General features: G+C 71.1%; 37 protein-coding genes and 1 pseudogene (1 of these 38 cut by a window edge). 16 read left to right on the top strand and 22 right to left on the bottom strand.

Annotation, left to right across the window (positions count from 1 at the left end):
- Positions 1–96: 96 nt before the first annotated feature.
- Positions 97–861, bottom strand: a pseudogene (locus ACWC5O_RS32385) (class II aldolase/adducin family protein); the annotation flags it as partial.
- A gap of 140 nt (positions 862–1,001) precedes the next feature.
- Between ACWC5O_RS32385 and ACWC5O_RS32380 the strand changes: the two are divergent.
- Complete coding sequence (locus tag ACWC5O_RS32380; protein WP_450590512.1) at positions 1,002–1,463, top strand: pyridoxamine 5'-phosphate oxidase family protein; 462 nt, start codon at positions 1,002–1,004, stop codon at positions 1,461–1,463.
- 15 nt (positions 1,464–1,478) lie between these two features.
- Here ACWC5O_RS32380 and guaA read toward each other — a convergent pair whose 3' ends face one another.
- A complete protein-coding gene (gene guaA, locus ACWC5O_RS32375) occupies positions 1,479–3,059 on the bottom strand; it encodes a glutamine-hydrolyzing GMP synthase (RefSeq protein WP_450590513.1) in 1,581 nt (526 codons plus the stop codon).
- Positions 3,060–3,348: 289 nt separating this feature from the next.
- Between guaA and ACWC5O_RS32370 the strand changes: the two genes are divergently transcribed.
- Entirely contained in the window at positions 3,349–3,615 is a 267-nt protein-coding gene (locus ACWC5O_RS32370) for a chorismate mutase (RefSeq protein WP_450590514.1), read from the top strand.
- 688 nt (positions 3,616–4,303) lie between these two features.
- Here the strand turns inward: ACWC5O_RS32370 and ACWC5O_RS32365 are convergent.
- From ACWC5O_RS32365 to ACWC5O_RS32350, 4 genes are all read right to left on the bottom strand, one after another.
- Positions 4,304–6,109: a GMC family oxidoreductase N-terminal domain-containing protein gene (locus ACWC5O_RS32365; protein ID WP_450590515.1), complete on the bottom strand. Its 1,806-nt coding sequence runs from the start codon at positions 6,107–6,109 to the stop codon at positions 4,304–4,306.
- A gap of 34 nt (positions 6,110–6,143) precedes the next feature.
- A complete protein-coding gene (locus ACWC5O_RS32360) occupies positions 6,144–7,757 on the bottom strand; it encodes a succinic semialdehyde dehydrogenase (protein WP_450590516.1) in 1,614 nt (537 codons plus the stop codon).
- Positions 7,758–7,884: 127 nt separating this feature from the next.
- The gene (locus ACWC5O_RS32355) at positions 7,885–8,796 is read right to left on the bottom strand and encodes a serine/threonine-protein kinase (RefSeq protein ID WP_450590517.1); all 912 of its coding nucleotides are present in this window, start codon (positions 8,794–8,796) and stop codon (positions 7,885–7,887) included.
- A gap of 45 nt (positions 8,797–8,841) precedes the next feature.
- Positions 8,842–9,744 carry an MBL fold metallo-hydrolase gene (locus ACWC5O_RS32350; protein WP_450590518.1) on the bottom strand — a complete coding sequence of 301 codons (903 nt, stop codon included), beginning with the start codon at positions 9,742–9,744 and terminating at the stop codon, positions 8,842–8,844.
- Between the two features lie 71 nt (positions 9,745–9,815).
- Between ACWC5O_RS32350 and ACWC5O_RS32345 the strand changes: the two genes are divergently transcribed.
- The gene (locus tag ACWC5O_RS32345) at positions 9,816–10,751 is read left to right on the top strand and encodes an AraC family transcriptional regulator (protein WP_450590519.1); all 936 of its coding nucleotides are present in this window, start codon (positions 9,816–9,818) and stop codon (positions 10,749–10,751) included.
- Here the strand turns inward: ACWC5O_RS32345 and ACWC5O_RS32340 are convergent.
- The 5 genes from ACWC5O_RS32340 to ACWC5O_RS32320 form a co-directional block, all read right to left on the bottom strand.
- Positions 10,738–12,357 (bottom strand): serine/threonine-protein kinase, encoded by a 1,620-nt coding sequence (locus ACWC5O_RS32340; RefSeq protein WP_450590520.1) that lies wholly within the window; start codon positions 12,355–12,357, stop codon positions 10,738–10,740. The two genes, ACWC5O_RS32345 and ACWC5O_RS32340, sit on opposite strands and share 14 nt — an antisense overlap.
- A 52-nt stretch (positions 12,358–12,409) precedes the next feature.
- Positions 12,410–14,125 (bottom strand): protein kinase domain-containing protein, encoded by a 1,716-nt coding sequence (locus ACWC5O_RS32335; RefSeq protein WP_450590521.1) that lies wholly within the window; start codon positions 14,123–14,125, stop codon positions 12,410–12,412.
- A gap of 64 nt (positions 14,126–14,189) precedes the next feature.
- Positions 14,190–15,890, bottom strand: coding sequence for a serine/threonine-protein kinase (locus ACWC5O_RS32330; RefSeq protein ID WP_450590589.1), 1,701 nt, complete (start codon positions 15,888–15,890; stop codon positions 14,190–14,192).
- 162 nt (positions 15,891–16,052) lie between these two features.
- The gene (locus ACWC5O_RS32325) at positions 16,053–18,833 is read right to left on the bottom strand and encodes a protein kinase (RefSeq protein ID WP_450590522.1); all 2,781 of its coding nucleotides are present in this window, start codon (positions 18,831–18,833) and stop codon (positions 16,053–16,055) included.
- A gap of 165 nt (positions 18,834–18,998) precedes the next feature.
- Positions 18,999–20,993, bottom strand: coding sequence for a serine/threonine-protein kinase (locus ACWC5O_RS32320; RefSeq protein WP_450590590.1), 1,995 nt, complete (start codon positions 20,991–20,993; stop codon positions 18,999–19,001).
- Positions 20,994–21,162: 169 nt separating this feature from the next.
- Here ACWC5O_RS32320 and ACWC5O_RS32315 point away from each other — a divergent pair, with 169 nt between their 5' ends.
- Together ACWC5O_RS32315 and ACWC5O_RS32310 are read left to right on the top strand one after the other, a co-directional pair.
- Positions 21,163–22,206 carry a serine hydrolase domain-containing protein gene (locus tag ACWC5O_RS32315; protein ID WP_450590523.1) on the top strand — a complete coding sequence of 348 codons (1,044 nt, stop codon included), beginning with the start codon at positions 21,163–21,165 and terminating at the stop codon, positions 22,204–22,206.
- 60 nt (positions 22,207–22,266) lie between these two features.
- Positions 22,267–22,872, top strand: coding sequence for a GNAT family N-acetyltransferase (locus tag ACWC5O_RS32310; protein WP_450590524.1), 606 nt, complete (start codon positions 22,267–22,269; stop codon positions 22,870–22,872).
- Here ACWC5O_RS32310 and ACWC5O_RS32305 read toward each other — a convergent pair.
- Complete coding sequence (locus ACWC5O_RS32305; protein WP_450590525.1) at positions 22,767–24,476, bottom strand: glycerol-3-phosphate dehydrogenase/oxidase; 1,710 nt, start codon at positions 24,474–24,476, stop codon at positions 22,767–22,769. The two genes, ACWC5O_RS32310 and ACWC5O_RS32305, sit on opposite strands and share 106 nt — an antisense overlap.
- 285 nt (positions 24,477–24,761) lie before the next feature.
- On the opposite strand from ACWC5O_RS32305, the gene ACWC5O_RS32300 reads away from it, so the two are divergent.
- Entirely contained in the window at positions 24,762–25,970 is a 1,209-nt protein-coding gene (locus tag ACWC5O_RS32300; protein WP_450590526.1) for a nucleotide sugar dehydrogenase, read from the top strand.
- Positions 25,971–26,327: 357 nt separating this feature from the next.
- On the opposite strand, the gene ACWC5O_RS32295 is transcribed toward ACWC5O_RS32300, so the two are convergent.
- From ACWC5O_RS32295 to ACWC5O_RS32280, 4 genes are all read right to left on the bottom strand, one after another.
- Positions 26,328–27,452, bottom strand: coding sequence for a GuaB3 family IMP dehydrogenase-related protein (locus tag ACWC5O_RS32295; protein WP_450590527.1), 1,125 nt, complete (start codon positions 27,450–27,452; stop codon positions 26,328–26,330).
- A gap of 125 nt (positions 27,453–27,577) precedes the next feature.
- Positions 27,578–29,083 carry an IMP dehydrogenase gene (gene guaB / locus ACWC5O_RS32290; RefSeq protein WP_450590528.1) on the bottom strand — a complete coding sequence of 502 codons (1,506 nt, stop codon included), beginning with the start codon at positions 29,081–29,083 and terminating at the stop codon, positions 27,578–27,580.
- A gap of 164 nt (positions 29,084–29,247) precedes the next feature.
- Positions 29,248–29,835, bottom strand: coding sequence for a sigma-70 family RNA polymerase sigma factor (locus tag ACWC5O_RS32285; RefSeq protein ID WP_145879555.1), 588 nt, complete (start codon positions 29,833–29,835; stop codon positions 29,248–29,250).
- A gap of 371 nt (positions 29,836–30,206) precedes the next feature.
- Positions 30,207–30,818 carry a response regulator transcription factor gene (locus tag ACWC5O_RS32280; protein ID WP_003948568.1) on the bottom strand — a complete coding sequence of 204 codons (612 nt, stop codon included), beginning with the start codon at positions 30,816–30,818 and terminating at the stop codon, positions 30,207–30,209.
- A 381-nt stretch (positions 30,819–31,199) separates the two neighbouring features.
- On the opposite strand from ACWC5O_RS32280, the gene ACWC5O_RS32275 reads away from it, so the two are divergent.
- Positions 31,200–31,529 (top strand): WhiB family transcriptional regulator, encoded by a 330-nt coding sequence (locus ACWC5O_RS32275; RefSeq protein WP_450590529.1) that lies wholly within the window; start codon positions 31,200–31,202, stop codon positions 31,527–31,529.
- Positions 31,530–31,608: 79 nt separating this feature from the next.
- Here the strand turns inward: ACWC5O_RS32275 and ACWC5O_RS32270 are convergent, their stop codons facing one another.
- The gene (locus ACWC5O_RS32270) at positions 31,609–32,508 is read right to left on the bottom strand and encodes a LysR family transcriptional regulator (protein ID WP_450590530.1); all 900 of its coding nucleotides are present in this window, start codon (positions 32,506–32,508) and stop codon (positions 31,609–31,611) included.
- Between the two features lie 80 nt (positions 32,509–32,588).
- Here ACWC5O_RS32270 and ACWC5O_RS32265 point away from each other — a divergent pair, with 80 nt between their 5' ends.
- The 7 genes from ACWC5O_RS32265 to ACWC5O_RS32235 all read left to right on the top strand — a co-directional run bounded on the left by ACWC5O_RS32265 (position 32,589) and on the right by ACWC5O_RS32235 (position 42,367).
- A complete protein-coding gene (locus ACWC5O_RS32265; protein WP_450590531.1) occupies positions 32,589–33,257 on the top strand; it encodes an MOSC domain-containing protein in 669 nt (222 codons plus the stop codon).
- A gap of 51 nt (positions 33,258–33,308) precedes the next feature.
- Complete coding sequence (locus ACWC5O_RS32260; protein ID WP_450590532.1) at positions 33,309–34,082, top strand: SDR family NAD(P)-dependent oxidoreductase; 774 nt, start codon at positions 33,309–33,311, stop codon at positions 34,080–34,082.
- A gap of 75 nt (positions 34,083–34,157) precedes the next feature.
- The gene (locus ACWC5O_RS32255) at positions 34,158–34,865 is read left to right on the top strand and encodes an ester cyclase (protein WP_450590533.1); all 708 of its coding nucleotides are present in this window, start codon (positions 34,158–34,160) and stop codon (positions 34,863–34,865) included.
- A 198-nt stretch (positions 34,866–35,063) separates the two neighbouring features.
- Complete coding sequence (pglW, locus tag ACWC5O_RS32250) at positions 35,064–39,488, top strand: BREX system serine/threonine kinase PglW (RefSeq protein WP_450590534.1); 4,425 nt, start codon at positions 35,064–35,066, stop codon at positions 39,486–39,488.
- A 184-nt stretch (positions 39,489–39,672) separates the two neighbouring features.
- Positions 39,673–40,137: a hypothetical protein gene (locus ACWC5O_RS32245; protein ID WP_450590535.1), complete on the top strand. Its 465-nt coding sequence runs from the start codon at positions 39,673–39,675 to the stop codon at positions 40,135–40,137.
- An 8-nt stretch (positions 40,138–40,145) separates the two neighbouring features.
- Positions 40,146–41,660 (top strand): hypothetical protein, encoded by a 1,515-nt coding sequence (locus ACWC5O_RS32240; RefSeq protein ID WP_450590536.1) that lies wholly within the window; start codon positions 40,146–40,148, stop codon positions 41,658–41,660.
- Positions 41,657–42,367: a hypothetical protein gene (locus ACWC5O_RS32235; RefSeq protein ID WP_450781127.1), complete on the top strand. Its 711-nt coding sequence runs from the start codon at positions 41,657–41,659 to the stop codon at positions 42,365–42,367. Before ACWC5O_RS32240 ends, ACWC5O_RS32235 begins: the two co-directional genes overlap by 4 nt.
- Positions 42,368–42,403: 36 nt before the next feature.
- On the opposite strand, the gene ACWC5O_RS32230 is transcribed toward ACWC5O_RS32235, so the two are convergent.
- Positions 42,404–44,617 (bottom strand): hypothetical protein, encoded by a 2,214-nt coding sequence (locus ACWC5O_RS32230; protein WP_450590538.1) that lies wholly within the window; start codon positions 44,615–44,617, stop codon positions 42,404–42,406.
- A 742-nt stretch (positions 44,618–45,359) separates the two neighbouring features.
- On the opposite strand from ACWC5O_RS32230, the gene pglX reads away from it, so the two are divergent.
- Complete coding sequence (gene pglX, locus ACWC5O_RS32225; RefSeq protein ID WP_450590539.1) at positions 45,360–49,136, top strand: BREX-2 system adenine-specific DNA-methyltransferase PglX; 3,777 nt, start codon at positions 45,360–45,362, stop codon at positions 49,134–49,136.
- Between the two features lie 44 nt (positions 49,137–49,180).
- Here pglX and ACWC5O_RS32220 read toward each other — a convergent pair whose 3' ends face one another.
- Both ACWC5O_RS32220 and ACWC5O_RS32215 read right to left on the bottom strand, forming a co-directional pair.
- Positions 49,181–49,381: a DUF397 domain-containing protein gene (locus ACWC5O_RS32220; protein WP_450590540.1), complete on the bottom strand. Its 201-nt coding sequence runs from the start codon at positions 49,379–49,381 to the stop codon at positions 49,181–49,183.
- The gene (locus ACWC5O_RS32215) at positions 49,378–50,217 is read right to left on the bottom strand and encodes a helix-turn-helix domain-containing protein (protein ID WP_450590541.1); all 840 of its coding nucleotides are present in this window, start codon (positions 50,215–50,217) and stop codon (positions 49,378–49,380) included. The genes ACWC5O_RS32220 and ACWC5O_RS32215 overlap by 4 nt, the downstream gene beginning before the upstream one ends.
- A 255-nt stretch (positions 50,218–50,472) precedes the next feature.
- Here ACWC5O_RS32215 and ACWC5O_RS32210 point away from each other — a divergent pair, with 255 nt between their 5' ends.
- Positions 50,473–51,510 (top strand): hypothetical protein, encoded by a 1,038-nt coding sequence (locus tag ACWC5O_RS32210; protein ID WP_450590542.1) that lies wholly within the window; start codon positions 50,473–50,475, stop codon positions 51,508–51,510.
- Positions 51,511–51,616: 106 nt separating this feature from the next.
- Here ACWC5O_RS32210 and ACWC5O_RS32205 read toward each other — a convergent pair whose 3' ends face one another.
- Together ACWC5O_RS32205 and ACWC5O_RS32200 are read right to left on the bottom strand one after the other, a co-directional pair.
- Positions 51,617–52,123 carry a hypothetical protein gene (locus tag ACWC5O_RS32205; protein ID WP_450590543.1) on the bottom strand — a complete coding sequence of 169 codons (507 nt, stop codon included), beginning with the start codon at positions 52,121–52,123 and terminating at the stop codon, positions 51,617–51,619.
- Between the two features lie 100 nt (positions 52,124–52,223).
- Positions 52,224–54,820 carry the 3' portion of a tetratricopeptide repeat protein gene (locus ACWC5O_RS32200; RefSeq protein ID WP_450590544.1) on the bottom strand. 886 nt of this gene lie beyond the right edge of the window, so the window shows 2,597 of its 3,483 coding nt (coding positions 887–3,483); its start codon lies off the right edge, out of view; its stop codon occupies positions 52,224–52,226.

Genomic DNA, 54,820 nt, shown 5'->3' with positions numbered 1-54,820 from the left:
GAGTATGCCGGGCTCGCGCAGCGCCACGACCGCGAGGATCACGGGCAGCAGCCACCAGCGCCGGTCGGTGTCGATCGCGCGGGCACGGAACTGCCTGATGTCCTGCCACAGCGGCTGGTAGTTGATCCAGGCCACCAGGTCGCCGCCGAGCTGTTCGCGGGTGGCCACGGCCTGCTTGTGGTCGATGAGGACGGGCCGGCCGGCCGCCTTCGCCATCAGCTGGACCTGGCAGGACCGCTCCAGCGACATGAACCACCAGGCCGCGGCGTCCACCGAGTCCCCGACGGTGAGCAGCCCGTGGTTGCGCAGCACGAGCGCCTTGCGGGAGCCGAGGGCCATGGCGATACGGCGGCCTTCGTCGGCGTCGACGGTGACGCCGGTGTAGGCGTCGTAGAGCGCCACGTCCTCGTAGAAGGCGCAGCTCTCCTGGGTGATCGGGTCGACGAGGTCGCCGAGCGCGGCGACGGCCCGGCCGTGCACGGAGTGGCAGTGGGCGACGGCGACGACGTCGGGACGGGCGGCGTGGACCTGGGCGTGCACGGTGAACGCGGCCTGGTTGACGTGGTAGCGGCCCTCGACGACCTGTCCGTCCTGGTTGGCGAGGACGAGGTCGCTGACGGTGACGTGCTTGAACGGCATCCCGAACGGGTTGACCCAGAAGCAGTCGCTGAACTCGGGGTCGCGCGCGGTGATGTGTCCCGACACCCCGTCCTCGAATCCGGCGCGCCCGAAGATCCGCAGGGCGCCCGCGAGCCGCTCCTTGCGGTGCCGGCGCTCGTCCTCGACCGAGTCGTGCATCGGTGGCATGGCGAACTGCAGCTGGCCGGTGGGCAGCGGCAGGGGCGGGGTGGGCCCGTGCATAGGTCCTCCAGCGTGGGGAGTGCTGTACGGGGCGGAAGTTACCGCCGGTCAGCGCAAAAGGGCAGAGCTGTTTTGTAAAGATGACGTACACGGCGAATACACGACAGAGGATGTCCGGTTTACCGGTGAGGCTGGCTCGTATGAACTGGGCAGCCTTCACCACCGCAGCACCCGGACTGGCAGCGCTCGCCGAGGAGCGCTTCGGCACCTACCGGCACCACGTCCTCGCGTCCCTGCGCAGGGACGGGTCCCCCCGCACGTCCGGCCTGGAGGTCCGCTTCCTGGGCGGAGAGCTGTGGCTCGGCATGATGCCGCGCTCCCTGAAGGCCCTCGACCTGCTGCGCGACCCGCGCTTCGCACTCCAGGCGAACCCGGGCGCCGACGTGGGCAGCGGGGACGTACGGATCAGCGGCCGGGCGTTCGAGGTCGAGGACGGCGCGGCCAGGGCGGCATACGTCGAAGAGGTGGAACCGCCGCAGCCGTTCCACCTCTTCCGCACCGAGCTGACGGAGGTCGTACGGACCTACGTCGAGGACGAGAAGTACCTGGTCGCCCAGGTCTGGAAGCCCGGAGAGCCGGTGCGCACTCTCAAGCGGACGTGATCTTCAGCAGCGGGACTACTCCCACTCGATGGTGCCCGGCGGCTTCGACGTCACGTCGAGGACGACCCGGTTGACGTCCCGGACCTCGTTGGTGATCCGGGTCGAGATGCGGGCGAGGACGTCGTACGGCAGCCGCGACCAGTCGGCGGTCATGGCGTCCTCGGAGGAGACCGGGCGCAGGACGATCGGGTGGCCGTAGGTGCGGCCGTCGCCCTGGACGCCGACCGAGCGGACGTCCGCGAGCAGGACCACCGGGCACTGCCAGATGTCCCGGTCCAGGCCGGCGGCGGTCAGCTCCTCGCGGGCGATGGCGTCGGCGTCCCGGAGCAGGTCCAGGCGTTCCTTGGTGACCTCGCCGACGATGCGGATGCCGAGGCCGGGGCCCGGGAAGGGCTGGCGCTGGACGATCTCCTCCGGCAGGCCCAGCTCCTGGCCGACCATCCGGACCTCGTCCTTGAAGAGCTTGCGGAGCGGCTCGACGAGCTTGAACTCCAGGTCCTCGGGGAGGCCGCCCACGTTGTGGTGGGACTTGATGTTGGCGGTGCCGGTGCCGCCGCCGGACTCGACCACGTCCGGGTACAGGGTGCCCTGGACCAGGAACTCCACGGCCGGGCCCTCGTCGGCGATGATCTCGGCCTGCGCCTGCTCGAAGACGCGGATGAACTCGCGGCCGATGATCTTCCGCTTCTCCTCGGGCTCGCTGACACCCTTGAGCGCGGTCAGGAAGCGCTCCTCGGCGTCCACGACGACCAGCTTGACGCCGGTCGCGGCCACGAAGTCCTTCTCGACCTGCTCGGTCTCGCCCTTGCGCATCAGGCCGTGGTCGACGTACACGCAGGTCAGCTGGTCGCCGATGGCGCGGGCGACGAGGGCGGCGGCGACGGCGGAGTCCACGCCGCCGGACAGACCGCAGATCGCGCGCTTGTCGCCGACCTGCTCACGGATCGCGGCGACCTGCTCCTCGATCACGTTGCCCGTGGTCCAGGACGGGGTCAGGCCCGCGCCGCGGTACAGGAAGTGCTCCAGCACCTGCTGGCCGTGCGTGGAGTGCATGACCTCGGGGTGGTACTGGACGCCGTAGAGCTTCTTCTCGTCGTTCTCGAAGGCGGCGACCGGGACCACGTCCGTGGACGCGGTGACGGTGAAGCCCTCGGGGGCGGCGGAGCAGGCGTCGCCGTGCGACATCCACACGTGCTGCTCGGCCGGGGTGCCCTCGAAGAGGGTGGAGGACGTCCGGGAGACGTGCAGGTCGGTACGGCCGTACTCACGGGCGCCGGTGTTGTCGACGGTGCCGCCGAGGACCTCTGCCATGAGCTGGAAGCCGTAGCACATGCCGAAGACGGGGACGCCGGCCTCGAAGAGCTCGCGGCCGAGGCGGGGGGCGCCCTCCTCGTACACGGACGAGGGGCCGCCGGAGAGGATGATCGCCGCGGGGTTCTTGGCGAGCATCTCCTGGACCGGCATGGTGCTCGGCACGATCTCGCTGTAGACCCGCGCCTCGCGGACACGGCGGGCGATGAGCTGGGCGTACTGCGCGCCGAAGTCGACGACCAGGACGGTGTCGGGGGTGGCGGCAGCGGGAGTCGCTGATGACACGGGGTGCCTTCCGGCGGTTTGGGCGGGGGTCTGTGTCTCCGATTCTAACGGGGTGGGCGTGGGGGGCGTCCCGTACCCGGCGCCGTGGCATACTGACCGCCATGCGCAAGCACTCGACCTTCGTCTTTACCTATGGCACCCGGCCCGCCGGCTGCCATGGTCGTGCTGCTTGAGCGAACGCCAAGCGACTTCCCAGGCGCCCCGGGCCGACAAGGCCCGGGGCGCCTGTCGTTTTCCGGGTTCTGTCGTTCCGGGGCATCCGTCAGCCACCTCACGAGGAGCCCCCAGCATGAGCACAGCGACCACGACAAGTCCGGAACAGACCATCGCCGACGCCCGCGAACGCATCGACGCGCTCGACGACCGGATCATCGGGCTCATCCAGGAGCGGATGGCCGTGTCCACCGTCGTCCAGCAGACCCGGATCGCCTCCGGCGGCCGGCGGGTGAACCTCTCCCGCGAGATGGAGATCCTCGGCCGCTACCGCGAGGCCCTCGGCAAGCCGGGCACGGCCCTCGCGATGACCCTGCTGGAGCTGTGCCGGGGTCGCATCTGAGTTCGGTCCCGCTCTCACCCGTACGGCGCGTGACCGGCCCGCGGACCGCTTCGTTGATCCCGGTGTCCGTGCCAGCCAGGGGCGGGCCCGACAGAACCACGCGTGGCTCGCTGGAGCGATGAGGTGTACGGGTCGTGCCGTGCGCCGTGGGACCTCGCTCCAGGAAGTGACCGGACGGCAGGGGACAGCAGCCCGGTCACCCAAGAGAACGGTCGGCTCCGGGGACGCCCGGGGCCGACCGGCGGAAAACCGCAAAAATGCACCAGTGCCGGGTCAAACGGTTGCGGATGCCTCGCTCATCCAGCACGATGCGTAGAAAGCCCCAAGTCCCCTCGCAGACAACGGCATTGCCCTATCCCCGCCTGTCCGCCCGGGGCCGAGACCACAGTAGAAGCGGCGCACCCCCCGGCGCCGCTCCCAGGCACCGGCGCCGCCCTGACGTCGGTGCTGACGAAAGAAGGGCCCCGCGGCTCAACTCCCGCGGGGCCCTTCGTCATGCCCACCACTCACCACCACGCGTGACTCACGTCACATAAAAATCACGTGAGTCGACGCAACCCTTCAGGTCTCTCGCTGATCAAACCTGCTACCGGATCAAGAAGACGGTAAGAGCGAGGGACCTGCATTCGGAGGGGGATGCAGGTCCCTCGGCACTTCTCCGGCCCGATCACGTACTTCTCCGGTCCGGCTACTTCTTCGGCGGCACCGCCGGGATCCCCAGGAACGGCAGCTTCAGCGCGCCGAACGCGTCCGCCGGGACGGCAGGGGTGCGCGGCTCCACCGGCTTCAGGCGTTCGTACGCCGCTCCCTGCGCCGGACGCGGATCCTCCTCGCCCTTGTTCGGCCAGTACGACATGGCGCGCTCGGCCTGCGCGGTGATCGTCAGCGACGGGTTCACGCCCAGGTTCGCCGAGACCGCGGCGCCGTCCACGACCGAGATGCCGGGGTGGCCGTACAGCCGGTGGTACGGGTCGATCACGCCCGTCTCCGGGGAGGCGCCGATGGGGCAGCCGCCCAGGAAGTGCGCGGTCAGCGGGGTGCCCATCAGCTCGCCGACGTTGCTGCCCGCGAAGCCGTTGATCTCGGTGGCGAGGGCCGAGGCGGCCTCCGAGGCGGCCCTGATCTGCTTGGGGTTCGGCGCACCGTGGCCCTGCCGGGCGGTGAGCAGGCCCTTGCCGACGCCCTCGGGCTTCAGGTACGTCGTCAGCGAGTTGTCCAGCGACTGCATCACCAGGCCGATGATGGTCCGCTCCGACCAGCGCCGGTTGGACAGGGAGCGGGCGACCAGCACGGGGTGGCGGGCCGCGTTCGCCAGCCAGGCCAGGACGCGCGAGGAGCCCTCGGCGTAGGGGACCTGAAGGATGGACAGGCCGCCCATCGAGTTGGAGCCCTTGCCGTAGCGGACGGGCTCGATGTGCGTGTTCTCGTCGGGGTGGATGGAGGACGTGATGGCGACCCCGCGGGTGAAGTCGGCCCTCGTCTCTCCGGTCGCCCTGCGGTAGCGCCGGTTGTCGGTCTGCGCACCGACCAGCGCCTCGGAGTTGGTGCGGGTCAGGTCGCCGAGGCGGGCGGAGAGGTAGGGCAGCTGGCCGCCGGACTTCATGCGGTGCAGCAGGGTCTGGGTGCCGTACGTCCCGGCCGCGATCACGACCCGCCGCGCGGTGAAGAGCCGCCCCTCGCCCTTCTTCTTCTGGTCCGTCGGCAGCGTCGCCACCGCGTAACCGCCCCGCGAGTCGTCGGTGACGGACACGACCGTCGTCATCGGGTGGACCACCGCGCCCGCCTTCTCGGCGAGGTACAGGTAGTTCTCGTTCAGGGTGTTCTTCGCGCCGTGCCGGCAGCCGGTCATGCACTCGCCGCACTCGGTGCAGGCCTTGCGGGACGGGCCGGCTCCGCCGAAGTACGGGTCGTCGACCTGACCGCCCGGCCGCGCCTTCGCCGTCCCGTCGGCGTCCTTGCCGTCGCCGAAGAACACGCCGACCGGCGCCATGTGGAAGGTGTCGCCGACGCCCATCCGCTGTGCCGCCGCCTTCAGGTGCACGTCGGAGGGGGTCATGGTGGGGTTGAGCCGGACGCCGAGCATGCGCTGCGCCTGGTCGTAGTACGGCTTCAGCTCCTCCTGCCAGTCGGTGATGTCCTTCCACTGCGGGTCGTCGAAGAAGGCCTTCGGTGGTACGTAGAGGGTGTTGGCGTAGTTGAGCGAGCCGCCGCCCACCCCGGCGCCCGCCAGCACCATCACGTTGCCCAGCAGGTGGATGCGCTGGATGCCGTACATGCCGAACTTGGGGGCCCAGAGGTAGTTCTTCAGGTCCCACGAGTTCTTCGGGAGGGTGTCGCGGGCGAAGCGGCGGCCGGCCTCCAGGACGCCCACCTTGTAACCCTTCTCGGTCAGGCGCAGGGCGGTCACCGAGCCGCCGAACCCCGAACCCACGACGATGACGTCGTAGTCGTACCCGTCCTCGTCCCGGGTCTGGACAGACTTCTCCTGCGACACGTGCTCTCCTCGTCGAGAACGGGGTTGTCTTGCTCTAGCGGAAGCGGAACGCCTTCATGAGGCGGAGGCTGCGGCTCATGAACGCCGCGTACTTCTCGTCGTCCATGCCGAGTGACGGCGCCATCGGCAGCAGCCGCTGCTCGGCCACCGTCTGGGCCTCGGTGTACTTGAGGATGCCCTCGGAGCCGTGGCGGCGGCCGAGGCCGGAGTCCTTCATGCCGCCCATCGGGGACTGGACGCTGCCGTAGGCCGGCGCGTACCCGTCGTTGACGTTGACGGTGCCGGTGCGCAGCCGGGAGGCGATGTCCTGGCCGCGGCGGGCGCTCCTGGTCCACACGGACGCGTTCAGGCCGTACGGGGTGGAGTTGGCGCGCTCGACCGCCTCGTCGTCGGTCTTGAAGCGGTAGACCGACACGACCGGCCCGAAGGTCTCCTCCTCGCACACGGACATGGAGTCCTCGACGCCGTCGAGGATGGTCGGCTCGAAGAAGTACGGGCCGATGTCCGGGCGGGCCACACCACCCGCGACCAGCTTCGCGCCCTTGGCGACGGCCTCCTCCACGTGCCCTTCGACGGTCTTCAGCTGCCGTTCCCCGACCAGCGAGCCCATGTCGGCGCCGTAGGCGAGGGAGTTGCCGAGCCGCATGCCCCTGGTGCGGGCGGCGAAGCGCTCCAGGAAGGCGTCGGCGATCGACTCGTGGACGTACAACCGCTCGATGGAGATGCAGAGTTGACCGGCGGAGGAGAAGCAGGCGCGTACGGCACCGGCGGCCGCCTTCTCTATGTCGGCGTCGTCGAGCACCAGCATGGCGTTCTTGCCGCCGAGTTCCAGCGAGACGCCGACCAGGCGGGCGGCGGCGCCCTGGGCGACCTCGCGGCCGGTGCGGGTGGAGCCGGTGAAGGAGACGTAGTCGGCGTGACGGACGACCTCCGGGCCGACGACCGGGCCCTCGCCGAGCACGACCTGGAAGACGTCGGCCGGCAGTCCGGCCTCGATGAGCAGGTCACGCGCCCAGAGCGCGGTGAGGCAGGTCTCGGTGTCCGGCTTCATCACGACCGCGTTGCCGGCGACGAAGGCGGGCAGCGCGTCGCCGACCGACAGCTCCAGGGGGTAGTTCCAGGGGGCGATCTGGCCGACGACCCCGCGCGGGTGGCGGAGTTCGGTGACCTTCGTCAGGGTCGGCATGGCGCCGGCGTGCCGCTTGGGCCGCAGGTAGGCGGGGGCCTTGCGGCCGTAGTGGCGGGCGGCCACCGCGACGGCCTGGACCTCCTCGTGCGCGTGCAGCCGGGCCTTGCCGGTCTCCAGCTGGATCAGGTCGAGGACCTCTGCCTGCCGCTCGAGCACCAGGTCGTGGAAGCGGAGCAGCACGGCGGCCCGCTGCCGCACCGGCGTCTTCTCCCACACCGCCTGTGCGGCGCGGGCGGCCTGGAAGGCCTCAAGCACGTCCTCGGGGGTGGACTCGGGCAGGTCGGCCAGCTTCTCACCGGTGAACGGGGTGTGGTTGGCGGTACGGCCCGAGCCGACGACACCCTTGGTCAGCTGGGCCACCAGTTCGGGGGTGACCACGTCGGCGGCGGTGCGGGCGCCTTCGGGGGCGGGCGCGAGCGGGTTGGTACCGGTGATGTCCGGGGCCTGCGAGTCCGTCATGACGCGCAGGGTATGCCGCGACGGAGCCTTTGGGTACCCGTCGGTAACGGGGATTCACGGAGTACACACACAACGCCAGTGATCACTGGCAGCAAATGCGCTGATCAGGGCGTTGTCGGGGCGATGATCACTCGGCTCCGGGTTTTTTCGCGAGGAGGAGACCGAGGGCTGCGAGGGGGGTGCGACGGCGGGGGTCGGGGGTGGCGGGGTCGGGGGCGGCGGCGGGAGGTACGGGAACCTGAACAGGAGACACGGGCCGGGGTTCCGGCACGGGCTCGGGCGTCGTCTCCGCCACGGGCAGCACACCCCCGCACGCCTCCAGCGCCACCGCGACCTCCTCGGCGCCCGGCCGCGCCTCCGGCTCCGGCGCGTGCAGCCGGGTCAGCAGCGGGCCGAGCGGGCCGGCGGGCCCGCCCTCGACGGCGGCGGCGAGCAGCGCCCCGAGGGACCACAGGTCGGAGGCCGGACCGGCGCCGCGTCCCGACGCCCGCTCCGGCGCGACGAACTCGGCGGGCCCTTCTCCGGCGTGCCCGTCCCCGATCCCGAAGTCGGTGACGACGACCCGTCCGGTGCCGGACTCGATCAGCACGTTGGCGGGCTTGATGTCCCGGTGCACGATCCCGACGGCATGCGCGGCCCGGAGCGCCCCCAGGACGGCGAGCCCGACCCGGGCGGCCTCGGCGGGCGCCAGGGGCCCGCGCCCGACGGCCTCCCGCAGCGACTCCCCCTGGACCAACTCCATGACGATCCAGGGGAGTCCGTCCTCGGTGACGACGTCGTACAGGGTGACGGCCGAGGGATGCCGTACCCGGGCGGCAGCCCGTGCCTCCGTGCAGAGGCGGTGTGCGATCCGTCGGCTCTCCTCGTCGTCGGCCGGATTCCCGGGCAGGACGGGCTCCTTGACGGCGACGTCCCGCCGACCCTGTTCGTCCCGCGCCCGCCAGACGGTCCCGGACGGACCGGAGCCGAGCCGCTCCAGGAGCCGGTAGCGCCCACCGATCAACTGTTCGTCGGGCGAGAGTTCGCCGTCTCCAGTCATGTCACATGAGTACCGTGCGCACCACGCCCTTGTCGAAGCGGGCGGTCAGGCAGCCCATCGGTGCAGGGCGAACTCCCCTTTCTCCTTGCGCACTTCGACCGCGCCACCGCCACCGAAGTGCGCGGGGACGACCAACGCGCGCTCTTCGGCGGCGCGTTCGAGCACCCGGAGCCGGGTCGCGGCCGCCTGCCGTGGGTCGAGGCAGAAGCAGCTGCTGCACTCGGGGTGCGGGATCTGCAGCGGGCTGTGCAGGAGGTCCCCGACGAACACGGCCCGCTCGCCGCGCGATTCGACGTGCAGGATCGACGATCCAGGGGTGTGACCGGGGGCGGCCTCCAGGACCAGATGCTCGTCGATGCGGTACACGCCTTCCCACACCTCGGCCTGCCCGGCCCGGTGCACCGGCGCGACGCTGTCCTCGTAGATGAGCCGGTCGTCGACGCGGACGCCGCCCCCGTAGCCGCCCTCGGGCCCGAAGTGGTGGTCGTCGGCGGCCGGCAGGAGGTACCGGGCGCCCGGGAAGGTGGGCACCCACTCGCCGTCGGCGTCGTAGGTGTTCCAGCCGACGTGATCGGCATGGATGTGGGTGTTCACCACGACGTCCACCTCACCCGGATCCACGCCGGCCCGCAGGAGGCGCCCCGGAAGGTCGCCCTGCCGCCGGTGGAACAGCGGGTTCCCGGGCCGTTCCCGCTCCCTGCCCACGCCGGTGTCCACCAGGACGGTCCGCCCGGCACTGCGCACCACCCAGGTCTGCAGTGCCATCACGGCCATGTCGGCACCGGGCTCCCAGTGGCCGGGCGCGAGCTGCTCCTCGTACTCCTTCCACACCTCGGGCCCGCAGCCCGGGACGAGCTGCCGGGCCGGTACGAACGGCCCCTGCCATTCCACGACACGAAGGACCTCGACGTCCCCGATCACGAAGCTCTGCACGTTGTCTTCAGCCATGGACACGACCCTAGGAATCCGGGGTGAGCATCCCAATGCTCGTTCGGCTCGAATGGATACGCTGACGTCTCATGGACGTGCTGAGCGATGCGATCTCCGCGGTCCGGGTGGGCCGGCCCTCGTCGAACCGGCTCCGGGTGAGCGGCCGCTGGTGCGTGCGGCTGGCGCCGTACGAGGGCGCCGGGTTCCATGTCGTCCTCGGCGGGGCCTGCCGGCTGCTGCCGGAAGGGGGCGGTGATCCGGTGGACCTGGGCACCGGCGACGTGGTCCTGCTGCCGCACGGCGCGGGGCATGTGCTGGCGCACCGGGCGGCGGGACCGGCCGAGGCGCGGCGGGCGGTGCCCTTCGAGGAGGTGCGGGACACCGACGTACGGCTCCCGGGCGACGGAGCCGAGGTGGAGCTGCTGTGCGGCAAGTACCGCCTGGACCGCAGCCGGGCGCATCCATTGATGGCGGAGCTGCCGCAGGTCGTGCACCTGCGGAACCGGACGGGCCCGCACGCCGAACTGCGCTCCGCGGTCGATCTGCTGGCCCAGGAACTGACCGGCACCCGCCCGGGCGCGGCCCTCGCCCTCCCCGGTCTGCTGGACCTCCTGCTGATCTACATGATCCGGGCGTGGATGACGCAGGCACCGGCCGGGGTGTGGCCGGCCGCCCTGTCGGACCCGGCGACGGCGGCAGCGCTGCGCGCCCTGCACACCGATCCGGCGGCCCCCTGGACGAACGACCTGCTGGCCACCAGGGCGGGCGTCTCCCGGGCCACCCTGTCCCGCCGCTTCACCTCCCTGGTCGGCCGCCCGCCGATGGCGTACCTCACCTGGTGGCGCCTGACCCTGGCGGCGACCCGCCTGCGCGACTCGGACGTGCCCCTGGCGACGGTGGCCCGGGAGACCGGCTACGCCAGCCCGTACGCCCTCTCGCACGCGTTCAGCCGGGAGTTCGGGACCACACCGGGGCGGTACCGCGAGCGGGCCCGGGCCGACGAGCCCTTCCTCACGGCCTCGTGATGTCCAGGTTCGCGATCGCCGCCTTCGCCACCTCCCGGCCCCGGGCGGTGAAGTCGCCCTTGCCCGGGTAGCCGATGGTGAGCCGGTACAGGTCGCCGGACCTGGTGCGGTAGTAGAAGATCTGGATCTCCCGCGGGCGCGGGTTCTCGCTGTCGTCGGTGGTGAAGGCGACGGTGTTCGTGGCGGCCTGCCTGCCGCGGTACCCGGCGTTGTCGTCCGGGTGCGTCCTCGCGCCCTTGGCCATGTCGAGGTCGTAGGCGCCCTCGTTCTTGAACTTCTCGTCGTCGGCGCGCATCTGGGCCACGGCGTTGCTCTTGATCACGTTCAGGGAGTCCTCCGACTTCCTGGTCAGGTCCAGGACGATCGAGATGCCGCCGCTCCAGTCCGTGTACGACACCCAGCTCTTGTCGGTGGCGTTCTTGTCCGGGTGGCCCGCCTGGTAGGTCGTGGGGACGGCGAGGGTGACCCCCAGCTCGGGGTCCGCCCGCTTCGTCCAGCCGTCGGGGAGCGGGCCGGCGAAGGGGTCGGCGAGGACGAGGTATCCGGCCGCCGCGGCCGCGACCACGGCGGCGCCCACGCCCAGCCAGACCTTCCGGCCCGGCCGCCGGGAGCGGGCGGCGGGCGCGGTGACCCGCACCTGCTGGGTGGGTTCCGGCGCCGGCGGGTCGGCGGCCGCCTCCAGCAGGGCGCGGACCTGCGCAGCCGTCGGACGGCGGGCCGGGTCCTTCTGGAGCAGGCCGTTGACGGCCTCGGCCAGCGGGCCCCGCGCGGCGGCGGGCGCGGCCGGGGCGGCGTTGAGGACGGACTGGAGGGTGGCCGGGGTGTTGCTGCGGCGGAACGGGGAGACGCCCTCGGTGGCCGTGTAGAGGACCACGCCCAGGGACCACAGGTCGCTCGCCGGGCCGGGACGCTGCCCCAGCACGCGTTCCGGCGCGATGTACTCGGGCGAGCCGACGAAGCCGCCGGTGTCGGTCAGGTTCGTCTCGCCCTCGATCTGCGCGATGCCGAAGTCCGTGAGGACGACCCGGTCGTACCGGCCCAGCAGCACGTTGTCCGGTTTCACGTCCCGGTGCAGGACGCCCGCCGCGTGCGCCGCCTCCAGCGCGCCGAGCACCTGCAGACCGATCCGGGCCGCCTCGCGCGCGTCCAGCGTGCCCTCCTGGAGCGCGTCGCCCAGCGAGCGGCCGCGCACCAGCTCCATCACGATCCACGGGCGGTCGTCGACGACCGCGACGTCGTACACGTCGACCACGGCGGGGTGGTCGAGCCGGGCCGCCGCGCGTGCCTCGCGGCGCATCCGCTCGAAGGCGTTGGCGCGTTCCCGCTCGGGAAGGTGGTCCGGTACCCGGGGCTCCTTGACGGCGACCTCACGGTCCACCGTCTCGTCCTTGGCCCGCCACACGGTGCCCATCCCGCCGTGGCCGAGCTTGGCGAGCAGCCGGTACCGCCCGGCGATCAGCCGCCCGGCACCCTGGGCGGGCACCCCGGAAGAAAGCCGCGGGCCCGGGTTCGGGCCCGGGTTCGGGCTCGGGCTCGGGCTCGGCGGTTGCAGAACAAAACTCGTCGTGTCGTCGGCCGTGCGGCCGACTCCCCCGTCACTGCTCATGGTTCATCCATATCGCGCCATGAGCGCCCCAGCCACAGGGAACGCCAACCGGTCACGAAGCCGTGACCGAGAAGGTGTCCACGGCCACGTCGAAGTACTCCCGGGCCTCCTTGACCTTGCCGACCGGCGCCGACACCCACACGTCGTACATCCGGCCGCCCTCCTCCCAGCACACGTCGTAGGTGTGGCGCGCACCCTCCGCGGCGCTGAAGCCGTTCCAGGTGAACTCCCAGAGCGCGGCGGGATGTCCGGCGTGCGTGGTCTCGGTGACCCGGCCGTCGTGGTAACCGGGGTTGGTGCTGGGCCCGTCGGCCGCCGACCGGTTCATCACCGCGACCGGGCCGCCGGGTTCGGGCGCGGAGACCTTGATGCCGAGGCGGAAGGTCTGCCCCGGGGAGAGGTAGAAGACCCGCTCGCCCTGGCGTTCGCGGGTGAAGTCCTCCGGCACGGCGAGGGAGAAGCCGGCCGGGTCCCGGGCGGTGCGGTAGCCGGAGGGTGCGGTGTGCTTGGTGGAGGCCGCCGGTGCGCTGCTCGTGGTGGGCGTCGGGGACTTCGGGGCGCCGGTGGACGGGGAGTTGCCGGTCGGCGTCGCCGGGCTGGTCGCCGAACCGCTCGGAGTGCCGCCGCCTGCGTCGCCGCCCTGGTTCAGCAGCAGCGCAGCCGCCGACACGCCCGCGCCGGCCACCGCGGCCACGAGCAGCGCGGCGACCAGCACTCCGCGCGCGGACTGGCGTGCGGCCGGGGGCTGTTCGGCGGTGGGCGCGGGCGGGTCGAGCGGCCCGCGCGGCACGTCGTGCTCGGTAGGCGTGTAGGGGGTCACGGGCGTACGGCCTCTGGAGTCACCGAGCCGGGGCGTCCTGGGTGTACGGCCTCTCGTGTCACCGGTCCGGGTCGCGCGGACCGAGCCCGGTGTGCCGCCCGGCGCGGCCGGGGTGCGCCCCGTCTCCAGGTACGTCCGCAGCATCCGCTCGGCCTCCGCCGCGCCCAGCCGCCGGTCGGGGTCGCGCTCCAGCAGGCCGAGTACGACGGGCAGCAGCGGCTCGGCCTGTGCGGGTGGCCGGATGTCGGCGGCGACGACGGCGTGCAGGATGCCGCCGAGCGAGTCGCGCCGGAACGGCGACTCGCCGCTGAGCGTCGTGCACAGCAGCGCGCCCACCGACCACAGGTCGGACTCCGGCCCGGTGCGGACGCCGGACATCCGTTCGGGGGCGGTGTACTCGGGCGAGCCGACGAAGGAGCCGGTCTCGGTGAGCGTGGTGGCGCCCGCGACCTGTGCGATGCCGAAGTCGGTGAGCACGACCCGGCGGGTGCCGGACTCGATCAGCACGTTCGCCGGCTTGATGTCCCGGTGCAGCACCCCGGCCGCGTGCGCGGTGCGCAGCGCGCTCAGCAGGTCGATGCCGATCCGGGCGACCTCCGCGGCGTCGACCGGCCCGCTGGTGGCGATGCGGTCGGCGAGCGAGCCGCCGTCGATCAGCTCCATGACGATGTACGGCCGTTCGTCCTGCTCGACCACGTCGTGCACGACGATGATGTGCGGGTGCCGCAGCTGCGCCACCGCCCGTGCCTCGCGGAAGGTGCGCTCCCGGCGGTGACGGGCGTCGTCGTCCGTGAGGGAGTCGTCCGGCGCCAGCTCCTTGACCGCCACGTGGCGGCCCAGCACCTCGTCGCTCGCCCGCCACACGACGCCCATTCCGCCGCGCCCGATCCGCGCCAGTAGGCGGTAACGGCCCGCGATCACACGGAAGTCGTCCCCCTCGGATCCCATGAGCCCCATCATGCCGCACCGGCCGCACGCCTTCCGGGGCGGTCATCGGCCAAGCCTCGGGGACTCAGCCGGAGTTCGGCTGCCAGCGCTGCAGGACCCACTTGAACTGCTTGCTCGTCGTCGCCCAGTCGGCGGCGGGCGACGACATGTAGATGGCGTACTCGACTCCCTGGCGCGAGTAGTACGTCTCCTCGATGGCATGTCGCGGGCCGGGCACGTAGGGCGGGACCGTCTTCTGGGCGGTCCAGGTGTACTCCCACAGCGAGCCCTTGCAGTCGCGGAAGACGTTCTCGTGCATGACCACTTGCTTGTAGTCGATCAGCCGCTGGAGCTGCTGTTCCAGGTCCTGCTGGTGCTGGAAGGCGTCGGCGAAGTCCGGGTTGGTGTCGATGGCGATGCGGACGAAGTGCTTGCCGTCGTCGGGCGAGTAGTCGATCTGCTTGAGGTCGCTCTCGTTCTGGTACACCTTGCGCTTCCAGCCCTTGGGCAGCATGAGGCTGAAGCCCAACGGGTCGTTCTGGCGCACCCAGCAGTCGGGGGCCACGCCCTCCGGACCCGGGCTGCACGAGGCCGAGGCCGAGGTCGCGGGCGCCGGGGTCGCCCCGCCCTTCTCGGCGTCCGCCTGCATGGCGCCCCATTGCTGGAAGGCCACCGCGGCACCGCCGCCGAGCACGGCCGCGACGGCGACGACCAGCGCGAGCGTGCGCAGGCGGCGCCGCGGGCGGGGGCGAGCCGGTGCGGTGGGGCCCACCGTGGTCGGGCCCGTCCCCTGCGGGCCCACCGCCGTCGGACCGGTGACGGAACGCCCCGCGGCCCCCGGCCCGGAGCCGTGGCCCGAGGTGCCGGCCCCGGAGGTGTACGACTCACTGCCGTACGACCCGCTGGGGAAGGACCCGCCGGCGTCCACGCCCCGGCCCTGGGTCGGTACGAACGCCTGTGCGGCGTTCGGGCGGCGGCCCTCCACCGCCTCGGCGAGCATCTGCTCCGTCTCCTCCGCGCTCGGCCGCTGGGCCGGCTCCTTGCGCAGCAGCGCGGTGATGACGGGGCCGAGCGCACCCGCGTGGCGGAGCTCCTCCGCCTCCTCCTCGACGACCGCCTGCATGGTGCTCAGCGGCGAGGTGCGGCGGAACGGCGAGCGGCCCTCGACCGCCGTGTACAGCGTGGCGCCGAGCGCCCACAGGTCCGAGGACGGGCCGGGGTCGTGGCCGCGCACCCGCTCGGGAGCGAGGTAGTCGACCGAGCCGACGACCTCGCCGGTGCGGGTGATGGTGGTGTCGCCCTCGATCTGGGCGATGCCGAAGTCGGTGAGCAGCACCCGGCCGTCCCGGCCGAGCAGCACGTTGCCGGGCTTGACGTCGCGGTGCAGCACGCCGGCGGAGTGCGCGGCGCGCAGCGCCCGCAGCACCCACAGGCCGATCCGGGCGGCCTCGCGCGCGTCGAGGCGGCCGCGGTCCTTGACCGCGTCGGCCAGCGAGCGGCCCTCGACCAGCTCCATCACGATCCACGGGCGGCCGTCGTGTTCGAGCACGTCATGGACGGTGACGACGGCGGAGTGGTTGATGCGCGCGGCGGCCCGCGCCTCGGCCCGGGTGCGGGCGAGCAGTACGGCCTGGTCGCTCTCGGACACATAGAGCGCGGCGGTCAACTCCTTGACGGCCACCGTCCGGTGCAGCACCTCGTCGTGGGCGCGCCACACCCGGCCCATGCCGCCGCTGCCGATGGAATCGGCAAGCCGGTAGCGGCCCGCTACCAGCAGGCCCTGCATCTGATTCACGTTGCCCCGCAATGCTCTTGACAGGGTCAGACTAAGGACCGGCCTGCCCGCTGGGAACAAGCGGGGGGCCAAGGAAACCCCACTGTGACGGTTGTCGCTTCTCCCCGCGAACGGGAACCGAACCCTCGCTCGCTCAACCGGTATACAGGGCGCTCAACCCGTGTAGCGGTACGTCGCCGTAGCCTGCTCGTAGAGCCGCGTCACCTCGTCCCGCTCGGCCTCCGGTCCCCTGACCTGGACGATGTGGTAGCGGCCGTTCAGCAGGATCGCCATGTTGCGCACGTACAGGTCGCGCCCCTGCCCGTCGGTCCAGGTGAACTGGCCCTCGGCCATGGTCCGTCCGCCCACCTCGATGGTTCTCAGGCCGGTGGCCGTGGCCCAGCTGGAGTCCCGGTACGGCTGCAGTTCGCGCTCCTTGTCCCGCTGGTAGACCATCGGGTCGCTGCCGTTGGCCGAGGCGCTGTCCCGCCCCGGTACGACGAGCAGCTCGAAGTTCCCGTGCGAGTAGACCACCTGGCCGCTGCCGTTCTTGGGCGTGCGGTCCCAGCCCTTGGCGACGGCGACCTTGAAACCGTCCGGGTCGGTTCGCAGGGTGAACCCGTCGGCGACGGAGGGGTCGCCGCCGGTCTGCGTCTCGGTAGCCGGCTCGGACGCCGAGGAACTGGCGCCCGCGGAGGGCCCGGACGACGGCTGCTGGGTGCGGGAGGGCGCGGGGCTCGCCTCCCCGGCGCTGCCGGTACGGTCGCTGCCCGCCGCGCCGCTCTCCCCCTGCTTCGGCATGAACAGCATCGCGTACGCCACCGCGCCGGCCAGCAGGAGCAGTATCACCAGGAGCAGCGTCCGGCCGAGGCTGCGCGGGGAACGGGCCGCCTCCTCCCGGGCCCGCTTGTGTCTGCCGTGCGGATGGGGCGCGGGCATCCCGGCGCGCCGCCGCCGCACCAGCTCACCGCGGCGCCGGACGATCGGCAGCCGGCTCGGGTCGGCGGGCGGGACGGGGACGACATGGGTGCCGGCGTCCGGCTCGGGCGCGGAACGCACCAGCGAGCGCAGCCAGCCGCTCAGCTCCTCGAAGTCCAGCCGGTCGGTGGGGTCCTGACGCAGCAGCGACTCCACGACCGGGCGCAGCGGCCCGCACTCCTCGGCGAAGGCGGGCGGCTCCGCGCACACCAGCTGCACCAGCTCGGCCGTGGACTCCTCGGGGTAAGGGGCATGCCCCTGCACGGCCCGGAACAGCAGCGCCCCGAGGGCCCACAGGTCGGTGGCAGGCCCGATCGGCGCCGCCAGCTGCCAGTTCTCGTGCACGGGCCCGGCCTGCTCCGGCGCCCACCGCTCGGTCACCGGCCCCACGACGGTCATCCGCACCTGCCGCGCCCGCTCGGCGGCGAGCGCGGTGGCGGGACCACGGCGTACGGCACCGGCGCCGGGCTCGTCCCAGCGGGAGGCACCGGTGGCCGGGGCGGGGACAGGGGCGAGGGCCTGGCCGGGAGCGGGGGTGCCGTGACCGGAGCCGCGCGGCTGACCGGCAGACGCCTGGCCGGGTACGGGCAGGTGGCCCGAGCCGGGTGCTGCGTCGGGGCGCTCGGCGGGAGGCAGCCCGGGTCGCTGTCCGGCGCCGCCCGGCTCGGCCGGCAGGATCGGCGCGGCCGGCGTGCCTGCGGGGCCTGTGCGCGGTGAGGCTCCGTGCCAGGAGCTGCCCTGCACCCCGTAGGGGTCGGCGATGCGGCCGGGCGGCGAGGTGGCCTGGCCGGAGGAGTACGGCGGCTGCACCGTGCCGTTGGCATCGGCCTCGCCCTCCGCGGGCGGGCGGGCTCCGGGCAGGGCGGTGCGGCCGTTCTGCTGGGCTTCCTGCACCCGGGCTGCGGCCCGGGCTCCCGCACGGTACGCGGCGATGGCCCCGGCCCGCGCGGCACGGATGTCGTCGCCGCTCTCCAGGGTCCGTCGGCCCGCCGGTCCGGGGACGGTGGCCCCACCGGAAGCTCCGTTCGTGCCCGGCACCGGTAGCCCACCGGCCGCCCGCGCCTGGATCGCGGCCCGTCGCGCGGCCTCGGGATCCACGTCCGGGGACGGCACGGGTCCCGGACCGTCCGCCGGGCCACTCACCGCACCGGCCGGAACACCGCCACCTGCGGCGCCCCGTCCGTCGCCGCCACCGAGCCCCTGACCACCGGAGCCGCCGAAGCCCTGACCACCGGTTCCGCCGAGCCGTTGGCCACCGGACCCGCCCGGCCCCTGCCCGCCCGAGCCGATGCCGTCGCCTGCACCGCCGCCCGGCCCGATGGCCCCCGCCGGCCCTTCCTGGCCCTGTTGCCCGTCCTGAGCCGGCACCGGTTCGTACCCGCACAGTGCCTCCTCCGCCGCGCCGACCGCGAGGCCGGTCAGCATCACGCGGCCGTCGTCGCAGACGAGGACCGTGCGGGCGGTGATGTTGCGGTGCACCCAGCCGTGACCGTGCAGGACACGCAGCGCCATGAGGACGTCGGAGGCGACCTCGGCCGCCCGGTACGGCGTCAGCGGCTGCTCGGCCAGCAGCGCGGACAGCGGACGTGCGGCCACCCACTCGCTCACGATCCACAGTGAGCCGCCCTCGGCGAACACGTCGAAGACCTGGTCCAGCCGCGGGTGGTCGGGGATGCTCGCCGCCGCCTGCGCAGCCTCGACGGCGCGCCGCACCGCCGGATCCGAGGGGCGGCGAGTGGCGGTCCGGGCCGCCGGGGTTCGACGCGCCCCGCGCTCACGGGCGGTGAACCCCTCGGGCAGCCCCTCCGCGTCGAGCACCTCGGCCTCGACGATCTCCGGCAGCGGCACCTGACGGACCAGCACTTCCTGACCGCTGTAGGTGTCGAAGGCCCGGGTCTCGGTCAGCTCGTACTCGTCGGAGGGCGGCAGCGGCAGGCGGTAGCGGTCGGCGAGCACCCGGCCCGCATAGTCGTCCACGTTGCCTCCCCCGGCCGCCTGGTCGTTCACATCCGTTCCCGTACGGCCCGTTGCGCATCCCCAATCCGGCTCCGTACGGTCCGCAACCATTCACGATACGTGCCGGAGGCAACTCGCATTGAGGGGATGACGGATTCTCACGGCCCCAAACGGGGCTCGTTCACATCACGACTTGGGTTCGAAGGACGTCGTGAGCGTCTTCCAGGTGGCCTTGCGCAGAGGGCTGTTCCACTCCGCGGCCTTCGCCGTGTACATCAGCCCGTAACCGAGATGGCCGTTCACCACGAACCCCCGGTCGATCGAACGGTACTGGGTACCGCCCTCCACGTAGGTGAACTCCCAGTCCGCCGTGTTCCAGCCGCGGTAGTCCACCTGCTCTATGCGGATCTTGTGGTACTGGGAGCGGAACATGTAGCGCTCCTGGTTCTTCCAGTCCGCCACCGGGTCGTTCTTGGGAGTACTGGTCCAGCCGACGAGCAGCTTCTGCCCGTTCGGCCCGGTGTAGCGGTCTCCGGCCTGCCCGGTGGACCGGTACTTCCACCCCTTGGGCAGCCCGATCGAGTACCCCTGGGCGCCCTTGCGGGTCGACACCACCGGTGCGCTCCCGCTCTTCGAGCCGGACGAACCGGAGTTGTCACCGGCGGCCGGACTCGCGCCCGTCTCCGTCGCCGAACCGGTCGTGGCGGACGCCGAGGTGTCGCCGTCCGCCTTGGCGCCGCTGTCGGTGTTCTCCTTGCTGCCCGAGCCCTTGTCCTGCTTGGTGGAGGCGCTGGCGCTGGTCGCGGCCTTGGCACCGCTGCCGTTCTTGCCGCCCTTGTTCCCGTTGAGCGCGATGGCCAGCACGGTGCCGATCACGGCGAGCACGACCACCACCGCGATGATCACCAGCGTCCGCCTGGGCACCACGTCGGTGAGCGGCGCCCTCGGCACCGGCCGCGGCGGCAGGTCCAGGTCCGGCGGCGGCACCACGGGCCACCCCGAACTCGGCTTTTTCACGTTGGAGTTCGGCGCGGCGGCGGCACCCTGGGCCGCCCCGGCCGGCCTGCCGGGCGTCCCGGCGCCCGTCCCCGAACCGCTCTCCACGGCCGGCTTGCCGCCAGTACCCGGGGCCGCCGTACCGCCACCGCTCTTCGCGCGCACGGGCGCCGACGAGCCCGCCGCCCCGGCCGCCTTGCGGACCGAACGCAGCGCCCCGCGCAGCTTCTCCCCGGCCTCCTCGCCCCGCTTGCCCTCGGGCCCGCCGGGCTGCGCCGGCAGCGGAACCACCCTGGTGGCGTCCATCGCCTCCGGCTCCGGCGCGTGGATCACCGTGTTGAGCATCGCCCGGGCACCGGCGTCGTCGAGCCGCTGCGCCGGGTCCTTGGTGAGCAGGCCGTAGATGACGTCCCGGAGCGGACCCGCGTTCTTGGGCTCCTCCAGGGGCTCGGTCATCACCGCGGTCAGCGTGGCGATCGCCGAACCCTTGTCGTACGGCGGCAGACCCTCGACCGCCGCGTACAGCAGGCCGCCCAGCGACCACAGGTCGGCCGCGGGACCGGGCTTGTGCCCGCGGGCGCGCTCCGGGGAGATGTAGGAGGGGGCGCCGACGAGCATGCCGGTGGAGGTGATGGACGGGTCGCCCTCGACCTGCGCGATACCGAAGTCGGTGAGCACGACCCGGCCGTCGTCGGCGATGAGTACGTTGGACGGTTTCACGTCACGGTGCAGGATGCCCTCGCGGTGCGCGGAGCGCAGCACGTCGAGGATGGCCAGCCCGACCTCGGCGGCACGCCTGGGCTCCAGCAGGCCGTCCTCGCGGATGACCTCGGCGAGGGACTTGCCCTCGACCAACTCCATGACGATCCACGGCCGGTCGTCCTCGTCGACCACGTCGAAGACCGTCACCGCGCTGTTGTTGCGGATCCGGGCGATCGCCTTGGCCTCGCGCAGGGTGCGCGTGATCAGGCGCCGCTTCTCCTCCTCGTCGATGTTCGACGGGAACCGCAGCTCCTTGACGGCGACCGTCCGGCCCAGGGTCTCGTCCTCGGCGCGCCACACCGTGCCCATGCCACCGCGGCCCAGCACGTCTCCCAGCCGGTACCGCCCGGCGAGGAGACGACGCTCGCTCTTGTCCTGACGAGTCTCCTGACGAGATGTTCCCGCCCGCTCCGCCTCCGACATGCGTCCCCTCATGCAACCCGCCCTGACAGAGCCTCCATTGTCCCTCACCCGACAAGCGGCCGACGCCCAGGGTGCCCCTGACCCCGCCAAGGGCTCCGCACACCGCAAGACCCACTGAAGCCGGGGTTCCGCTTACCGGGATGATGGGCCCGAGCAGAGAGGAGCCCGGATGCCGACGCTTCGGACAGTCCTGTCCATACCGGTGCTGCTGGCCCTGCTGCTCGCTCCCACCGCCTCCGGTGCCGACTGCGCGGCCGCCGCCACGGACCCGGTCCTGCCGCTACTGGTCACCCAGGGCAGGGCACCCGCCGCGGCGCTGCTGGCCCTGGACGGAAACCGCTCCCGCTACACAGCCGCCGGTCCGGGCATGGCACGCGCCGACCACTTCCGCGCCGGCAGCGTCACCAAGACCTTCATCGCCACGGTCATGCTGCAACTGGCCGCGGAACACCGGCTGTCCCTGTCCGACACCGTGGAGGGGCACCTGCCGGGACTGCTCCGCGGACGCGGCACCGACGGACGGCACATCACCCTGCGCGCCCTGCTCACCCACACCAGCGGGCTCGCCGACTTCACCCGGGCCACCCGCGGGACCGTCCCTCTGACCCCGGTTCAGGCCGTACGCATCGCCCTCACCCTCCCTCCGGCCCACCCGGGCCGCTACACGTACTCCAGCACCAACTACGTCCTGCTCGGCATGGTCGTCCGGCAGGTCACCGGCCACTCGTACGCCACCGAGGTCCGGCGCCGGATCATCGCTCCACTCGGCCTTACGGGCACCTCCCTTCCCGGATCCCGCGCCTCACTTCCACTGCCGCACGGCCGCGCCTACGCCGCCGACGGCTCCGACGTCACCCGGCTCGACCCGCGCGTGGCCGGCGCGGCGGGTGAGCTGGTGACCACACTGGCCGACCTGGACCGCTTCTACGCGGCCCTGCTCGGCGGCCGGCTGCTGCCCTCGCGCCGGCTGCGCGAGATGCTCAACACCCGTGCCGCGCATGGCTCGTACGGCATGGGGATCTTTCCGGCAAAGCTCCCGTGCGGCATCACGGTGTGGGGACACAACGGCCGGATATCCGGGAGCTACGTGCGCACCGCGGCCACCGTCGACGGCCGACGTGTCCTCACCTTCCGTGTGAACACGGACGCGATCGCAGATCCCCGGCTCGAACCGGCCTTGCTCTCCGCCGGGTTCTGCCATCGCACCTGGTAGAACGTGCCGGTTCCGAACGAAGATCCCGATTCACGACACTCGTTCGAGTGAAAGCCGGGGGTGAGCCAACTTCTGCGCCCTGCGCTCCGGCGCCAGCGGCATGCAGGTGTACTACCTCCAGGACACCCTGAACTACTGCCGTGGCGCCTTTCGGACCTTCCGCTGGTCCGCGAGGCGTCCGAAGACGACTACATCCCGTTGATCACGACGGTGCCGTCGCCCTATTCCGAGCCGGCGGGCGTCGCTTTCATCGAACGGCAGTGGAGCCGGGCGACCACAAGGGCTGGGTATGCGTTCGTCATCGTGACCTCTGACGATCGCCCTGTCGGACAGGTGGGGCTGTGGCTGAGGGACCTGGAACAGGGCCGTGCTTCGCTGGGTTACTGGGTCGTCAACTCGGCGCGTGGTCAGGGTGCGGCCGTGGCTGCCGTCGACGCGGTGGTCGGCTGGGCCTTGCGTGATCTGCGGATTCCCCGACTCGAACTGTGGGTGGATGAACACCGCGACCAACCACGCCTGCCGGTGACTGTTCCCCGGCGGAACGACAACAGCTTCTCAACTCAGCTCAGCGGCACGATGTCCGGCGCCCCCAGCCTCGCCGCGTCCGCCGTCAGGTCGTCCGGCTGGAGCTGGGACTCCCGCTCGGCCTCGACCCGCTTCTCGTAGTGCTCGACCTCGCGCTCGATCTGGTCCTTGTCCCAGCCGAGCACGGGCGCCATCAACTCGGCGGCCTCGCGGGCGCTGCGGGTGCCCCGGTCGAAGGTCTCGATGGAGATCCGGGTTCGGCGGGTGAGCACGTCGTCCAGGTGCCGGGCACCCTCGTGCGAGGCGGCGTACACGACCTCGGCACGCAGATAGTCGTCGGCGGCCTGCAACGGCTCACCCAGGGCGGGGTCGGCGGCGATGAGGTCCAGGATCTCCTCGGCCATCGAGCCGTACCGATTCAACAGGTGTTCCACCCGGACCACGTGCAGTCCGGTGCGGGCGGCGATCCGCGCCCGCGCGTTCCACATCGCCCGGTAGCCCTCCGCGCCCAGCAGCGGGATCTCCTCGGTGACGCAGTCGGCGACGCGCATGTCGAGGCCGTGCACCGCCTCGTCGACGGCGTCCTTCGCCATCACCCGGTACGTCGTGTACTTGCCGCCCGCCACGACCACGAGACCCGGCGCCGGATGCGCCACGGTGTGCTCGCGGGACAGCTTGCTGGTGGCGTCGGACTCGCCGGCCAGCAGCGGACGCAGGCCCGCGTACACACCCTGCACGTCGTCACGGCTGAGCGGGACGGCGAGCACCGAGTTGACGTGCTCCAGCAGGTAGTCGATGTCGGCGCTGGAGGCCGCCGGGTGGGCCTTGTCGAGGTCCCAGCCGGTGTCGGTGGTGCCGACGATCCAGTGCCGGCCCCAGGGGATGACGAACAGGACCGACTTCTCCGTGCGCAGGATCAGACCGGTGGTGGAGTGGATGCGGTCCTTGGGCACGACCAGGTGGATGCCCTTGGAGGCGCGGACGTGGAACTGGCCCCGCTCCCCCACCATCGCCTGCGTGTCGTCGGTCCACACACCGGTGGCGTTGACGATCTGCTGGGCGCGGATCTCGTACTCCCCGCCGCCCTCCACGTCCTGCACCCGGGCGCCGACCACCCGCTCGCCCTCACGCAGGAACCCCGTCACGCGGGCGCGGTTGGCCACCTTCGCGCCGTACGACGCCGCCGTGCGCACCAGGGTCGCCACATACCGGGCGTCGTCCATCTGTGCGTCGTAGTACTGGAGGGCGCCGACCAGGGCGTCCTTCTTCAGACAGGGGGCCACGCGTAGGGCGTGACGGCGGGTCAGGTGCCGGTGCAGGGGCAGGCCCCGGCCGTGCCCGCGGGCCATGGACATCGCGTCGTACAGGGCCACGCCCGAGCCCGCGTACAGGCGCTCCCAGCCCTGGTGCTGCAGCGGGTAGAGGAAGGGCACCGGCTTGACCAGGTGCGGAGCGAGCCGCTCCAGGAGCAGACCGCGCTCCTTCAGGGCCTCGCGGACCAGGGCGAAGTCGAGCATCTCCAGATAGCGCAGGCCGCCGTGGACGAGCTTGCTGGATCTGCTGGAGGTGCCGGAGGCCCAGTCGCGGGCCTCGACCAGGCCGGTGGACAAGCCGCGGGTCACGGCGTCCAGAGCGGTTCCGGCGCCGACCACTCCGCCCCCGACCACCAGCACGTCCAGCTCGCGCTCCGCCATCGCCGCCAGTGCCTCGGCGCGCTGCGCCGGACCCAGAGTCGCTGTCCTCACCGCTGCCTCCCGCTGTCGAAGAACTCGCTCGCGTCGGCCGCACCCGGGTGGGCGAAGCCCCGGTTCACCCCCTTCTCATGCCCAAATTCTGACCGGCTTGCCCGACTTCAGCCACCACGGGCTCCCAAGCTGTGGACAACACGAACACAACCCCCGGAAGACACACGAACACAATCCCACATAACGGTCATATTTACTCCTAGTGTGACAGTGCGCTCGTTCTGGCTGTCCACAGCGGTTGCGCATCTGTCCCGCTTCGGTTACTGGGAAGGACGGGCCCACGCCATGCCCGCAGATCTCGCCGTCATCGGACTCGGTCCCTACGGCCTGCCGCTCGCCCAGGCCGCCGTCGCCGCAGGCATCCCGACCATCGGGTACGCCACCGGCCCCGAGGCGGGTTCGCTCAGCCCCGCCGAGCTGCGGCGGATGCACGCGGCCGGCTTCCGGCCCGGCACCGACCCGGCCCAGCTCGGCCGGGTGCGCACCGCCGTGATCTGCGCGCCCACCCCGCGCGGCACCGACGGCGGGGTCGACCTCGGCCAGGTGGAGGCGGCCGCCCGCACCCTGGCGGAGCGGCTGCGACCGCACACCACGGTCATCCTGGAGTCGCCCGTGCTCCCCGGGACCACCGAGAAGTTCCTGCGCCCCCTGCTGGAGGAGGGCTCCGGACTGCGTGCCGGCCGCGACTTCCACCTCGCCTACTCGCCCAGCCGCGTCGACCCCGGCAACCGCGACCACACCCCCGCCGGCACGCCCAAGGTCATCGGGGGCCTCACCCCCGCCTGCACCGAGTCGGCCGCGGCCTTCTACGGGCGGCTCACCGACAAGGTGGTACGCGCGCGCGGGCTGCGCGAGGCGGAGGCCGTGCAGGTACTGGAGACCAACTACCGGCACGTGAACATCGCGCTCGTCAACGAGATGGCCGTCCTCTGCCACGAGCTGGGCGTCGACCTGTGGGACGTCATCCGCTGCGCGGAGACCAAGCCGTTCGGCTTCCAGGCGTTCCGTCCGGGCCCGGGCGTCGGTGGGCACGGCGTCCCGCAGGACCTCACCGGCCACGCGAGCCGCACGCTGCGCATGGTGGAACTGGCCCAGCAGGTCAACCACCGCATGCCCCGGTACGTCGTCCAGCGCGCCGCCACGCTCCTCAACGAGCACGGCAAGTCCGCGCGCGGTGCCCGCGTCCTGCTCCTCGGCGTCACCTATAAGCCCGACCTCGCCGATCTGCAGAGCACCCCCGCCCGGGAGATCACGGTCCGCCTGATGGAGCTGGGCGCCTCGGTCAGCTACCACGACCCGTACGTACCGTCCTGGAGCGTCCTGGACCGGCCTGTGCCGCGCGCGGACTCCCTGTACGAGGCGGCAGCCGACGCGGACCTGACGATCCTGCTCCAGCACCACCGGACGTACGACTTGCAGGGGCTCTCGGTGAAGGCCCAGCTGCTGCTGGACACGCGGGGGGCTACGCCTACGGGGGCGGCGCATCGGTTGTGAGCAGGGGGCGCGTGGGCGGACCGGGCTCCGAGGCTGGTGGCACACGGCGCGCACCACGGGTACCTTACGGAAACAGGTGGAGCCCACCGCAGCGGCTACTGCGGCAGGCTCCTGGATGGATCACGAAGTGTCCGCCCCTAGTTTCCGTGGGGGCGGCCGCTCACCATCCAAACATCCGCAGGATCCACCTCCTCCGGCACCTGACCGCCCAAAGACGGATTCGGTCCCAGCGGGTGGGCTTGCGGTGGCGTCCCATGGGCGCCCCCACACCACGCCACGCGCCCCGAGCAAGCCCCAGGTCACGCGAAGGGGGCCGGTCACCCCACCAGGCGACCAGCCCCCATCACCTCACACGGACTACCGCCGATGCTGCGAGTCCGCCACCGTCACCTCGACCCGCTGGAACTCCTTCAGCTCGCTGTAGCCGGTCGTGGCCATGGCGCGGCGCAGGGCGCCGAAGAAGTTCATCGAGCCGTCCGGGGTGTGGGACGGTCCGGTGAGGATCTCCTCGATCGTGCCGACCGTGCCCAGGTCGACCTTCTTGCCGCGGGGCAGCTCCTCGTTGACCGCCTCCATGCCCCAGTGGTGGCCCTTGCCGGGCGCGTCCGTGGCACGGGCCAGCGGGGAGCCCATCATCACCGAGTCGGCGCCGCAGGCGATCGCCTTCGGGAGGTCGCCGGACCAGCCGACACCGCCGTCCGCGATCACGTGCACGTACCGGCCGCCGGACTCGTCCATGTAGTCGCGGCGGGCCGCGGCCACGTCGGCGACCGCGGTGGCCATCGGGACCTGGATGCCGAGCACGTTGCGCGTGGTGTGCGCGGCGCCGCCGCCGAAGCCGACCAGGACACCGGCCGCGCCGGTGCGCATCAGGTGCAGGGCCGCGGTGTACGTGGCGCAGCCGCCGACGATCACCGGGACGTCCAGCTCGTAGATGAACTGCTTCAGGTTCAGCGGCTCGTGCGAGCCGGAGACGTGCTCCGCCGAGACCGTCGTACCGCGGATGACGAAGATGTCCACGCCCGCGTCCACGACCGCCTTGGAGAACTGGGCGGTGCGCTGCGGGGAGAGCGCGGCCGCCGTGACCACGCCGGAGTCACGCACCTCCTTGATGCGGGCGCCGATCAGCTCCTCCTTGATGGGAGCCGCGTAGATCTCCTGGAGGCGGCGGGTCGCCTGCTCGGCGGGCAGCTCGGCGATCTCGTCGAGCAGCGGCTGCGGGTCCTCGTACCGCGTCCACAGGCCCTCGAGGTTCAGCACGCCGAGGCCGCCCAGCTCGCCGATCCGGATCGCGGTGGCCGGGGAGACGACCGAGTCCATGGGAGCGGCCAGGAAGGGCAGCTCGAAGCGGTAGGCGTCGATCTGCCAGGCGATCGAGACCTCCTTCGGGTCCCGCGTACGGCGGCTGGGGACGACGGCGATGTCGTCGAAGGCGTACGCCCGGCGGCCGCGCTTGCCGCGCCCGATCTCGATCTCAGTCACGTCTTGGCCTTTCCCTGATGCATTGCAGCGTCTTCCAGTATCGCCGACAGGTACGACAAGGGCGGCCCCGGATGCTCCGGGACCGCCCTTGCACGGCCTGTACGGCCCTCACGCGTGTGCGTGCGTCACCCCTTGTTGCTGTAGTTCGGCGCCTCGACCGTCATCTGGATGTCGTGCGGGTGGCTCTCCTTCAGGCCCGCCGAGGTGATCCGCACGAAGCGGCCCTTGGACTCCATCTCCTCGATGGTGCCGGCACCCACGTAGCCCATGGTCTGACGCAGACCGCCGACGAGCTGGTGCAGCACGTTGGACAGCGGGCCGCGGTAGGGCACCTGGCCCTCGACGCCCTCGGGTACGAGCTTCTCGTCGGAGGTCACTTCGGCCTGGAAGTAACGGTCCTTCGAGTACGACCTGCCCTGGCCGCGGGACTGCATGGCACCCAGCGAGCCCATGCCGCGGTACGACTTGAACTGCTTGCCGTTGATGAACATCAGCTCGCCCGGCGACTCCTCGCAGCCGGCGAGGAGGCTGCCCAGCATGACCGTGTCCGCACCGGCGGCGAGCGCCTTGCCGATGTCGCCGGAATACTGCAGACCGCCGTCGCCGATCAGCGGGATGCCCGCCGGACGGGCGGCGAGGGATGCCTCGTAGATGGCGGTCACCTGCGGGACGCCGATGCCGGCGACCACGCGGGTGGTGCAGATCGAGCCCGGGCCGACGCCCACCTTGATGCCGTCGACACCGGCGTCGATGAGCGCCTGGGCGCCGTCGCGGGTGGCGACGTTGCCGCCGATCACGTCGACGTTCACGCTGGACTTGATCTTCGCCATCCAGCTGAGGGCGTTGCTGTTGTGGCCGTGCGAGGTGTCGACGACCAGGAAGTCCACACCGGCGTCGGCGAGCGCCTGGGCACGCTCCAGCGCCTCGGGGCTGGCGCCGACGGCGGCACCGACGAGCAGGCGGCCCTCGGCGTCCTTGGCGGCGTTGGGGTACTTCTCGGCCTTGACGAAGTCCTTGACCGTGATCAGGCCCTTGAGGACGCCCGCGTCGTCGACCAGCGGCAGCTTCTCGATCTTGTGCTTGCGCAGCAGCTCCATGGCCTCGGGCCCGGAGATGCCGACCTTGCCGGTGACCAGCGGCATCGGGGTCATGACCTCGCGCACCTGGCGCGTGCGGTCGCTCTCGAAGGCCATGTCACGGTTGGTGACGATGCCCAGCAGCTTGCCGGCCGGGTCGGTGACCGGGACACCGCTGATGCGGAACTTGGCGCACAGGGCGTCCGCTTCGGCGAGCGTGGCCTCCGGGTGCACCGTGATCGGGTCGGTGACCATGCCGGACTCGGACCGCTTCACCAGGTCGACCTGGTTGACCTGGTCCTCGACGGACAGATTGCGGTGCAGCACGCCGACACCGCCCAGCCGGGCCATCGCGATCGCCATGCGGGACTCGGTCACCTTGTCCATCGCCGCCGACAGCAGCGGGATGTTGACCCGCACATTGCGGGAGATGCGGGACGAGGTGTCGACCGCGTTGGGGAGCACCTCGGATGCACCCGGCAGCAGCAGCACGTCGTCGTAGGTCAGCCCGAGTGTCGCGAATTTACCGGGCACTCCGTCGACGTTGGCAGTCATGACACCTTCCCCAAATGGCCTTGATCGGTGCGGATGTCCATGCTAACGGGAAGCACGGCTAGCAAATTCCACGGTCCGGAGTGACTTCAGGCTTCGTATGTTCGTACGGGAACGAACGCGCGCCCGTTCAGGAAGCGGAGCTACGGAGGCTCCGCCCAGCGCAGTTACTGCTCGGCGAGCGCGCGCAGGCGGCTCAGCGCCCGATGCTGGGCCACCCGTACGGCGCCGGGTGACATTCCCAACATCTGCCCGGTCTCCTCCGCGGTCAAGCCCACGGCGATGCGCAGCAGGAGCAGCTCGCGCTGGTTCTCGGGGAGGTTGGCCAGCAGCTTCTTGGCCCACTCGGCGTCGCTGCTGAGCAGGGCGCGCTCCTCGGGACCGAGGGAGTCGTCGGGGCGTTCCGGCATCTCGTCCGAGGGGACGGCCGTGGAGCCCGGGTGGCGCATCGCGGCGCGCTGGAGGTCGGCGACCTTGTGCGAGGCGATGGCGAAGACGAAGGCCTCGAAGGGGCGGCCGGTGTCGCGGTAGCGCGGCAGGGCGAGGAGGACGGCGACGCAGACCTCCTGGGCGAGGTCCTCCACGAAGTGGCGGGCGTCGCCGGGCAGCCGGGACAGCCGGGTGCGGCAGTAGCGCAGGGCCAGGGGGTGCACATGGGCGAGCAGATCGTGCGTGGCCTGCTCGTCCCCGTCGACGGCGCGATGCACGAGCGCACCGATCGCCCCCGGGACCGTGCCCGCCTCGTCGTCGCGCATCGGTCCATGGTGCACTGAGGCCGTCCGGTCCGTCGCATCGTGTTCGTGGTTGTGCACCGAAGCGTTATGAGCAGGTGCGCCGGCACTCATCCCCTGCGCCCTCCCCTTCCGCTCGACCGACTTGTCCCCGAGAGACTCCACATCTCAAGGATGCGGCATCCGCGCCGAAACGAGCACCGCACGCTCTGCGCTGACCCCCGCAAGGCGGTGAGTGGTGGATCCGCCCCAACGGGCGCAGAGCAAAACAGCAGGTCAGACGGTGACAATGCATTCCGGGTGGGACGGATGCACCACTCACCGCCTACCGACCACACCCGCGGGTGAGCCGGGCCGGAGGCGGAGCGCCTGCGGCCGGCTCATCCGGCCGGGGTCTAGCGGACCAGACCCCAGCGGAATCCCAGGGCCACCGCGTGGGCGCGGTCCGAGGCGCCGAGCTTCTTGAAGAGGCGGCGGGCGTGGGTCTTGACCGTGTCCTCGGAGAGGAACAGCTCGCGGCCGATCTCGGCGTTCGAGCGGCCGTGGCTCATGCCCTCCAGCACCTGGATCTCACGCGCGGTGAGGGTGGGCGCGGCGCCCATCTCGGCCGAGCGGAGCCGGCGCGGGGCCAGCCGCCAGGTGGGGTCGGCGAGGGCCTGCGTCACCGTGGCGCGCAGTTCCGCGCGCGAGGCGTCCTTGTGCAGGTAGCCGCGGGCACCGGCGGCGACCGCGAGGGCGACACCGTCGAGGTCCTCGGCGACGGTGAGCATGATGATGCGCGCGCCCGGGTCGGCGGACAGCAGCCGGCGCACGGTCTCGACGCCGCCCAGGCCGGGCATGCGTACGTCCATCAGGATGAGGTCGGAGCGGTCGGCGCCCCAGCGGCGGAGGACTTCCTCGCCGTTGGCCGCCGTCGTCACGCGCTCGACGCCGGGCACGGTCGCGACCGCGCGGCGGAGCGCCTCTCGGGCAAGCGGGGAGTCGTCGCAGACGAGGACGGATGTCATGACCGCCCTCCGCAGCTGATGCGCGTCACCTTGAGCCTCCAGGCTGGTACGGAATCGTCACCTGTGCGGTCGACCGTCTCGGACGCCTGCCCGAGCGCTTGTGTTTTCAACCGCCTCCGCACTCTCAACGACGGTCACTCGAAAGAGTTACGGGGCTGCGTGCCGTCTTCGGCACTCTACGTGAGGACGCCGACACGGTGCAGACATGCCCGACGGACCCTCAACCTTTCATCACAACCCATGCCCCATTTAGCCGTTTTTGCTCCCGTTTTCTAGTGTCTGGAGCTAGATTCGCAATGAGTCATATTTTCATCTCCTTAGACCGGAGTTGTACGGTCGATGGCACCGTATCCGCCCAGAACGGCTACAAGGGGTCACGTAATGGCAGATTTCTCCCGCCTTCCCGGACCGAACGCGGACCTGTGGGACTGGCAGCTGCTCGCTGCCTGCCGCGGGGTGGACAGCTCGCTCTTCTTTCACCCCGAGGGCGAGCGCGGGGCGGCTCGGAGCGCTCGCGAGAACTCGGCCAAGGAGGTCTGCATGAGGTGCCCGGTCCGTGCGGAGTGCGCGGCGCACGCGCTGGCGGTGCGCGAGCCGTACGGCGTCTGGGGCGGCCTGACCGAGGACGAGCGCGAAGAGTTGATGGGGCGGGCGCGCAACCGGCTGGTGCCGGCGTCGACAACCGGCGGAGGTAGCGCACCGCACGCCTGAAGGAACGTTTCTGCGATAACTCGGCACCCGGGCACGCGCACGCCTGCCCGTGATCCTTGGGAGGACTCCCTCACCGGCGTCACTGCCGCCCCGCCGCTCGGGCGAGCTGCTCAAGCGTCGCCGCCACGGCAGGCACCTGTGCCAGGTCGGGCAGGGTGAGAGCGACGATCTGCCGTCGTACCACGGGTTCCAGCGCCACCGTGCGCACTCCCCGGGGCCGTACCGACTCCACCGCGAGCTGCGGCAGTACGGCGACGCCGAGACCCGCGCCGACCAGGCCGACCACCGCCGGATAGTCGTCGGTGGCGAAGTCGATGCGGGGCGTGAACCCCGCGCTCTCGCACACCTCCACCAGCTGGCCGCGGCAGCGTGGGCAGCCCGCGATCCAGGGCTCCCGGGCCAACTCCCCGATGGCGACGGACTCCGCACGCGCCAGCCGGTGCCGTTCGGGCACCAGGGCGACCAGACGGTCGGTCAGCAGCGGCCGTACGACGAGGTCGTCCCACTCCTCGGCGACCGCCGCCCCCTCGTAGCGGAAAGCGAGCGCCAGGTCACAGTCACCCTCGCGCACCAGTTCGACGGACTTCGGGGGCTCGGCCTCCTCCAGGGAGACGCGGGTGCCGGGGTGGGCGGCGCGCAGGGCGGCCAGGGCGGTGGGGACCAGGGTGGAGCTGCCGCTCGGGAAGGAGACCAGCCGGACCCGGCCGGCCCTCAGGCCCGCGATCGCGGCGACCTCCTCCTCGGCGGCGGTGAGCCCGGCGAGGATCCCGGAGGCGTGCCGGACGAGGGCCTCGCCGGCCTGGGTCAGACGCATCTCGCGGCCGCTGCGGACCAGCAGCGGGGTGCCGACCGAGGACTCCAGGGCCTTCATCTGCTGGCTGACGGCGGGCTGGGTGCAGCCCAGCCCGCGCGCGGCCGCGGAGAAGGAGCCGGTGGTGGCGACGGCGCGCAGGACGCGGAGATGACGAGCCTCGATCACTCCCCGAGCATAAGCCCGGCTTGGACATGGAGCCTCATATTGTGTCGACGCTTTGGGTGCGGTCCCGTACCGTGCGAAGGATGAAGCTTCTCTCGGTCAATCTGGGCAGCCCGAAGCCGGTGCCGTACACGGACCAGGCGGAGGGTGTGACCGGCATCGACAAGCAGCCGACGGACGGGCCGGTGCGGGTGGCGGCTCCGGGGCCCAAGGGCGTCGGCGGGAGCGGGCTGGCCGGGGACGCGGTGTGCGAGCTGCGCCACCACGGCGGCTACGACCAGGCGGTGTACGCCTTCGCGCGCGAGGACCTCGACGACTGGGAGCGGGAGCTGGACAGACCGCTGGCCAATGGCTGCTTCGGCGAGAACCTCACGACGCAGGGTCTGGACGTGTCCGGGGCGCTGGTCGGCGAGCGCTGGCGGATCGGGTCCGAGGTGGTGCTGGAGGTGACGTCGGGGCGGATTCCGTGCCGTACGTTCCAGGGCCATCTGGGCGAGCGGGGCTGGGTGAAGAGGTTCACCCAGAAGGGCGTGACGGGTGCCTACCTGCGGGTGATCGAACCGGGTGAGATCCTGGCGGGCGATCCGATCGAGATCGTGCGCCGGCCGGACCACGGAGTGACGGCTGCGATGCAGTTCCGCGCGGTCACCACCGAGCGGGAGCTGCTGCCGCAGCTGCTCGTGGCGGGCGAGGCGCTGCACGCCGAGACGCTGGCCGCGGCCCGCAAGTACATCGCCGGACAGGGCCGCTGAGGGGCTGTCACCGCAGCGGAGGCTGTCGGTCCGGGTCACTACCCTTGGGCCATGACAACGGCTCTGATTACGGGATCGACCGCGGGAATCGGTGCCGCGTTCGCGCGGCGGCTGGCGGCTGACGGGCATGACCTCGTCCTGGTGGCCAGGGACGCCAAACGGCTGCGCGAGCAGGCGACCGAGCTGCACGACCGGCACGGCATCGAGGCGGAGGTGCTGAGCGCCGACCTCGCCGAGGACAAGGGCATCGAGGCGGTGGTCGAGCGCCTGAGCGACCGGAAGAACCCGGTCGACCTGCTGGTCAACAACGCCGGCTTCGGCAACAAGGGCCGCTATCTCGAAGTGCCCATGGCCGACGAGCTGAAAATGCTCAAGGTGCACTGCGAGGCGGTGCTGCGGCTGACGTCGGCGGCGTCCGAGGCGATGCGCGAGCGCGGGCGCGGCGGGGTGGTGAACGTCGCCTCGGTGGCGGCCTTCGTGCCCCGGGGCACCTACGGCGCCTCGAAGGCCTGGGTCGTGCAGTTCACCCAGGGCGCGGCGAAGGACCTCGCGGGCAGCGGCGTGCGGCTGATGGCGCTGTGCCCCGGCTTCGTGCGCACCGAGTTCCACCAGCGGGCCGGGATGGGCACGGACAACATCCCGGGCTGGATGTGGCTGGACGCGGACAAGCTGGTCGCGGCGGCCCTGGCCGACCTCGCGCGCGGGAAGACACTGTCCATCCCGGACCCCCGGTACAAGGCGCTGATGGGACTGGTGAAGGTCACCCCACGCGGGCTGCTGGGCGGCATCAGCTCGAAGACGGGTCGCAAGTACGGCCCGCAGTAGCGGGCGTGTGACGCGGCCGTTCCGGTGCGAAAATGGGCGGGACGGTACCGGATCAGGGGGGCCGGAGGCGGCGTCATGACCTTCGTACAGCTCATCGAGTGCAGGACGAGCCGGCTGGACGAGATGAATCGGCTCATGGACGACTGGGTCGAGCAGACCAAGGGAAAGCGGACGGCGACGCACGCGGTGGTCGGCAAGGACCGCTCGGATGCGTCGCACATCGTCGAGGTGGTGGAGTTCCCCTCGTACGAGGAGGCGATGCGGAACTCGAACCTTCCGGAGACCGACCGGATCTTCCAGGGGATGGTCGCGCTGTGCGACGAGATGCCGACGTTCACGGATCTGGAGGTCGTCCGGGACGAGCAGTTGGCCCTGGACACCGTGCGGCGGTTCTTCGAGGCCCTGGCGACCGCGGGAGATCTGCCACCGCTCAACAACCTGCTCGACGAGGACATCCACAGCCATGATCCGGTGAACCCTCAGGACACCATCGGGCTGGACAACGCCCTCAGCGAGTACCGGATGTGGCGGGGCGCCTTCGACTTCGCCTTCACGGTCGAGGACGTACTGGCCCAGGGCGACCGCGCCTGCGCACGGTGGACGTGGAACGCCACGCACAGCGGCGACTTCCTGGGAATCCCGTCCACCGGCAGGCAGGTGACCATGACCGGGATGACGCTGTTCCGGTTCACGGACAGCGGCAAGATCGCCGAGACCTGGTGGCAGCACGATCAGCTGGGGCTGATGCAGCAGCTGGGGGCGCTGGACGAGTTGGAGCAGTAGGCGGTGCGTGCGGGAAGCCCCCGGCATCGGGGGCTTCGTCGCGAACGGCTGCCTCCGTAGGCGCAGCGGTTCCGCTCTCGCCGGTCCCGGACCGAGTGTCGTAGGGGCGGACTAGGATTTTGGCCCTGCCGTTGAGGGGCGGGGTGTCTTGTCCTTGTTCCTGCTCCCTTGTGTCCACTGCCGTTCCGGAGGTGCTTGGTGCCCGCTGCTCCCAAGCCGACAGCCCCCACCCCGCGAGAGCGCTGGTTCCAGCCGCGGCGATCCGGATTCCAGTGGGAGCAGGAGGGCCTGGACCATCTCCGGGGGCTGATGCCGAAGACGGAGCCGTTCCGGGCGTGGGCGACGTTCCAGTTCACCGGGGCGTCGGGCCGGGTCAACGAGTGCGATGTGCTGATCGCCGTGCCCGGCGGCCTCTACCTGCTGGAGCTGAAGGGTCACCCCGGCAGGGTCGTGAACCACGGCGACACCTGGCAGTTCCACGGTGACCGCCTGCGCACGCTGCGCAATCCCCTGCATCTGACCGACCTCAAGGCCAAGGAACTGAAGGGGCAGCTGGAGCGGGCGGCCCGCACGCTCGGCATGAGCCCCAAGGACGTCCCGTTCATCAAGCCCGCGGTGTTCCTCCACGACCCGGGGCTCGTGAGCGAACTGGACGAGTTCCAGCAGACCTCGGTCTACGGCCGCAACGACGGCGCGAGCGGCCTGCCGAAGATCTGGGACGACCTGCTCGGCCGGCCACCGGAGCGGGAGAGCTGGCGCATCACCCCGGTCGTCAGCCAGCGGCTGGAGCGGCTGATGCAGAAGATCGGCATCAGTCACTCCACCGCACACCTGCGGTTCGGGGACGACTGGAAGCTCGAACCGCGCGCTCTGGACGCGGGCCCCGGCTGGGAGGACCGGCTGGCCGTACGAGACGACGGGCTGGTCCAGGAGAGCGGCCGCGTCCGTATATACCTGGCGGGCGCGGCCGCCTCGGAGGAGCAGCGCGCGAAGGTGGACCGGGCCGCGCGCCGCGAGTACCAGGTGCTGCAGGGCATCAACCACCGGGGCATCGTGCAGGCGGTGCAGATCCGTGAGCACCAGGGTGGCCCGGCGATCCTGTTCCGGCACCGCGAGGCGGATCTGCGGCTGGACGCCTACCTCGACGCGTACGGCGGCCACCTGACCCCCGGTCAGCGTCTCGACCTGGTACGGCAGCTCGCCGAGGCGGTCCGCTACGCACACAACCGGTCCCTCTACCACCGGGCGCTGGCCGCACGCTCGGTCTACGTCTCGGCACGCGAGGACGGCAGTGCCCCCGTGCTGCGGATCGCCGACTGGCAGACCGCGGCCCGCGACTTCGAGACGACCCTGCACCGCTCCCTCGGGGACACGCCCCTGGACGGGGGCCTGATCGCGGACACGGCGCAGGTGTACCTGGCGCCCGAGACGGACCAGGAGTTCGCCGATCCGGTCGACCTGGACGTCTTCGGACTCGGCTCGCTGACGTACCTGCTGCTCACCGGCCGGCCGCCGGCGGATCGCCGCAGCGCACTGCTGGAACGGCTGCAGAGCGACGGCGGACTGCATCCCTACGCGGTCTCCGACTCCGTCTCGGCGGCCCTCGACACCCTTGTCTTCCGAGCCACGGCCGCCGACGTGCGGGACCGCCTGGCATCGGTCGACGAGTTCCTGGGGCTGCTCGGTGCGGCGGAGACGGACGCCGCGGCTCCGGAGCCGAGCGCAGGGCCGGCCGCCGACCCCCTCACGGTGCAGCCGGGGCAGCCGCTGGACGCCACCTGGTCGGTGGTCCGTGTGCTCGGCACCGGCGCCACCGCCCGCGCGCTGCTGGTCCGCCGCGGTTCGGCCGAGGACGGAGAGCAGCCTCTCCGGGTCTTCAAGGTCGCCCTGGACCAGGAGAAGGACGCCCGACTGCTCGCGGAGGCGAAGGCGCTGAAGGAGGTGGGCGGCGGGCACATAGTGAAGCTGCTCGCCGAGCCGCGTGAGCTGGCAGGCCACGCGGTTCTGGAGATCGAGTACGCGGGCGGTTTCCGCGCGGACGACGACCGGGAACCGGTGAGCCTCGGCTCCCGGCTGCGGGACCAGGGTCCGCTGGGCTACGACCAGCTGGAGCGGTTCGGCAACGACCTGTTCGAGGCGCTGGACACCCTGGCTGCGCGCGGAGTGCGGCACCGGGACATCAAGCCGGACAACCTCGGCCTGTTCAAGCGCAGCGACGGCTCCTGGCAGCTGATGCTGTTCGACTTCTCGCTGGCCGACGTCCCGGACCAGGATGTGCACGCGGGCACCCGCGGGTACCTCGATCCGTTCCTCGGCGGAGCGGGCCGCTCGCGCTACGACGACCACGCCGAGTGGTACGCGGCTGCCGTCACCCTGCACGAGATGGCCTCCGGTGAGAGGCCGGTGTGGGGCGACGGCCAGGGCGACCCGCGCATGGTGTCCGACGCCGCGCCGCATGTGTCGGCCGAGCTGTTCCCGCAGGCCCTCAGCGAAGGCCTGAAGGCGTTCTTCGATCGCGCGCTGCACCGGGACGTCGAGCAGCGCTACGACAGCCTGCGCCAGTTGCAGGAGGCCTGGCGGCAGGTCTTCCGCAAGGCGGACGCGGCGCGGCCCGCGACCACGCCGGCGACGGTCGGCCTGAGTGCGGACGACCTGGAGGACGCCCGCGAGCAGGCCGCCGCGGCCGCCGGTCTGCGGACTCCGCTGGCCGCCGCGGGCCTGTCGCCGCGGGCGGTGTCGGTCGCCGAGGGGCTGAAGGCCCACACCGTCGAAGAGCTGCTGGACATCCCGCCGCACTACATCTCCCGTGCGCGCGGCGCGGGAAACGCGATCCGCAAGGAACTGAACCGCCGGCACCGCCAGTGGACGCAGGCGCTGCGCCGCAGGGCCGCGGTCAGGAAGCCCATGGCGCCGCTGGAGCCGGACGCGCCGGAAGAGGTCCTGGAGTCGATCGACACGCTGGCCGCGCGGCTCACGCCACCCGAGGGCAAGCGCCGCACCAGGCCCCGCTCCGACGTGGTCAGGGCCACCCTCCAGCTTCCCGGAGTCCTGGAGGGCCGTGAGCCGCTGGAGCCGTGGCCGGCCCAGAGTCTGATCGCAAAGGCGCTGGGCATCAGCCAGCCGACCGTGTCGCAGAACCAGCAGGCCGCGGTCGAGAAGTGGGCCGGCCTGCCGTGGCTGGGCCGGATCCGCGACGAACTGGTGGCGATCCTGACCGACCGGGACCGGGTGTCCACGGCGGAGGAACTGGCGGCGGAGCTGCGGGCCCGGCACGGTGCGGGCACGGCCGATCCGGCCGAGGCCCAGGCCAAGGCGCTGGCGGTGGTGCGGGCCGCCGTCGAGACGGAGATGCGCAAGCGGGACGACGACCGCCCCGACGCCGAGTCCGCCGACGCGGGCGAGGCACCGCCCCGCTTCGCCGTGCAGCGGCGTGGCGGCCGGGTCGTCATCGCGCTGGAGGACCAGCCCGGCGCCGACGATCCGACGCCGGCCGAACTCGCCGACTACGCGGCCGCGCTGGGCGAACAGGCCGCTGACCTGGCCGGACGCGACCCGCTGCCCGGCCGTGCCACCGTGCTTCGCGAGCTACGGGCGATCCCCACGCCCGAGGGCATGGCCCCCCTGGCCGACACACGGCTGGTGGAGCTGGCGGCGTCGATGGCGGGCAGTGTGGCCGTCTCGCCCCGGCTGGAGCTGTTCCCGCTCTCGCTCGGCCTGGCGCGCGCCCTGCGCATCTCGCAGGCACCGGCCGGCGTCCGTCCCGAGACCGGCATCACCACGGCGGATCTGCTCGCGAGGATCCGGGCCCGCTTCCCGGGCCTCGCCGTGCTGGAGGAGACGACGTACGTCGAACTGGCCGAGGCCCTGGTGGAATCGGGCTTCCCCCTGTCCTACGCCCCGGACCGGCGCCGCTTCTTCCCCAAGGCCCAGGACGGCAACGGCAGCAGGCTCAACCTGTCCTCGTCGATGCTGACCAGCACCAGCTCCCTCTACGCCGCAGCGCAGGGCCGGATCGCCGAGGGCCAGGACCCGCGCGAGGTGCTGTCGGCACGGCTCACCGAGGCCCGTCGCAGGGGTGGCTTCCTCGCGCTCACGCTGAAGGGAGCAGAGCTGCCGGGTGTGGCCGACGCACTGGCGGAGCGGTTCGGCGCCACCGCCGTGCCGTTGAACGCTCTGTTCCTGGACGCCCTGAAGGAGCTGGCCGAGGAGCAGTCGGTGCGGTGGCAGGCGCTGCTGAAGGCGGACGCCAAGTTCACGGCGACCGGCACGCTGAGCGCGGCGCTCGCCTCCTACACGCGGCTGGCGGCCGAACGGGTGCGCGAGCGGATCCTGGACCTGGCGGAACGCTCCGGCCCACGCGCGGTCCTGCTCGCGCACGAGGCCGGCCTGATCGCCCGCTACTGGGAGGCCGGCGGCCGTGAGCTGCTGGCCACGCTCCAGCAATCCGCCCGACGCCCCGCCGACACCCCGCACGGCCTGTGGCTGCTGCTGCCGGTGGAGGACCCGCGTGCCACGCCGACGCTGGACGGCCGCACGGTGGAGGTGGTGGACCGGGCGACGGAGTGGGAGGTGCTGGACGGGTTGTTCGTGAAGAGTCTGCGGGTGGCCGGTTCACCTTCCTGATTGCTCGGCTCGGTTGCCAGGAGTTGTGACGCGAGGCCGCGCCCCCTCGCCCTCGGCGGCGTTGCCGCAGCCCTCATCAGCTCCCGCCGACTCGCCAACTGGGATGATCGAGGGAGGCAGTTGATACATTCGGTGGTGCGTTGGCCAGGGGTCAGCGTCGGGTCGACCAGAGGACGGGGGTCCCATGGCCTGGGAAGAATGGGAGCGGGCCAAGGCAGCGGCGGCGGCCGGCGAAGGAACGCGGATGCGGCTGAACCACGCTGGATCCACTGGGTCCGGAGCCGCGGATCTCGTCGTGCACCAGGACGACCTGGGCGCCGTCGGTCATGAGGCGTTCATCCTGCACGGCGAGCTGAGCAAGAAGGCGGACATCGCGGCCGCGGGCGCCGGGAACGACGCTTCGGGATCCACCATGCGGGCCGCCGCCGCGCTCAAGAGCCATCACCTGGGGTTGGGCTCGGAACTCGAGTCGACCGTCGAGATCTGGACCTCACAGGTCAAGCACGTCCTCCAGGCGTGTGCGCACATCTCCAACCACCTCGACTACAGCAAGAGGCTGCACGCGCACGATGACGCCCTCATCGCCGCGGACCTCAGCGGCCGTAGCGGTCCGGTGCCCGTCTCCGCGCTGAACGAGTACTTCAAGTAGGGGTGGCGATGGGCGACTTCAGCTACTCCGATCTCATGGCTCTGGACCTCGCCAAGCTGGGCACGGCGGTGTCCGACTGGAAGACGATGGCCGGCGACCTGGCCAAACTGGCCACCGCCGCGCGGGACGGCCTGGTCAGGAAGTCCGAAGGAGCCCGCTGGAAGGGTATCAACGCGGACGTCACGCGTGAGTTCGTACGCAAGACGGCCAAGGAATTCGCCGATCTCCAGGCCGAGGCGGAGAGCATCGCCGCTGTGCTGGCCGACGCGCACGCCGAGCTGACGACCTACCAGAAGCAGGCGAAGAGTCTCACCGACGCGGCACGCAAGGGCAATCCCGCGCATGTTCCTCCGGACCCGGCTCTCTTCGTCACGGACGGACCGGGCGGCACCGTCCGGGTGATGGAGGCGATGTGCACACCGGACGGCCCGAACCAGCGCACCAAGGAGTACATCCAGTGGTACGCCGACACGCTCACCGGAATCGTCCAGCACGCTGCCGAGGTCGACGCCGCGGCGGTACGTGCGCTGCGCAAGAGCCACGGCAACGATCCGCACAACGCCGGGCACGCCAAGTACACCTCCCTCGACGGGGTACAACTGCCCCGTGCGGAGGAACTGGCCGCGCTGGGCGGGAAGGCCGACACGAAGCAGCGGGCCGAGCTGAAGCGCCTGTGGGAATCGCTGAGCCCTGAGGCGCGGGCCCGCCTCTGGCTCGCGAAGAAGGACGACCTCATGGCGGCCGGCGTACTGAGCCCCACCATGCCGCAGGTCGCGGCAGATGCCGGGGCGGGGGTGCACGGATCGGAGTCACCCGGGTTCGAGGAGTGGGCCACCAAGCGCAAGATGGAACTGCTCGCCGAGGGCGCCGACTGGAAGGGCATGACGGACGCGTCCCGCAACATGGCGCACTACCTGGACAACAGCGGCACCCCGATGGGCCTGCCCGTGGACAAGATGATGGCGGACGTCCCCGCGTTCAAGACGTACGTCGACGACACGGTGCGGCTCAACCAGGACGCCTGGCGCAAGCAGGCCCTCGAGGAGTTCCGGAAGAACGGCGGCAAGCCGGTCGCCTTTCCGGTGGAGGTGAAACGGGACAAGAATTTCTACTTCACCAAGGAGCTCGACGAGAACTGGTTCTACGCGGTGGGGGGCGCCAACAGCAACGTGACCGGTGTGGTCACGGCGGTTCCCGACGCCCACGGGAACCCGAAGATCGGCGTCGACTACCAGGCGAACGTCTGGGACCGCTACAACTGGGACGAGGGCAAGGGGGTCACCATCGGCCAGATGCAGATCCCGGACGGACAGATGGCGAAGCTGCACCGGACCGGACTCGCCCAGGAGTTCGACATGGCGGGCAGCAGCGGTGTCAAGCACTACGATCTCGGCTCCTCACAGCCCAACCACGACCCGCTACCGGGTCCCGACGACAGCAGGGACGGACGCATGAACCCCGGCCGGGAGCAGCAGCAGAGCCGCACGACCGGCAGGGACGCGGGCAGGACGGCGGTCCGGTGAACGATTTCTCTCCCCACCGGACTCCCGAGGGCCCCGCCGGGGACGGCGGCAGCAGCCGTGGTCGCCGACGCGGGTGGCTCGTGGCAGGCGTGGCCACCGCCGCGCTGGTCGTGGCCGGCGCCGTGGCCGTCGCCGGATCGCTCTTCCTCGGCGGCGGCGGTGGGGGCGGTGACCGGGCGGCGGCCACAGGGTCGGACACGCGGTGGGCCGAGGGGATCACGCCCGCGTGGATGAGCGAGCACATGGGTCTCGACGTCCCGGCCACGGCCCGGTCCGCCCGGGCCGCTTACAAGGTCACGTCCCGCTTCGACACCGGCCTCCTCACCTTCACCCTGACGAGGTCGGAGGCCGAGGCCTACCTCGCGAAGCATCCTCCGTCCGGTAAGTGGCTGACGCCGACGGCGGCACAGCCCGACACGCCTGAGTCGGACTTCGCCCACTTCGGGCTGCCGGAACCCGAGACGTTCAAGGACGGCATGCGGTACGGCGACGTCTGCCCCGGCACCGACGACGGGCCCACCGGCACCCCCAGCGCACCCGCCACCGATCCGTACGACACCTCGGACGAGAACTGCACCAGCCTGTACGCGCACCAGTACGCCCCGGACCGCACCCGCATCTATCTCCGCACCCACTTCGAACCGGGCATCAGTCCCCTCCCGGCAACCCGTCCCGCACCGACACCGACACCGACACCGACACGCTGAGCGTTCACGCCGGTCGCGGGGCGGGGCACTGCCCGCTCAGGGTGCCGGTTCGGCAGGGTGAGCCGACTGGGAGGACTGCACCTCACTGGGCGGCTTGAGCTCCGGCTGCGCCCATGTGCCGGCGATCGTGGTGGCGAACGCGGTGGCTCCGGCCACCAGCACCGTGCCCGCGGGGACGGTGATCGACGACAGTCGGCGGAAATTCCTCACCTGCGACCACTTCATTCCGGCGGCTCGGGCCAGCGACCACTCCCACCAGAGTCCCAGCAGCATGCACAGGACGAGCGTCTGCCCGGCGACCCCGGCGCACCCCGTCACCAGATCGCTCACGGAGGGATCCCGCGTGTACTGCGGATCCACGGTGAGGGTCGCCATGGGAAGGACCTCGGCCGGCAGGACCACCAGCATGAGCCAGGCCGCCTTGCCGACGGGTGTGAGGCCGCGCAGCATGGCGTAGAAGTAGCCGTAGACGAACCCGTACAGCGCCCAGTGCGTGAACCGGAGTGTCTGGAACATCAGATTCAGGTGGAACGGCATGAAGTTGTCCGCCCCTACGGTGCCGCTGGTCACGGCCTTGTACACGGCCCAGGGCAGGGCGAGCAGCTGGGCACGCCCTGCTCCGGCGAGCCCGGCGGTCCAGGGGCTTCGGCCCGCGTTCGTACCGAGGGCGAACCGTTTGGCCCGCCTCAGCCGCGACTCCGGGTCGTCGTTGCGCCCCGGGACGGCCAGGGCACGCCAGCGGTCGGAGAAGTCCGACACCACCATGTCCTCCGCGAGGGCGGACCGCGCGGACCGCTGGAAGTCGGCCCGCGTGTCCCAGATCAGCTGGGTCGTGAGCCAGCGGTCCATGAAGCGGGCGTGCCCCCGGCGGCCGACCCGCCGCAGTCTGGCCGTGGAGGCGTCCGATCCGAGTGGCAGCAGTATCAGGGAGGCGACCGCCACCAGGGCTACGGCCAGCCCCTCTCCCCACATCGTCAGGGTGCGCAGGTTGGGGGCGCCGAACGCCGTGAGCGCCGCACACACCAGCAGCACCCTGCCGACGGGCTCCACGGCCCGCCCGGTGTCGCCCAGGGCACCGCGCCGCCACAGGTACACGATCTGCAGGGCTGTGCCGCAGACGGTCACGACAAAGAACGGGAAGGCCGCGTAGCCCGTGAACGGCGAATGACGGTACTCGTACCAGAGATCCTCTCCACGGCTCAGCGGTGTGGGCGGCAGATATGCCACCACGAAGGGGAAGACCAGTGTCGCCCAGAGAAGCAGGAAGCAGACCGTACGGACCGCTGAACCCAGGGTGCGCCGCAGCGTGGCCGCCAGGAGCGAACCGAGCCAGGCCGCGGCGGGCCAGGTACAGATCAGCGCGGCGGCTGCGTTCCATCCGGTCACCGGCATGTACTCGTAGGTGAGGACAGGAGTCCGGCCGAGTTCGTAGGTGACGAGCACCGTCCAGAGCAGTGCCCCGGCTGTGGGAGCCCATCTGCGTACCGCGCCGCCCCTCGTCAGCCACTGACCGCAGACGGCCACCAAGAGGGCGAGCAGCGCGGCGTCCACCAGTGTGGTCCGTGTGTTGATGTCCGGTACCGTCCCGCTGGCCGCCATGAGGGCCAGGGAGAGGAGCGGAGGCACGCAGCCCGCGACGAGTGTCCGGCCCGACGGTGGCCTGCCGGTCACCACGCGGCGGGTGAACCACCATGCCGACAGGGGCAGGACATACCAGAGCCACACGCCGAGGGCGGCCTGTGGTTTCCAGATGTAGGCCGGCGGAATCGGGACACTGATGTACAAGAAGCCGATGTTTTTCGTGGGGCTGTAGAAGACATCGAGGTGTGTGGCGCCGGGCTTTCCGATCGGCCTCGGCAGGCCGACCGAAGCGCAGACACACAGGGCCGCAGCGAACGCCAGGGTGGCCGCCGTCCACCTGCGCGGCACGGCGGGACCGGCCAGCCTGGCCACCAGGAGGGCGGCGACGGCACCGACGCCGAAGACGGCGAGTCCGAGAGCGGTCACCATCTCGGCTCTGGTCTGTCTGCGCGCTGTCGGCAGTCTGGTGGTCTTCACAGAGCGGGTCAGGTCGACCGAGCGAGCGACCGCCACTCCCTTCTTCCCGGCTCCCGCCGCGATATCGACACGCCAGGTGACGGACTTCGCCGACTGCGATTCGACAGGGCCATGGACATTGCTGAACGACCACTTCGGTGCGCTGACCGTCACCATCCAGACGTCGGGGTGGTAACCACTTCTGAGATCCATCCTGGACACCGGGTCCGGGGCAATCGTCAGTTTCTGCTCACCCGACCGGCGATCCAGATAGAAGAAGCAGGAGGACCGCACCCGAGCCGGCGCGTGCGCCGAACGTTGGGTCACCCTGTCCGGTCGGACCCCGGCGTCGTCGAAGTCCGGCGCCTTGCCGTCGCGTAAGATCCCGGGTTCACCGCAGCCTCCGACACCGCTGATCCGCGCATGGTCCAGTGCCCTGCTCTGCGCGGCGAGCGTGAAGGAACAGGCCTGGCTGACCACCACTTCCTGCCGCGACCGGTCCCAGCCGACCTTGATGACGACCGTTCCGACCCGGCCCTTCGGGTTCTGGCCGTCGGCCGCCGCGGCCCGAGCGGTACACAGAAGGCACAGGTGGAGCACAGCCAGTAAGAGCGCGGCACCCGCTCTGGTCAGCGTCGTGGTCGGCACCCTGCCACTCGTCGAAGGCCGCACCGGCCCACCCCCCGTACGCGTGCCACGCACCCGTGAGCCCCCCACTGGGCGTGAGCCTCTCGTTCCGCGTCCGTCGCCAACCGGCGATCACCGTCGACGGGACGTGACGATGATGGCCCCGTTCGCTCCGGTGCGTGAGGTCTTCGCCGGAAGACGCACATGGGGACGGACGGGCGGGGCGGGCTGGCAGGATGGGACGGCGGGCCTTGGGGGGTTCGCCGGGAAATCCAGGCATCCGTGGTGATCGGATCGCGGGGCCGTGAGCAGGAGGAGAGGTGCGGCTGTGGCGGTGACGGCTGAGGAGACGCAGGGGGCGGGGGCCTCGCTGGACCGCACACGACTGCTGAAGGATCTCCAGGCGCAGGCGCGGCTCCTCGAGGACGATCTCCGGGAGCGCACCGACAGCGAGCCCGAGTTCCGGGACGCGCTGCGCGTCGAGTACGAGAAGGCCGTCGCGGCGGAGCGTACGGCGGCCATGTACGAGACGTGGCGGGACGAGCGGGTCGTGCAGATCGCCGCCGCGTGGGTGCTGGCGTGCGTCTTCGTGCGGTTCAGCGAGGACAACGGGCTGATCCCGGACGCGTGGCTGTCGGGGCCCGGGGACCGGCTGGCCGAGGCGCAGGACCGGCACGACGCGTACTTCCGGGAGAACCCGTCGAGGAACGACCGCGACTGGCTGCTGGACTCCTTCGACGCGCTGGCCAAGTCGCACCGGACCGTGGAGGGGCTGTTCGACCGGGCCCACAATCCGCTGTACGAGGTCACGCCGTCGTACGAGGCGGCGACGGCGCTGCTCGCCTTCTGGCGGCAGCGGGGCGCGGACGGCGAGATCGTCCACGACTTCACCGACCCCGAGCTGAGCACGCGGTTCCTGGGCGACCTGTACCAGGACCTGTCCGAGCATGCCCGGAAGACGTACGCGCTGCTTCAGACGCCGGTGTTCGTGGAGGAGTTCATCCTCGACCTGACGCTGGAGCCGGCCGTGGAGGAGTTCGGCCTGACGCCCGCGTGGAAGCACCGGCCGGCGGGCTGGGACGGTGAGGTGTGGGCCGACGGCCCGGGCGGCGAGGAGGTCGTCCGGGGACTGCGGTGCATCGACCCCGCGTGCGGCTCCGGGCACTTCCTGCTGGGCATGTTCGAGCGGCTGTTGGGAAAGTGGCGGGAGGCCGAGCCGGGCACTGAGCCGTGGGTGCTGGTGCGGCGGGCGCTGGAGTCTGTACACGGCGCTGACAAGAACCCGTTCGCTGTGGCTATTGCCCGGTTCCGGTTGCTGGTGGCCGCGTTGAAGGCGGGGGGCGTGCGGGAGTTGAGCGCGGCTCCTGGGTTGCCTATTCGGGTGGCTGTGGCGGACTCGTTGCTGCATGGGCGGGACAGAGAGTCAGAGACGGACACGTTCGACGCTCTATTCGCAGAGAGCGAGACGTTCTACTACCGGACCGAGGACGTGGAGGGGTATGCGCGGGAGGTGGATCTTCTCGGGCGAGGGTCGTACCACGTGGTGGTGGCGAATCCGCCCTACATCACGGTCAAGGACAGCCAGGAGAACCAGAACTATCGCAATACGTACTTCACGTGTGCCGGTAAGTACGCTCTATCGGTGCCGTTCGCGCAGCGGATCTTCGAACTGGCGATCCGCGCCGAAGGAGATCAGCAGGACGGGGGCTTCACCGGCCAGATCACCTCAAATTCGTTCATGAAGCGAGAATTCGGAAAGGTACTCATTGAGGCCTACTTCCACGGTGGACGACTCTATAGGGATTCGAGCACTGGCCGGAAGCGGGATTTCGCCGGAGTCGATCTCACACATGTGATCGACACATCCGGAGCGTTCATTCCCGGGCACGGAACTCCGACCGTTATTTTGGCCGGGCGTAACCACCAGACTCGGCAGACCAAGCCTATCCGTGCCGTGCTAGGCGTCCGGGGTGAACCAAGTCAGCCGGAGAATGCGGCGGAAGGGATAGTATGGACTGCGATCGTGGAGCAGGTAACACGGCCCGGCAGCGAGTCGGAGTGGGTAAGCGTCGAAGACGCCAAACGGGAGCGGTTTGCCGACCATCCGTGGTCGCTGAGTGGCGGAGGCGCCGGAACTACTAAGGAGCGCATCGAGACGGCAGCCGCGGGCACATTGGGTGGACTGGCAAGATCTATTGGCATCACGTCGGTCACCGGCGAGGACGACCTTTACCTTCTGCCTAGGAACGGAGCAGCACATCGCCTGCAAATTGCTGCCACCCACCCGCTCGTCACAGGTGACATCATTAGAGATTTCTCTTTGGAAGCAGAGTTCGACTCCATTTGGGTCTATGACGGCGAATATAGGACCCTCCCCTTCAGTAGTGTGGGCTCCACGCGACAACTGCTAACTGACTTCCGTACGGCGATCTCATCACGGAAGCGGTTCGGCGTTCCCATGCTGGAACGGGGGATGGCTTGGCACGAATGGCAGGAGCTTTACCCGAGCAAGCTGCGTTCCCCCCTGTCGATCGCCTACGGCGAGGTGGCTACACACAACCACTTCGTGCTGGATCGAGGCGGGAAGGCCTTCAAGCAGACCGCGCCCGTAATTAAGTTGCCAGACGATTCCAGCGAGGAACAACACCTAGAGCTTCTGGGCTTGCTAAACTCGTCAACTTCTTGCTTCTGGATGAAACAGGTGAGCCAGGGAAAGGGCAACCGAGGCGGTGAGCGATCCACAGGTCGTTGGGCTTGGGAGGAGCACTATCAGTTCGCCTCGACGAAGCTCCAGAAATATCCGCTCCCAAGCCAACTTCCCCTCCCCCTCGGCCGCAAACTCGATACCCTCGCCCAGGCATCCGCCCAGCATGCTCCCTCCACCGTCACCCGCAGCACTACCCCTACCCGCGATGGTCTGGACGAGGCTCGACGCACCCAGGAGCAGATCCGCGCCCGGATGATCGCGCTGCAGGAGGAACTCGACTGGACCGTCTACGGCGCCTACGGGCTGCTTACTGCTGAAGAGGTCGCGCGGACCACCATCGATGACGTTCCGGAAGTCGCCCTTGGTCAGCGCGCCTTCGAGATCGTGCTTGCTCGCAAGGTGGCCGCCGGCGCAGCCGACACCGCCTGGTTCGAGCGGCACGGGTCCACTCCCACCACCGAAATCCCCGCCCACTGGCCCGAGTCCTACCGCGCGGTCGTCCAGGCCCGTATCGACCTCATCGAGGCCAACAAGGACATCCGCCTCATCGAGCGCCCCGAGTACAAGCGCCGTTGGTCCATCGAGCCCTGGGAGAAGCGCGAGGCCGCCGCGATCCGGAACTGGCTGCTCGATGCCGCCGAGCGGGAAGACCTCTGGTTCGATGATCAGGGCGAGTTCACCGCGCCCCGGACGCTCACCGTCAACCAGCTCGCCGACGCCCTGCGCCACGACAAGGACGTCCAGGCCGTCGCCGAGTTGTACGCCGCCGACCACCTCGGCAAGCGTGACGCCTCCCTCGCCACCGTCCTGGCCGCCGTGATCGACGCCGAACACGTGCCGTACCTCGCCGCCCTCCGCTACAAGGACTCCGGCCTGCGCAAGCGGGCCCAGTGGGAGCAGGTCTGGGAGCAGCAGCGCGAGGAGGACCGTACCGGGCAGCAGCTCGACATCAAGGTGCCGCCGAAGTACACGGGCGCCGACTTCCTCAAGCATTCCTACTGGTCCAACCGGGGCAAGCTCGACGTGCCCAAGGAGCGGTTCATCTCCTACCCCGGTGCCTCCCCCGACTCCGACGGCTCCCTCCTCCTGGGCTGGGCGGGCTGGAACCACCGCGACCAGGCCGACGCCCTCGTCGGCATGATCCGCGACCGCGTGGAGAACGGCGGCTGGGCCAAGGAAGACCCCCGTTTCGTACCGCTGCTCGCCGGTCTGCGCGAGGTGCTGCCCTGGGTCCACCAGTGGTACGGCGAGTACGACGAGGAGTGGGAGGGCAACCCCGCCGAGGAGTTCCAGTCCGCCCTGGAGACGGGCCGTACGGAACGCCAGCTCTCCGAGTCCGACCTCGTCAACTGGCGACCGGAGAAGAAGCCCGGCGGGCGCAAGAAGAAGAGCGAGTAGGCGGAGAGGGGCGGTCGATTGCCGACCGCCCCTCCTTACTCACCTCAGCCGCGCGCGGCCATCCGCACGAACGCGGCCCACTCATCGGCGCCGACGGAGAGGAACGCCTCCCCCGGCCGCTTGGAGTCACGGACCAGCACGGCCGTACCGGCGTCCGCGACCTCGACGCACTGGCCGCCATCACCCGCGCTGTAGCTGCTCTTCTTCCAGACAAGCCCGGCTGCCTGATCGGCTTTGACCTTCACAGCTCTCCTATGAGCTTCTCGATCCAACCCAGCGACTCTTTGGGGGTCTTCGCCTGTGCCCTGATGACTCCGTACGTGGACTCGAACCCCTGGACCTTCGCCGGCTGTGTGTACAAGGCGCTGTGGCTCTGCACCTCTGTGTAGGCAATCCTGCGCCCTGAACGCGTAAGGATCAACGTGAACGGCCCGGCGACTCCAGCGTGCTCGTCCCGGTCCGTGGGCATGACCTGGATCTCGATGTTCCGCTCGTGCCCGAGCAGCAGTAGGTGCTCCAGTTGGGCACGGTGCACCTCTGCGCCGCCCAGAGGCCGTAAGAGCACGTGTTCTTCGATGACGAAGCTCAGGAGCGGCTTGGGCACACGTGAGAGCAGCTTCTGTCGATCGCGCCGTGCCGAGATTCGCTGCTCCACGGTGTCTGCGTCCAGCAGAGGCCGCCACATCTCGAAGACAGCGCGCATGTACTCCTCGCACTGGAGAAGGCCGTTCACCAAGTGAACGTCATACACGTGCAGTTCAGCAGCCTCCGCCTCGTAGCGCACGAAGGGCCGAAAGAACGACGGATACCGAGCCTTCGCCACCTCCTCCTTCATCGTCCCCAGCACGCCCCGCGCACCCAACACCCGGTCCACCGCGTCGATCAACTCCGGCTTGGGAATCCGCCGCCCCTGCTCCACCGCCGCGATCTGGGCCTCGCCGTACCCGACCCGCTCCCCCAACTGTGCCTGGGTGAGCCCAGCAGCCTCCCGCAGCAGCTTGATCTGACGCCCGAAGCAGCGCAGGAACTCCCCGCCGGCCTCCCCCTCCACCCCCGCGCCCGAGTCCGCCCCCGACTCCATACGACCCTCCTCACCCACCGCTCACTGTCCGTGATCGCAGAGTAGGAGTCGCGTACGTCAACCGATCGCAAACTCGGGCAGGTTGACTCGTGTGAGTGAACGCTGACCAGCGAAAGCTTTCTTCACTCGACGCGTCCATCCGCGCACTCTCCGTGCGGTACGGTCACCCCAACAGCGCACAGCACATAACTCGGCCCCCGCAACGGTTGCAGCCGTTCGCGAGGGCCTGAACCACCAGTGGAAAGCGACTCCACCGTGATTTACCGGCACTGTATCGCGCCCCCGCGCGCCTACACCCAGTTCTCGCACGACATCATCCGGCACCCCCGCCTCTCGTCGGACGCGGTCCGCCTCCTGACCTGGCAGCTCTCCCTCCCCCAGGGCACAAGGGAATCCCTCTCCCGAACCGCCGAACGCGCCAACATCGGCGCCTGCGCCTTCACCCGCGCCAAGCGCCAGCTCAAGGACGAAGGCTTCGTACACGAGCGGCGCGTCCAGGGCCCCGGCGGCCACTGGATCACCCAACAGCTCGTCTCCAACGTGCCGTTGAACCCTGCGGAGGCCGCTAAACTCCTCGCCCGGATGCCCGTGACGCAGTCGTCGCAGGCCGCACCGAGTCCCCGGAATCCGACGGCCGGTGAGCGGACCGGTCGGCTCACCGACGGTCTTCCCTACGGCGACACCCATGTGGACACCCACAACCAACCCCCCAAACCCCCCGAGGACGCACCCGATGCCCCCGCACCCGCCGAAGCCCCCGAAGCCGCGCACGCCTCGCCAGCCCCGGAAGCCCCGCAAGCCCAGGTAGACCACAAGGGCCGGGAGAACCACGAGGACGGAAGGCCCGACCCCCCAACCCCCCACCACGAAGAGGCCCGCGCCCTCGTCGCCTCCTACCACGACCTCGACCCGGCCCTGCGCACCATCCCCCGCGCGATGCACGCCGAGCTGACGGACCTCACCGCCCGCTGGCTCGCCGCCGGGCACCCGCCCGCCGCGATCCGCGCCCACATCCTGCGCAACCTCCCCGACGGCGACACCCGCGTCCACCGCCCCGGCGGCCTCCTGCGCTACCTCCTCACCGAGGTACCTTCGGCCCCGCCCGCGCCCGCCTCGCCCCCACCGCGAAACGCGCCTGCGCACACCCCGCAGGAGCACCCCGGCCTCTCCACCCGGCTCGCCACCCTCCGCGAATGCGAGGGCGACCACGTACAGGCGACTCTCTTCCGGCCGACCGGAGAGGAGCCCCTGTGTCCGGCATGCACCGCCCGCACCACCACCGTGCCCATGTGATCGCACCGGCTCCGCGCCAGCCCCTCGTCCCGGGCACCTGGGAACCGCGTTGCACACCACCTCGGACCGGCAGGAGGAACGTCCCGCTGGTCCGAGGCGGGACCCGTCACGCGTTCCCGGCGATCTCCCGGGCCAGGTCGGCCAGCCGGTGCGCCTCGGGCAGGGCGTCCGCCTTCGTCAGGGGGCAGCGCACCGGGTGCGAGTTGTCGCTCTGGACGTCACGCGCGTACGCGAAACGGCAGCCGTCCGCGGCGTCGATCGGCACGCGGAAGTCCAAGTAGCCGCGGTCGGGCCGGACGTAGCAGTACGCGCCCACCTTGCGGGGGCCGGGCACGTAGAGCTTGACGTAGCTCGTCTTCTCGGTGCCCAGCTCGGCGACGGCTCCGTGCTCGCGGACCTCCGTCTCCACGAAGGAGACGAAGTGGTCGAGCTGCTGGGCGGGAGCCCGCGTGCGCAGCAGGTCGAGCACGTCCGCGTTCAGCACGGGCTCGCTGCGCTGCGCCGGCCGCGCCTTGCTGCGCAGGCTGAACTCGGCCCCGTGGGCCGCCAGCGCCTCGATCAGCGCGGGCATCTCCCCCGGCTCCGCCTCGATGGTCACCTTGATCATCGTCATTCCCCTTCGCCTTCACCCGACGGTGACGAACGCCCCCGACGGGGAACAGCATAGGGAAAGAAGGCGGGTTGCTGTTAACTGCTTTCCGCTTACTTTCTCTCTACTTCCCCTCTGCTTTCCGCCTGCTGTCCCCGTCCAGCTCCCGCAGGGCCGCACGGGCGCGCTCGACGAGGCGGGGCGTCCCGGCGTCCCGGAGGGCGGACGTGTAGAAGCGCCGGGCTTCCGGGACACGGCCGAGGTCGCGCAGGCAGTCGCCGATGGTGAGGTAGGTGTCGGGGCGGTCTCCGGTGTCGTCGGTGCGGCCGAAGAGGACGAGCGCGCGGCGGGCGTACCCGAGTCCGTCCGCCGGCCTGCCGCGCAGCCGGGCGAGGACGGCGAGACGGCGCAGGCACTGTGCCTGCGCGGCGACACGGTCCAGCTCCCGGTTCAGTTCCAGCGCCGTGCGGGTGTGCTCCTCCGCGATGTCCAGGGCGCCCATACGCTCCGCGCAGACCCCCAGGTGCTGGTGGGAGCGGGCCATCTCCTCGGGTGCGTCACGGGCGACGGCCGAGCGCAGTGCGGCGTCGAACTCGGCGTGCGCCGCCTGGTAGTCCTCCATGAGCACGTACAAGGTGCCGATCTGATTGCGCAGTTCCTCCGCCTGCGCCCCATCACCAGTGCTCTCGCAGAGAGCCAGCGCCGAGCGGCAGTGGGCCATGGCGGTGTCCAGGTCCCCCTCGTCCTCGGCCAGGTAGGCCAGGCTCCGGTGGCAGGCACCGACCGCGCCGGCGTCCTCGAACCTCGCGAAGACCTCCTGTGCCTCCTCGAAACCGGCTCTGGCCTCCGCCGGGCGTCCGTCGTACTGGTTCAGCATGGACAGCTGGTAAAGGGTGGCGGCGGCATCCCGTTCCCGGCCCAGCTCCCGGAAGGCCGTGCGGGCCCGGCGGTACCGGACCTCGGCGGTGCGGTGATCGCCTTGTTCGTGCTCGATGGACCCGAGCTGGTGCTCGGCGAAGGCGACACCCAGCGGGTCGCCGGCCGCCGTGCTGACGGCCAGCGCCCGTTCCAGGTGCTCGCGCGCCTCCCGCATGTCGCCCCGGTCCCGGGCGATGAGACCGAGCTGGCGATGGACGACGGCCTCCGACTCCGTGCCCGGTTCGCTCCACTCCAGCATGCGCCGGCACAGGGCCCGTTCCGTCGTCCAGCGGCCCATGGCGTGCAGCACCCCGCACAGGCGGCGGCCCAGCGCTCCTGCCTCCCGGTGCAGCCGGACGGCGTCGAGATGGTGCAGGGACTCGAACGCCGCGTCGACGCGTACCGGTTCGGGCAGACCGGTGTCGGAGAAGACCCCCTCCGTGTACGCGGCCGCCCGGCGGTGGGCGTCCTGTGCGGCCTCCGGGTCGAGACGGTCCAGTTCGGCCGCGGTCCAGCGGTGAACGCTCCACAGCGGCACACCGGCCGTGTCCTTGCCGTCCTCGGCCAGCAGCCCGGACGTGGCCAGCGCATCGAGGCGCTCGCGCGTCCCCTCCGGACGGTCCGGCGCACCGTCCGGGCCGGTGAACGCCGACGCCGGGACGGGCACACGATGCACCGCCGCGCGGTGCAGCAGGATGCGGCTCGCCGGGTCCAGCGTGGACAGCAGGTCGCCGAGCAGGGCGTCGGCGGCCGTGAGGCTCAGCGCCTCCTGCACGGCGGGACGCAGCTCGCCCCGGACGCGGGCGCGCGCGGCGTCGAGGCCACCGCCGAGCCGGCCGATACGGCCCGCCAGGTCGTCCGTCGTCCGTCCGGCGCCGAGGAGCGCTTCCAGATAGGCGTACGTACGGGGATGACCGCCGACGACCTGCCGGATCTCCCGCCACTTCCGCCAGGGCAGCCGCCGCGACAGGGGCAGCCGCAGTCGCATCAGATCGGTCTCGTCCGGGGTGAGCGGAGGAAGCGGGAGCTGGTGCAGACGCCGGGAGGCGGGTCCGTCCGCCGTCGGGAGGGGATGACGCGAGGCGATCAGCAGCGAGGTGGCCGTGACCTGAGTGGTCCACGCGGTGAGGAAGTCCGCCAGTTCGGGATCGGTGAAACGGATCCGGCCGCGCGGGTCGCGGATCAGGTTGGCCTCGAAGTCGTCCAGCACCACCGTCAGCGACCGGGCAGGTCCTTCCGGCGCCGTGGGACGAACCTCCTTGCCCGTGCCCGCACTCGGGCCCGCGTCGGTGGCGGTGAGGCCGGCGAGGACGGCCAGGCGCGCGGACCAGGGCCGCTCCGTGTCGGACAGCTCGGATATCCGTGCGTCGTCCGTCTCCCCCGCGAGCACCTCCGCCGCGCCGCGCAGGATCTCGTCGGGACCGACCGGGCCCTTCAGCAGCACGGGAGAGGTCGACGCGGCCCGCAGCCGCAGCAACTCGCCGACGAAGGCGGTCTTCCCGACCCCGCCCACCCCGTGCACGACGAGCCCGGAGCCGTCGTCGGCCAGGGCGTTCGACGCGAGGCGCAACTGCGCCCGGCGGCCCACGAACGAGCCGAGCGGCAGCGCGAGCGGCGCCTCGGGCGCGGCGGCCTGCGTCGGGGCCTCACCGCGGTCGGGTTCCACCCGCTCCGGGCGGGGCCCGGCGAAGAGAACCGGCACATGCCATTCCGGCAGCCAGTCGTTGCCGGCGCGGCGGAGGCGTTCCTGCTCGGTGCGGGCGTCGTGCAACGCCTCCCACAGGGGCCGGCCCGCGGCCAGCC

It is taken from the genome of Streptomyces sp. NPDC001450, assembly GCF_053597295.1.
This window is presented reverse-complemented; position numbering and strand designations above follow the sequence as displayed.

Coding starts and splice junctions, on each gene's coding strand:
- ACWC5O_RS32380 (WP_450590512.1), top strand. CDS start 1,002: ATGAACTGGGCAGCCTTCACCACCGCAGCACCCGGACTGGCAGCGCTC.
- ACWC5O_RS32370 (WP_450590514.1), top strand. CDS start 3,349: ATGAGCACAGCGACCACGACAAGTCCGGAACAGACCATCGCCGACGCC.
- ACWC5O_RS32360 (WP_450590516.1), bottom strand. CDS start 7,757: ATGACGGACTCGCAGGCCCCGGACATCACCGGTACCAACCCGCTCGCG.
- ACWC5O_RS32355 (WP_450590517.1), bottom strand. CDS start 8,796: ATGACTGGAGACGGCGAACTCTCGCCCGACGAACAGTTGATCGGTGGG.
- ACWC5O_RS32350 (WP_450590518.1), bottom strand. CDS start 9,744: ATGGCTGAAGACAACGTGCAGAGCTTCGTGATCGGGGACGTCGAGGTC.
- ACWC5O_RS32345 (WP_450590519.1), top strand. CDS start 9,816: ATGGACGTGCTGAGCGATGCGATCTCCGCGGTCCGGGTGGGCCGGCCC.
- ACWC5O_RS32340 (WP_450590520.1), bottom strand. CDS start 12,357: ATGAGCAGTGACGGGGGAGTCGGCCGCACGGCCGACGACACGACGAGT.
- ACWC5O_RS32335 (WP_450590521.1), bottom strand. CDS start 14,125: ATGGGATCCGAGGGGGACGACTTCCGTGTGATCGCGGGCCGTTACCGC.
- ACWC5O_RS32330 (WP_450590589.1), bottom strand. CDS start 15,890: ATGCAGGGCCTGCTGGTAGCGGGCCGCTACCGGCTTGCCGATTCCATC.
- ACWC5O_RS32320 (WP_450590590.1), bottom strand. CDS start 20,993: ATGTCGGAGGCGGAGCGGGCGGGAACATCTCGTCAGGAGACTCGTCAG.
- ACWC5O_RS32315 (WP_450590523.1), top strand. CDS start 21,163: ATGCCGACGCTTCGGACAGTCCTGTCCATACCGGTGCTGCTGGCCCTG.
- ACWC5O_RS32300 (WP_450590526.1), top strand. CDS start 24,762: ATGCCCGCAGATCTCGCCGTCATCGGACTCGGTCCCTACGGCCTGCCG.
- guaB (WP_450590528.1), bottom strand. CDS start 29,083: ATGACTGCCAACGTCGACGGAGTGCCCGGTAAATTCGCGACACTCGGG.
- ACWC5O_RS32285 (WP_145879555.1), bottom strand. CDS start 29,835: ATGCGCGACGACGAGGCGGGCACGGTCCCGGGGGCGATCGGTGCGCTC.
- ACWC5O_RS32280 (WP_003948568.1), bottom strand. CDS start 30,818: ATGACATCCGTCCTCGTCTGCGACGACTCCCCGCTTGCCCGAGAGGCG.
- ACWC5O_RS32275 (WP_450590529.1), top strand. CDS start 31,200: ATGGCAGATTTCTCCCGCCTTCCCGGACCGAACGCGGACCTGTGGGAC.
- ACWC5O_RS32265 (WP_450590531.1), top strand. CDS start 32,589: ATGAAGCTTCTCTCGGTCAATCTGGGCAGCCCGAAGCCGGTGCCGTAC.
- ACWC5O_RS32260 (WP_450590532.1), top strand. CDS start 33,309: ATGACAACGGCTCTGATTACGGGATCGACCGCGGGAATCGGTGCCGCG.
- ACWC5O_RS32255 (WP_450590533.1), top strand. CDS start 34,158: ATGACCTTCGTACAGCTCATCGAGTGCAGGACGAGCCGGCTGGACGAG.
- ACWC5O_RS32245 (WP_450590535.1), top strand. CDS start 39,673: ATGGCCTGGGAAGAATGGGAGCGGGCCAAGGCAGCGGCGGCGGCCGGC.
- ACWC5O_RS32240 (WP_450590536.1), top strand. CDS start 40,146: ATGGGCGACTTCAGCTACTCCGATCTCATGGCTCTGGACCTCGCCAAG.
- ACWC5O_RS32230 (WP_450590538.1), bottom strand. CDS start 44,617: ATGGATCTCAGAAGTGGTTACCACCCCGACGTCTGGATGGTGACGGTC.
- ACWC5O_RS32215 (WP_450590541.1), bottom strand. CDS start 50,217: ATGGAGTCGGGGGCGGACTCGGGCGCGGGGGTGGAGGGGGAGGCCGGC.
- ACWC5O_RS32205 (WP_450590543.1), bottom strand. CDS start 52,123: ATGACGATGATCAAGGTGACCATCGAGGCGGAGCCGGGGGAGATGCCC.